This window comes from Maribacter aquivivus, assembly GCF_900142175.1.
Classification (GTDB): Bacteria; Bacteroidota; Bacteroidia; order Flavobacteriales; family Flavobacteriaceae; genus Maribacter; species Maribacter aquivivus.
Window position 1 is genome coordinate 634,386 of sequence record NZ_FQZX01000001.1, and the last position, 57,671, is coordinate 692,056.

The window sequence follows — 57,671 nt, forward strand, 5'->3', positions numbered from 1 at the left end:
AGCTATAGTAGTTAATAGTCCGTTTTTAGAAAATTGTGGTTTCTCACCAGTATTCATTAACATGAAGCAACCAGTACCGTAGGTATTTTTTGCAGATCCTTTCTTAAAACAAGCTTGACCAAATAATGCCGCTTGTTGATCACCTGCTATACCTGCTATAGGAATTTTTACTCCGTCAATTTCATAATCTCCAAAATTCGCTGCAGATGGTTTTACTTCTGGCAGCATGGTTTTAGGTATATCTAATGCCTTCAACATTTTATCGTCCCACTTTAGATTTACGATATCATAAATCATGGTACGCGATGCATTGGTATAATCTGTTACGTGGTTGTGATCTTTCGTCATGTTCCAAACTAACCAAGTATCAATGGTGCCCATCAATAAATCGCCTGCTTGAGCTTTCTTCTTGGCTCCTTCAACATTATCGAGAATCCATTTTACTTTAGTACCCGAAAAATAAGAATCAATAACCAAACCTGTAGTTGTCTTTACATGCTCTGTGAGTCCAATTTTTTTCAAATGCTCACAAATATCTGCCGTACGTTTGTCTTGCCACACAATGGCATTATAAACAGGTTCTCCCGTATTTTTATCCCAAACTACGGTAGTTTCTCTTTGGTTGGTAATACCTATACCTACAATTTCTGAGGGTTTCACTTTTTTCTGCTCTAAAAGTTCTTTTAAAACCCCCATCTGAGAAGCTAAAATTTCTTTTGGATCATGCTCTACCCAACCCGATTTAGGAAAAATCTGTTTGAATTCTTTTTGTACCATTCCTTGAATGGTACCATCATGGTCTATTAATAAAGCCCTAGAGCTCGTTGTACCCTGATCTAATGATATTATAAATTGCCTTGACATGTGCTTTAAGTTATTTCTCTAAATATAGCGGAAATAAAAATTAATGCAAAGCAGCGAATATCGAAGCGATGTGAAGAATTATGTGCCTCTGTTAAAACTATATTCTCGTTCTACTAAACAAATACGAACAGTATAAGAATTGTACCAATCTGATATACCTTTTTTCTGAGCTAATAAATGGTCTGCTTGCTGTTTCCAATCATGAATTGCATTTAGACTTTCCCAATAACTTACGGTTATTCCTATTTCTTGGCGCGCACTTTCAATACCAATATAGCCAGATTGTTTTTTTGCCAATTGCTCCATGAAATCTGCCATATCGCCATAACCATCATCACCTGCAGTTCTCGTAGAAGTAAAAATAACGGCGTAATAAGGCTTCTTCATAGTCTATTGAATAAACTCTTTTTCTACAAAATAGGTAACAATAGCTTCTTTCATAAGTACCGTTTGCTCCCCAGCTTTCAAAGCAGGCAATTCTTCCATTACATTATAGTGAGGCCAACCGTCTTCATCGAAAAAACTGAATTCATAAAATCCGTAAGGTTCTAAAAGACGACAGATTGCAATATGCATTAAATCTAGCTTATCATCTTTCTTATATTTTTTATGGTACTGCCCTAATTCTTGAACACCTATCAAGTAAATGATGGCATCTAATTCTAAAGGGTCACCATCAGAAAACTTTCCAGAAAGCTTTTCTACCAAATAATCCCATCGTTCTTTTAATTGTATATCCCTAGCCATATAATTTCCTTCAATCTCATCTATGATATAGACCTTGCAAAGGTACAAATCAAAGTTCTATATTTGTTAAAACACTTTACGAATGGGACTTTTAGATATTTTACTTGGATTACCCTTAATATGGGGTCTATGGAAGGGATATAAAAATGGTCTATTCATGGAAATAGCATCTATTGTAGCACTTGTTGCAGGTATTTTCGGCGCAATCCATTTTTCTTACATAACTGGCAACTATTTATCTGAGCATTTAAACTGGGATGAACGCAACATGAGTATCATTGCCTTTATAATTACATTGATACTTATCATCATCATTGTAAATTTAATTGGAAAACTATTGACCAAAGTTGCCAACTTCGCAATGCTTGGCGCTTTAAATAAAATTGCAGGGGGAATTTTCGGTGCTTTAAAAGTTGCTATTTTATTAGGTGCCGCTTTTATATTTTTTGATAGAATGGACAATACATTTAGTTTATTAGATGAGGAGACTAAGCAAGAATCAATTCTTTATCAACCTATTAAAGATATAGGTGCATTAATTTTTGATACGGTCTTACAAAATGAAGAGCTTCAAAAGGAATCTTCTGAAGAACCTGTTATCATATAATCAGTTGGTCCGGTAATCTAACTTTTTGTACACTTTATCGAATATGCATTTTTGTTACTGCCCTGCGTTTAATTTTTCAATAATATTACTACATCGATAACCCAAATCGATTACGAGAGCTTAGAACACTCTTAACTTTATTACCTACTGCGCTACGCCGAAAGGCTACACAATTTAAAGACACTTATATGAAAATGAGATTGCTTTACGCGGTCCCTGTCTTTTTATTACTTTTTCTTAATTCTTGCACTAGCGACTCTATAGATGATACGCCGGTACTTGAAGCTGAAAATGTTTTAACTATAGAGCAGGACCTACTAGATATTGTTAATGCGCACAGGTTAAGTTTAAAAACCAATACATTAGTTTTTAGTGATGTAGCATATAAATATGCTAACCTTCATACAGACTACATGATATCTAAAGGTAGCATTAGCCACGATAATTTTAGCTCGAGAGCATCTAACATCGATTCTGAGATAAGTGTTGAAATGGTTGCAGAAAATGTTGCCAAAGATTATCAATCTGCTTTAGAGGCTTTTGAAGGATGGTACATTAGTAGTAGCCATAAAAAAACTATGGAAGGGGACTTTACACATACAGGTATAAGCGTAAAGAAAGATGACCTAGGCAACTATTACTTTACCCAACTTTTTTATAAGCAATAAACAATTGTATATAATTGGGTAACAGAAGAGACTACCTTCATTTAGCTTAGCAAGTATCGAATTACAAAATTACCCATTTACATAAAGTGAGAAAAATCGTATAAAGTGCACTTTATCACGATGAAATTTATTACGTCTTTTCATTATGATAGTTAATATGTTGCTTATTCGTCACTTAACGAATATTTTATCCCCTCTATAGATGTTTTACTTCTAGCGGTAATCAACGGGACTATTTTTGGCACTCACTAAAAAAATAGTTTCCCTATATGAAATCCACCTTCATTTTTTCCGCTTTAATTTTAGTCCTTTTATCCTCTTGTTCAAAAAACCAAAACTCTACAGATTACGCAGAGAATTCAGAATATACGTTAACAGAATACACTTTAGCCTCTTCTAAGTACCACAATACTATTGAAGCTGAACTTTTTGAATTGATAAATAACTATAGAACAGATATAGGTTTAAATGAATTGGTATTTGAAAACGCAACCTATTACTATGCAAGCCTTCATACAAATTATATGATTTCTAAAAAAAGTACCAGTCATGATAATTTTAGTAAACGGGCAGAATATATTTCTGAGCGATTAGATGCTGATTTTGTTTCTGAAAATGTTGCTCGCAATTATGAAACTATAGAAGATGCTTTTGCAGCTTGGTTGAAAAACCCAGGACATAAAAAAAATATTGAAGGCGAGTACAATTACTCAGCAATCAGCATTATTCAAAGTAGTAATGGAGATTATTATTATACTCAAATATTTGTAAAGTAATTTAGACGACAACTTATTTTTTTATAAAAGCCTTTGTAACCAAAGGCTTTTTTTATGCTTACCTTTTAGGTAAGAAATAATCGTTTCTTTAACTTTCACTAAAAATCATAGAAATGAGTATACAAGCACCATTTAATCTTAACAAATGGATAGAAGAAAACAGAGCTTCCCTCAAGCCACCTGTTGGAAATAAGAATTTATATAAAGATGCTGGCGATTATATTGTTATGATTGTTGCAGGACCAAATGCAAGAAAAGATTACCATTATAACGAAACTGAAGAGTTGTTTTATCAACTTGAAGGTCATATAGAAGTTCACATTCAAGAAGACGGTAAAAAAAGGACCATGCAATTAGGTCCTGGAGACATGTATTTGCATCCTGCAAAAGTACCGCACTCTCCTGCTCGTAAAGAAGGCTCTATTGGTTTAGTCATTGAACGAAAACGCGCAGACATGAATGTTGACGATGGTCTGTTGTGGTTCTGCGACAATTGCAACCACAAACTATATGAAACCTATTTCACCCTTCATGATATAGAAAAAGATTTCTTAGCTCACTTTAAGCATTTTTACAGCTCAAAAGAATTAAGAACTTGTGATAATTGTGGCACTGTAATGCCGGTTGATGAACGTTTTATAGCTAAAGAATAATGATAATAGCAGCAAAAATTATTACCGCTCTCGTAGCCCTCATTCATATTTATATTCTTTGGTTTGAAATGTTCGCATGGACTACGACCGGCAGAAAAGTATTTAGAAATTTTCCGAAAGATTTATTTGAACCCACAAAGTCTATGGCGGCAAACCAAGGGTTATACAATGGCTTTTTAGCTGCTGGGCTGATATGGTCTTTTTTCATAACCGACATACAATGGTCTGCAAACGTTGCACTCTTCTTTTTAGGTTGCGTTGCTATTGCTGGGGCTTATGGTGCACAAACCGTAAGTAAAAAAATATTTATTGTTCAAAGTATTCCTGCATTGATCGGAATTATATTTTGGTCTATCGTAAAATTTTCATAGAGTAAATTAGATGTACTAAAGATTAAATTCTTTGTATTTTTGTAATATATCTAACATAAATCACGTAAAAAGTTATAAAATGTCAAAAATAGCAGCAAATTTTGGAATACACGATGCTCTTAAAGCATTAGGAATTAAAGATGTTAACGAGGGTACTTCAACCGGATCTAATAATTTTTCTTCAGGCGATATTATTTCATCATACTCACCAGTAGATGGTTCACTAATTGCAAAGGTCAAAACAACGACAAAAGAAGATTACGAAAAAGTAATGTCTACTGCTACGACAACTTTTAAAGAGTGGAGAACAAAACCTGCACCGCTACGTGGTGAAATTGTTAGACAATTCGGCGAAAAATTAAGAGAACTTAAAGAACCATTAGGCAAACTTGTTTCTTATGAAATGGGAAAAAGCTACCAAGAAGGTTTAGGCGAGGTTCAAGAAATGATAGATATCTGTGATTTTGCAGTAGGTCTTTCTCGTCAATTACACGGTTTAACTATGCACTCAGAAAGACCTGGACATAGAATGTACGAGCAATATCATTCATTAGGTGTGGTTGGTATTATTTCTGCCTTTAATTTTCCTGTAGCCGTTTGGGCTTGGAATACGGCTCTTGCGTGGATCTGTGGTGATGTTTGTGTTTGGAAACCATCAGAAAAAACCCCTTTATGCGGTATTGCTTGTCAAAATATAGCTGCTGCAGTCATGAAAGCCAATAACCTACCTGAAGGTATTTCTTGCTTAATAAATGGTGATTATAAAATTGGTGAATTAATGACCCAAGATAATAGAATACCGTTAGTATCTGCTACAGGATCTATTAGAATGGGAAAAATAGTTGCTCAAGCTGTTGCTGCCAGACTTGGAAAATCTTTACTGGAACTTGGTGGCAACAATGCTATCATAGTTACACCAGATGCTGACTTAAAAATGACTGTAATCGGTGCTGTATTCGGTGCTGTAGGTACAGCGGGTCAACGTTGTACTTCTACTAGAAGATTAATCATTCACGAATCAATGTATGATAAAGTAAAAGAAGCTGTTGTAGCTGCATATCAACAATTAAGAATTGGTAACCCTTTAGATGAAAACAATCACGTAGGTCCATTAATTGATACCGATGCGGTTGCTCAATACAAAATGGCTCTAGATAAAGTGGTTAAAGAAGGTGGAAAATTAATCGTAGAAGGTGGCGTACTAGACGGTGCCGGCTTTGAAAGTGGTTGCTACGTTAAGCCTGCAATCGCAGAAGCTAAAAACGATTTCGAAATTGTTCAGCACGAAACATTTGCGCCGGTTCTTTACCTATTAAAATATTCTGGTGATGTTGAAAATGCCATTGCTATTCAAAATGGTGTGGTACAAGGACTCTCATCTGCTATTATGACAAACAATCTTCGTGAAGCAGAACATTTTCTTTCTGCTTGGGGTAGCGACTGTGGTATTGCCAATGTAAACATCGGTACTTCTGGTGCTGAAATTGGTGGAGCCTTCGGTGGTGAAAAAGAAACTGGCGGCGGTCGTGAAAGCGGTTCTGATGCTTGGAAAGTGTACATGAGAAGACAAACCAATACTATTAATTATACTACTGAGCTTCCTTTGGCCCAGGGCATAAAGTTTGATCTATAACAAAAACATAAATTCCTTTGTATGTTCAATAACTAGGTTGCTTTTCAATTAGTTGGTTCGTTTGACCAACTACCATGAAGCAAAGTTTGTACGCCTAGAACAATAAACATGCAAAGGAAATTTATAATACCTTTTATTTTTTTCTTCATTTTATAGTGTAAATACCTCTGTATTAAACTAGTAAATTGTTATACTAGTTTCAACTAATTCTGTACAGCTTTACACAAATATTGTATAGTTGGATTGTTGGCACCTTCAATTTTAGACATAAAAAAATCCTATCGACTACAAGAGGACAGGATTTTTTAACCAACTAACTCAAAACTTGAAATTATATATTCAATGCCCAAACTTTGTGGGGAGATATATACCGTTTCAATACTTACGTAAAAATGCAAATAATAGTTGTTGCACCATACAGTTTTTTTATCGTTTCACCTTCTTATTGTATAGTTGGTATGTATTTTAACATATCTAATATTAAGATAATGTTGATTGTAAGGTAATTAGGTGCGAATCTTTTAACATTTTTAAGATTTTTTTAATAAATTGTGCGCTAAACACTAAACATTACGTACAATGACAAGAACAATCAAGTATTTATTATTGATGTTGATTACCATTGTAGTCGGTACTTACTTCTTTATAACCTGTTGCAGCGAATGCGGTGCGGCGGTTACAAGTACAGAGCCCACTACACAAAAGGAAATCATTAAAGCGCCCTCGGCTACATCTTACCCCTTCGCTATCGATGGAAACGGATTTGCCTACAACACCAATGACAATTATAACTTTAACATTTCGTCACACGACATTTTAATGCCTTTAAGTGCTGAATTGACTGAAGGAGTTTCTGGTCTACAAAGCCATTTAGAGTCAAATGGAAGTAATGTTATAAACGTAACAGGATATTACACAAGTGAAGAAGAAAACAATACTGCGTTTCCTAACTTAGGACTTGCAAGAGCAAATTCAATTAAAAACGATTTAGCCTCTAAAGGATTTTCTACTGCTCAAATTAATACCCAAGGTAAACTTATGGATGAAATGATTCCAAAAGATGGTACATATTGGGGAGCTGCTTCATTTGATCTTGAAGAAAAATCTGCCACTGCAGATGATGATCTAAAGGCTTTATATGATAAAATTAAAGCTGATCCGCTAATTCTTTATTTCAATACTGCAGAAGCATCAATTCACTTAGATGCCGCACAACGACAAAAAGTTGCCGATATTTCTAGATACTTAGATAAAGTTTCTGATGCTACCGCAAGCGTTGTTGGCCATACAGATGCAACTGGGCAAGCAAGTACAAATATGAGACTAGGTCAAGACAGAGCAGAATTCGCGAAAAATTACTTAATGCAAAACGGAATAGCTGCAGATAAAATAATTGCTAGGTCTAAAGGACAAACGCAACCAATCGCTACTAATGCCACTGAAGAAGGCAGAGTAAAAAATAGACGAACAGTTATTACATTAAAATAAAACATACACTAATCCTATAAATAAGTAAAATCATGAATTTTGAAAATATGAACATTTGGTGCTGGATAATTCCATTATTAGTAGGTCTTATCTGCGGTATATTAGGTTACCTTTTAGGAAAAGGTTCTGCCAAGGTTATAGATAACTCTGCTGAAATCAATAGTCTTACCGCTAGTAATACAAAGCTTAAAGGCGAATTGTCAGATTTAAACAATCTAAAAGCAAGCAACAGCAAATTAAAAGCTGATTTAGATGCGTGTAACCAAAGAGTAATTGCTGCAAGCAAAGTAGTAACACCTGCTCCCGTTGCCCCTAAAGCACCAAGTACTAATTTAGGTGCATCTGCCGCCTCTTTTGCTGCCGGTGCCGCTACAAGTAGCGCTTTAGCTTTTGATGGCTCTGCTGCAAAAGCTGCTTTTGGAAAAACCATTAAGCAAGATGACTTAAAACTTGTTGAAGGTATTGGTCCAAAAATTGAAGGCATGTTCAAAGACCATGGTATTAAAACCTGGAAAGAACTTTCTGAGGCTAGCTTAGAAGCATGTCAAAAAATATTGGATACTGGCGGAACAAGATATAAGATTCACGATCCTGCTTCTTGGCCATTACAAGCTAAAATGTGTTACGAAGGTAAGTGGACAGAACTTGTAAAGTGGCAAGATGAACACAAACACGGTAAACTATAAACATACCGTTTAAAGCAAAAAAAATCCCGATCATTACTGATCGGGATTTTTTTATTTTATAATGCTCCGTTTGCCTCAACCCACTTAAAGTGATATTGATCTTGTGGAAATTTCATGCGCTCTGCAATTCTTTCTAACCTTGAAGGCAACTTAATTAAATAGTCACGTGCCTTTTCCGCTTCTTCATTCAAAGAACGAACAGTTTCTAGTTCCCAATACGCATTAAGCTTACTTAGAATATCTACATAATCTTGTGCAGTATACACACCTAAACGTTGCGCACAGTTAGAGAAATTCTCAAATGCCGATCCTATTGTACCACCAGACTCACGTAAAAAGTGTGCTGGCATTACAATTTTCTTCTTCATCATATCTGCAAAGGCAATCATCATACCAGATGGATCTTCACCCATAATGGTCTTTACAAATTCTCTATATGCTAAATGGTGTCTCATTTCATCACCAGCAATAATAGTACACATTTTACCTAATAAGGCATTTCCTTTTTTCTTTGCCATTTGCCCAACTCGCTTATGAGAAATGTTGGTAGCTAGTTCTTGAAAAGAGGTATATACAAAGTTTTTATATGGATCACGATCAGTACCAATATCAAAACCATCAGAAATTAAATGTTGGGTAGTAATCTCGATTTCTTTCATATTTACCCTTCCAGATAAATAAAGATATTTGTTCAACACATCTCCGTGTCTATTTTCTTCAGCCGTCCAAGCGCGAACCCATTTTGCCCAACCATTCGTTTTATGGTCACCGTGTTGATCAACACCAACAACATCCATTAACCAAGATTCGTAGGTTGGTAACGCTTCTTCAGTAATGGTATCTGCTACCATGGTTACCCAAAAATCATATCCTAAATCTTTAGACTCTTCACGAATATCTTTCACTTCTTGCAAGAATGTATCCTTTTGAGAATCTGGTAAAAAATCTGTTGGTTGCCATATATCCTCTGGTTTTATAAGGAAAGAATCCATGAAACTTTCTACCTTAGGCTCTAAGGCCTGCATCACTTCTAATCTTATATTTTTAGTAGACATAGTTTATTTTTTTTCAAAGATCGTTAATAAAACAATCTATTTTTTAGTAAAGTTAACGGTTTTCTTAGTTTCTGCCCGTTTCATTGGGATAAAAGGTATACACTGGATCACTTTGCCAATAATCTTTTGTATCTGCATTAAATATAGTTAATGGTCCTTTAAAGGCTGCACCGGTATCAATATTCCAAACATTAGCTGCTTTCTGCGGCGTGGTTTTACCAATACGAGTAACTGGTGTATGCCCTATATAAATTTCAGAATAGTTTTTTAATCGCTTCGGATAATGAATGTGATCTTTATCTAAATCTGTATTTAATGAAAGTGCCAGCTCCCATAAGGTGCGATCCCAGTAGAACGTTTTTTTAAAATACTCATGTTCTATTCCTTTTAGGTTCGTAAAACCCGCATGTAAAAACAATCTGTTTTCTGAATCTAGATAATAATTCTCCAAGCTTTCATAAAACTTTATGTGCCTATCTTTCGTTTCTTTAGAAGCCTTACCATACGAATATGATGTTGCCTCTCCACCATGCAGAAACCATGTTGGGTTGTCTGCCTTGCCAGTTAACCACTCATAACAAAGCTCATCATGATTACCACGTAGGTATATACAATTATAAGTTTCTTTTAATTCTAAAAGATAATTTATGGTTTCAACAGCTTCGCTCCATCCGTCTATATAATCTCCTAAAAATATTATAGTATCATCTTCAGTTATAGCTGCTTTTTCAAGTACTTGCTTTAAAGCTTGTAATCCTGAATGAATGTCACCTACAACCAGTGTTCTTTTTGTACTCATTTAGCAAAAATCGCAATTATAGCTATTATGACAAGGATAAAAATCACTAAAAAGAAAATTTTCCAAAATGAATATGGTCTATTTCCACTTAGCACACCTGTTTGTCCATTTATATAAAAATTAAACTCTTTACCATCATACCTATATGAACTTAGGTAAATGGGGAGTAAAATATGTTTGAACTTTTCATCAGATAACTTAATATCGGCATTTGCCACTCTTTGAGTATCACCACCAATATCTCGCTTTATCCAATTATAAGCAATGTTCTTAGCTTCTTGAAATGACTTGTGATGCCCTTCTTTTAAGGAAACCGTGTATTTTTCCGTTACAAAGCCTGATAGATATTTAGAATTGAAAACAACCAAATCTTTCAAGTTCCAAAAAGCGACTTTAGCAGGAATCTCCCTGCGTTTCTTTTCTGAAGCATTGATTAAAATATCATCTACAAAACCATCTACTTTGCCAGAAGCGTACGTCCACCTTGTTTTTCTAACCTGCCTTGTTCTTTTTCCTTTATTACTATTATAAGTTTGGGTTTCATAATAATAATCTCCGCGTTGCCCTTGATAAGACGCAAACAGATTGGCATCGAACGTCCAATAAGGCACATAAAGTCCATGTAATCCTTCTGGATCTAAAGCAGCTTTTTTTAAATTGTCTGGTGCAAACCAAATTTTACCTACCCATCCTTTAAATATTGCTTGTGCCTTTTTTGCATCTAACTGAAAAGGAACTAAAGCACCCGGTAAGATCCATCCTTCTTTTTCAATATCTTCTCGAATTAAAGGCTCGCTACAATACACACAATTAAGCGATTTGTAGTTTTCTTCTACATGTTGGTTGGCGCCACAGTTTTTACAATGCAACAACTCTATAGTTTCGGTATAGGCATTTTCACCAACAATCTTTAAGTAATGCTCTAATTCTAATTCTTCAAAGCTCGTTTTAGATTGCTCAATAAATTCTTCATAGCCACAGTACTCGCATGTTAATTGATGTGAACCTGGCTTAAACTTAAGCTCGGCCCCACAATTGGCACATGCTTTTTTATACTCCGATTGTTGAATATCGTCCATAGAAAGTATCCCTTATCTATAAAAGGTATGTTATAATTGTTTCTAATTATGCCGTTGGTAAAGGTGGTGGTGTATTACCGCCTAAGAAAGATTTTAATTCTTCTACTTCTTTCAAAGCGGTCCAACTTGCCATTCCTTGTTTCCAAATAAGAGAATCCCTATTAATGGTCCTGCTTGCAAATAACTCCTTAAGCTTATCAAACGCAACAGGCCCTAACTGATGCCCATTTACTGCATAGAAATAAGTTACCTGCGTTGGCATTGGTGGTGGTGCCTGTGGCTGCTGTGCAGATTGCCCACCAAAAGGTTGCGTTGCCGGCTGACCCATTAAACCACCCATTTGTTGTGCTAATACAAAGCCCATACCCATACCCATACCGGCACCAGCGGTACCACCTTCATTTTTAGCTGCTAGCTCCATTGACTTTGCAGCTTTGAATTGGGCTAATTTGGTCATGTCCAACTTATCTAATCGGCTGTATTCGAAAATTTCTTTCTTAAGTTCTTCCGGCATCGATACATTTTCGATGTAGAACTTCTCTAACTCAATACCAACCCTATTAAACTCTGGCTGCATTACCTCTTGGCATGTTTCTGAAAGTTCACTGGTATTGGCAGCATATAATTCTATTGGCAAGTTAGCTTCACCTACTGTATCAGTAAAACGCGTAACTATTAAACTTTTTAAATGTTCATTAACTTCATAATTCGTGAAGTTACCATCTGTACCCACCACATCTATAATAAACTTACCTGGATCATTAATTCTAAAACTATAGGTACCAAAAGCACGTATTTCTACTAAGCCAAATCTATCATCACTAAGTATAAATGGATTTTTAGTTCCCCATTTTTCATCGGTAAAAAGGTGTGTATTCACAAAATACACCTCAGCTTTGAACGGACTGTCAAAACCGTATTTCCAACCTTTTAAGGTCGTTAATATGGGTAGATTTTGAGTGTTTAAAGTATAAGTGCCAGGTTTAAAAACATCTGCTAATTGTCCTTCATTAATAAAAACTGCCGTTTGTCCTTCACGAACAATTAACTGTGCGTTGTTCTTTATCTCATTTTGATAACGCTCAAAACGATGGACTATAGTATCGTTTGTAGTATCTAGCCATTCAATAATATCAATAAACTCATGGCTTAGTTTCTTCTTAATTTCATCAAATATACTCATGGTAAGTGTATGTTTTAAAATGTATAATATCAAGATATGCAATTCATGAACAGAGCCAAAATTAGCGGCATATTAATTCAAGAAAATAATCTACAAACTACAATAATTTAATATTTCCTTAAGAATATTTAGGAAGTAGGTCCTTTTTCTAATTAACTTAGATTTCCTTATTTTTCTTTTAGAACTATGAAAAAAGTATTTTGTATTGGTGAATTGTTGATTGATTTCGTTGCTGAAAACCAAGGTAAAGATTTATCTAAAGCTAAAGAATTTTCTAAGAAAGCTGGTGGGGCACCTGCCAATGTTTCTTGCGCTATTAGTAAGCTTGGTGGCGAAAGTCTTTTTATTGGTTGCGTAGGTGATGACCCTTTTGGCACCTTTTTATTACGTATTCTTGAAAATGAAAAAGTAGATATTTCTTCAGCACAAAAAAGTGACACCTTTACTACTCTAGCATTTGTTTCTATTGATGCCGATGGAGAGCGAGATTTTGTTTTTAGCCGTGGTGCAGACAAAGAACTCACTTATGATTCATCTCTTAAATCTAGATTTGAAAATAACATATTGCATTTTGGTGCTGCTACTGCACTATTGGGCGGTTCATTAGAGGAGACGTATAACAGATATTTATTTGATGGAATCACTAAAAATGCCTTCATCAGTTTTGATCCAAACTACAGGGTAGACCTTTGGAAAAACAAAGAGGATGTTTTTATTCGTAAATGCCATCCTTACATAGAAAAATCTCATTTATGTAAATTTAGTTTAGAGGAAGCACAACTTCTTTCTGGTAAGGATAATTTAGATGAAGCATGTCAAGTTTTCCATGAAATGGGAACCCAAATTATTGTTATTACCCTAGGTAGTGAAGGCACATTACTAAGCACTGCTAATTTCAGTAAAACTATACCAAGTATAAAAGTCACCCCTAAGGACACCACAGGTGCCGGAGACGCCTTTATTGGCTGTTTATTGCAACAAATCTCGCAACATTCTAAGTTTGAAAACGTATTAGCAGACGAAAAATTATTAACCAATATGGTTGCCAGAGCTAATAAAGCTGGAGCAATTACAACTGAAAATTTTGGGGCAATTGAATCACTTCCTACTTTACAACAATTAGACTCTTAAAATGAACCAAGCTGAATTACTAAGGTTATTGGCTGAAAGAGGTCAAAAGAAAAAAGGCGCAAATTCTTTAAGTTCTTTATTTGAGCAAAGACTAGCGACCAATCTTTCTCTTGTAAAGACTCAGTTTTTTTCATTGTACCAAGAAACAGAGCATAAAGCATATTTCTTTACACTTTTAGATACCTTAGACACACTTTTCAAAGACCGACCTACAGAACTTCAAAAGCAAGATATTGCGCGCTTAAATTCTGGAAACTGGTACCAGAGCGAACAAATGGTAGGTATGCAGATGTATGTTGATCGCTTTAACAAAGACATTAACGGACTAAAAGATAAATTACCTTATTTCCAAGATTTAGGTGTCAATTTTCTTCACCTAATGCCCATAACTACAAGACCTTCTGGTGAAAACGATGGTGGTTATGCTGTAAATAGCTATCATGAAATTGACCCTAAATACGGCACAAAAGAAGATTTTACAACGTTTACCAAAAAAGCTCGAGATCATAACATGTTCTTAATGTTAGACTTCGTTGTCAACCATACTTCAGATGAGTTTATATGGGCAAAAAAAGCGAAAGAAGGTAGCCAGCACCATCAAAATTACTATTACACCTATTCTGACCGTCATATACCAGATGAGTTTGAAAAGACGCTGCCAGAAATATTTCCACAATCAGCACCAGGAAATTTCACCTATAACCAAGAAATGGAGAAGTGGGTAATGACCTGCTTTAATAACTACCAATGGGATTTAAATTATAGAAACCCAGAAGTATTTATTGAAATGCTCGGTAATTTAATGTCTCTTGCAAATTTAGGCGTAGATGTTATCCGTTTTGATGCTCTTGCATTTCTATGGAAAAAGTTAGGAACATCATCACAAAATCTTCCTGAAGCGCACACCCTTATTTCACTTTTTAGAATGTGCTTGCAAGTAATTGCACCAGGCGTTATTCTTTTGGCAGAAGCTATTGTTGCCCCTAGAAATATTATAAAATATTTTGGCGAAGATACCACAGAAGGTAATGAGTGCGAAGTTGCATACAATGCCTCGCTAATGGCTTTATTATGGAATTCGATAGCCACTAAAAAAGCCAATTTATTGGTCAAGAGTGTCACGGAAATCCCAAATAAACCTAATGACGCTACCTGGATCAATTACATTCGATGCCATGATGATATCGGACTTGGTTATGACGATGAATTTGTACGTGCAATAGGATCTGAACCTGCTGCTCACAAACAGTTTTTATTAAATTATTACTGTGGCAAATTAGAATGGTCACCGGCAAAAGGGCTCATATTTATGTATAACCCTAAAAACGGTGATGGTAGAATTACCGGAAGTGCAGCATCTCTACTAGGATTAGAAACTGCTCTAGAACAAAACAACAAGAATATAGTTGACTATGCTATCTCCAAAATTTTAATGATGCATGGTATTATTCTAACCTATGGTGGTATTCCTATGATTTATGCAGGTGATGAAATAGGGACATTAAACGATTATAGCTACGAGCAGAATGAGGACCATGTTAATGATAATAGATGGGTAAATAGACCTATGCAAAATTGGGGTGCTGTAGCTCAATTGAAAAAATCTGATGACAGTCCTTCCGCTATTATTTTCAACGGATTAAAGCATATGATTCGTCTAAGAAGGGAGCATAGAGCATTTGCAGACTCCAACGATATAAAAATTCACGGCTGCCCTAATCAACATATTTTTGCTTTCCAAAGAACCCATGAAGATGAAAGTGTTTGGGTACTGTCTAATTTTAATGAAGTTACCGAAACCTTAAATATTGGCTGGTTACTTTCTATAGGTATTCATGCAGGTGAAAATTCTATTGACCTACTTACCGGGAAAACTTTTGAGCTTATCCATAATGAGTTGCCTATAAAGCCCTACGAGCAACTTTGGATTAAAAATATTTGATTATTTCTTAAATTAAATAATGAATGCATCTATACAAATAAGAGATAAACCTAAGGCATCTATTATTTTTGGTGAAGACCAGTTTGAGATAATTGATTCTAAAGATATTAGCAATAATGGATTTTATTTGTTCAATAAACTTCTAAATGTCGATATCATTGAGAAGAAAACGGACTGGTTCATTACGGTATTAAGTTTTATAGTAGATATTTTTACAGGAAGTGCATCGGGCAGCAATTATAAAAACAAAGCACACTTAAAAATTGACCTTGAAGATTGTAGTATAAAAATATGGCTTTCTAATGAAGATATTGATAAAGCCCACAAAGCAAAACAAATGCTGAACGAAGGTATTTTAAATAAAACCTAGTCCTAACTATACTTCACTTTTCTAAGTACACGAAGCGCTTCTTTGAGCGAAGCATTTATACCCGGGTATTTTGGCTTTAAAATCTGCCTAGCATTTTCCATTCGTTCCTTTGCTTCTTCAAATCCGTTGAGAAAGCATATTAAATATGAATCTGCTAAGTATCTCAATTGCTTTACTTCAGCAATAGTCAATTCCGTATTCTTTTTCGCCTTATCCACCAAAGCATTATTGCTCTTATAAATCTTTTTTAGCTCGTCTTCATTATGAACCGGTGGCTCAAAAAGTAAATCGCTCGTAATTTGGTATGTGCCGTTTTCACTGAAATTTATCACCACCTTTTCTAAAGGATAGTACTTTTGTTTTGCGGCCAACCCAAGCTGCACATATTCAATGGTGGTAAATGAATCATTATTATATGTGATGGTAACTTCATCTAAATTAGAGTAGAACAATTTTACTTGCTCATTAATCAATTCAATATCGACCCTGTAGAAATATGTTTCTCCATTGACCACTTTTTTATTACCGGCCCAGCAGACTACAAATTGTTCTTTAAAGACTTTATAATCGCTTTCTAAATCTTTATGCCTGTGGTTTATAAAGTCGATGACACCATCAAGGGTAAGCTCTATATTGTTTTTCGCATGCTGTTCAATAGTCGCGACAGCCTCTGAGTTACTATCTTTAAGTTCAATATCAAAAACCTTAGGCAAGCTTATACTGCCCTCTCTAAAAAATACAGAACCACCATAATATTTCCAGATGTTTTTTCTAAGTGAACAAATTTTACCGATAGATTTTATAGTCACCAAACCCACCACTTTACCTTCTGACAAATGTGGAAATGGAATATTCTCGTAAGATATTAACGGAGGATTATCTAAATAGGCATTCACCAAATTTTGAATCTTACTATCATCAAAAAAATCTACACCTACTATTTTATTATCCTCATCTTCAACCCCAATAACAATGAAAGAATTATTCGCAGGATTGCTATTTGCCAATGCACAAACATGCTTTAAAAACTTACCCTTACCTTCTTTTTCTCCAATTGAAATAAATCGCTTTTTATCGTAAAAACTATTCTCGTCGTTATGAGCGAGTAAGTTTTTTACCAAAAGGCGTTTATTAATCATAAGTTATAATTTTGGCTTTTGGCTTTAAAGATTTTATTCTAAAATCTTTTCATATTTTAATTTTTATCTACAATAGTTGAAGAAGCTTGTGCTGTTGGCATTACTACCAAATCGGCAATATTTACATGGTATGGTCTAGTAATGACAAAATGAATGATATCTGCGATATCTTCTGGTTTTAAGGGTTGAAATCCTTTATACACATTCTCGGCTCTATCCTCATCGCCCTTAAAGCGAACATTACTGAACTCGGTTTCTACCAACCCTGGGTTTACCGCACCAACACGAACACCTGTGCCGTTTAAATCTATTCGCATTCCTTGGTTTATAGCATCTACCGCATGTTTACTTGCGCAATACACATTACCTTTTGGGTATACTTCTTTACCGGCTGTAGAACCAATATTGATAATATGACCAGATTTTCGAGCCACCATTTGAGGAATTATTGCCTTTGAAACATACAACAACCCCTTCACATTAATATCTAACATGGCATCCCAATCATCTACATTACCATCTTGAATGGTATCCATTCCATGAGCATTACCTGCATTATTGATTAAAATATCTATTTGGGAAAATTCTTTTGGCAACAAATCAACTGCTTCTTGAACAGCTTCTTTATTACGGATATCAAAATTTAAAGTGTGCACTTGCACCTCTTTACCAAGCTCTTCTTTTAAAGCATCTAACCGATCTTGACGACGACCGCACAAGACCAAATTAATTCCGTTTAATGCAAATTGAATTGCTGTTGATTTCCCAATACCACTGGTAGCTCCTGTAATAAATGCTGTTTTCGTCATTTTATATTTTAATTATGCAACTTCATGTCCTTCGTTAGCTTCTAGCAAGATAAACCAATCTTGTACATCCATATCAATTGAAACGGCATCCATTGCCATTTTTAAACGCTTAGGCGTAGCCGTGCCTACCACAGGGTGAATGTTAGAAGGATGTTTTAAGATCCAAGCCAATAAAAGCTGGTCTTCTGTTGCATCATACTTTTTAGTGAAAGCTGCCAATACTTTTTTAATCCTTGCATTTGCCTTAGACTCTTGTCTAAAATAATTACCAAGCGGACTCCAGCTCATTGCAAGCCTATCAAACGCAATACAATCATCTAAAGTACCATCGTTCATTACTGTGTTAGAGGACAATGAAAACTCAACTTGATTCGCCTCAACTTGAATTTCCTTTTCTATAAGTTGAATTTGAGACGGCGTAAAATTTGACACTCCAAATTGCCTGATTTTTCCATCATCCTTCAATTTATCTATAGCTTCGGCAATTTCTGAAGGGTTCATCAATGGGCTTGGTCTATGTAACAAAAGCATATCTAAATGATCTGTTTGTAGCATTTTCAAAGACCGCTCTACTGATGATATAATGTAGTCTTTATCATATTGATAGTGCTTAACCCTATTCTTTCTTTCCTTAACATTGAACTGAATACCACATTTGCTGATCAATTGAATATCCTCTCTTTTGATAGCACTTTTTTTAAATGCTTTACCAAAATCTTCTTCATTGGTATAATCACCATAAATATCAGCATGATCAAAAGTGGTAATATTATTTTCTAAACAATGATTCATCAATGAAATCATCTCGGTGGTAGAATGTTGTTTTCCCCATTTACCCCAAGTCATTGTACCTGCAATTATTCTAGAATATTTCAACGTATTGTTATTTGATTAATGAAATTAAAAAGAAATCCCTTAAAACCTTCATAAAAATATGGGGTTTTCCATTTTTTTAACCTATCATTAACAGGGACTGAGTGAATAAATTTTCAATTTGCATAACTGTTAAAATTAGAAGCCTTAACAATCAATAATATATAGTTTTAAATGGAAGAAAATACTTCAATTGACATTAGTGCTGTTAATGAGAAAATAGCAAAAGAAAGCGCTTTTATCGATTTACTGATGCTTGAAATGAATAAGGTAATCGTTGGCCAGAAATATATGGTTGAACGATTATTAATTGGACTTTTAGGACAAGGTCATATTTTGCTAGAAGGTGTACCCGGTTTAGCAAAAACCTTGGCGATAAACACACTTTCAAAAGCTGTTAAAGGTAGTTTTAGTAGAATACAATTTACACCAGATTTGCTTCCTGCAGATGTTGTTGGTACAATGATCTACAATATGAAACTAAATGATTTTTCTATTAAGAAAGGTCCAATTTTCGCAAATTTCGTTCTTGCAGATGAGATTAACCGTGCACCTGCTAAAGTACAATCTGCTTTACTGGAGGCTATGCAAGAGAAGCAAGTGACCATTGGTGACGAAACTTTTATTCTTGACAAGCCCTTCTTAGTAATGGCAACCCAAAACCCAGTTGAGCAAGAAGGTACGTACCCGTTACCTGAAGCGCAAATTGACCGTTTTATGCTGAAGACTGTTATTGATTATCCAAAAATCAATGAAGAGCAGTTAATTATGCGTCAGAATTTATTGGGTAATTATGAGACCGTAAACGCTGTTGTATCCATAGAACAAATACTAAGTTCACAAAAAGCAGTACGTGAAGTATACATGGACGAAAAGATCGAGAAATATATTCTTGATATTGTTTTCGCCACTAGATATCCTGAAAAATATAATTTAGAAAGTTTAAAACCTTTAATCAGTTTTGGTGCCTCGCCAAGGGGAAGTATCAACTTAGGTGTCGCTGCAAAATGTTATGCTTTTATAAAAAGAAGAGGTTATGTTGTTCCTGAAGATGTACGAGCTATTGTACACGATGTTTTAAGACATAGAATAGGAATAACTTACGAGGCTGAAGCCGAAAACATTACCTCTGTTGATATCATCAACAAAATTGTAAACGAGATAGAAGTACCTTAAACTAGTTATGGTATTTGGTAAATAATGCCGAATATGATACACTGCTAACGGAGACTGTAAACTGTTTACTTAAAAAATGGATACCAAAGAGCTACTCAAAAAAGTACGAAAAATTGAAATAAAGACGAGACGTCTTTCTGACCATATGTTTGGTGGGGAATACCACTCTACCTTTAAGGGTCGTGGTATGACTTTCAGCGAAGTAAGACAGTATCAATTTGGTGATGATGTAAGAAATATTGATTGGAACGTTACCGCCCGTTATAATGAACCTTACATAAAGGTTTTTGAAGAGGAACGAGAATTGACCATGATGTTGATGGTAGATATTAGCGGATCTGAACTATTTGGTACTACCAATCAATTTAAAAATGAAATCGTTACTGAAATATCGGCAACATTAGCTTTTAGTGCACTACAAAATAATGATAAGGTGGGTGTTATATTGTTCTCTGATCAAATAGAACTTTTTATTCCGCCAAAAAAAGGAAAAACACACGTTTTACGCATTATTAGAGAATTGATAGAATTTAAGCCTAAAAGTAACAAGACAGATATTGCACAGGCATTAAAATTCTTGAGCAGTATCATGAAAAAGAAAGCTATCGTTTTTGTTCTTTCAGATTTTATTGATGAAGGATATGAAAAGACTTTGAAGATTACAGGTAATAAGCACGATGTAACAGGTATTCGCATTTATGATGAACGTGAAGAAACCATTCCAAATATAGGCATGGTCCAAGTTGAAGATACAGAGACCGGTAAATTACAATTGGTGAATACCAAATCTAAAAAAGTACGTAACGCTTATGCTACATATAATAGAGAACGTGTTGCTTATTTTAAAGAATCGTTTACCAAAGCTGGTTGCGGAGTTTTAGATTGCAGGGTAGATGAAAGCTATGTAAAAAAATTATTGGGCTATTTTAAACGAAGAGGTTGATACGAATGATAACTACTAATAGAACAATTGAAAGCGGTGTTTCGTTCATAAAACGAATTTCACCTTTATTGGTATTTCTACTATTCTTCGTTGAACTATCTGCTCAAGAACGACCAAATATTACAACAAAGGTCGATACCACTTTTATTAAAATTGGTGAACAGGTTCAATGGACGGTTACAGTCGATATAGATTCTACCGATTTTGTTATTTTCCCAGAGGGACAAACATTTTCTCCATTAGAAACCGTAGAGGCATTTGCGACAGATACCACAAGAAAAAAAGATAGACTAACACTTCAAAAAATATATGCCCTTACCCAATTCGATTCTGGTGCATACAAATTACCATCACAACGTATAGATATTAATGGAACCGGTTATATGACCGATTCTACACTGATCAATGTAGCTACCATACCAGTAGATACATTAAATCAGAAAATGTACGACATTAAGCCACTTATCAATGTTGAAAAAAGCAATCTAGCTTTTTGGAAGTATTTACTGATAGGTTTATTGATATTACTAATTTTAGGTGCACTTCTTTACTGGTTTGTATTTCGTAAAAAGCCACTTACCGAAGAAGAGAAAGTAGCGCTTTTACCACCATATGATAGAGCTTTATTAGAACTTAAACGTTTAGAAAATTCTAAGTATCTAATTCAAGACGAGTATAAAGAATACTATTCTGAATTAACCACCATTGTACGTTCTTATTTAGAAGAAGACGCAAATGTTACGGCTCTAGAAAGCACCACAGGTCAATTGATCGAGAAATTAGAACTTTTAAAAGATGCAGGAGAATTGCAACTAGATGATGAAACCATCAAACAGTTTTCACAAATATTACAAACTGCAGATTTAGTAAAATTCGCCAAGAACAAGCCTTCTACATCGGTTGCAGAACAAGATAGAAAGCTAGTTGAGCAGATTGTAGAAAAAACACACGAAGCTTTACCAGAACCAACGGAAGAAGAGTTGCTAGAACAAGCCGAATACCAAGAAGAGCTTGAGCGTAAGGCTAAAAAGAAGAAAATAAAAATTGCCATACTATCTACCGTAGCTTTAATTCTAATAGGTATTACTATTGCAGGCGTAAAATTTGGTTTTGGTTATTTAAAAGATACCGTTTTAGGCCACCCTACAAAAGAACTTTTAGAGAGCGAATGGGTACGTAGTAGTTATGGATTCCCTCCTATTCAAGTAGAGACGCCACAAGTATTGGTACGTCAAAAAATAAAATTACCAGTAGAAGCTAAAGCTGTCATTGAAGATATACAAGCATTTCAATATTCTAGTCCGATCGGTCTTTTTAATGTAGCAACTACATCTGTAACACTAGCACAAAAAGATGTGGAGCCAGAGTTTGATAAAACCATTGAACAGATTTTATCGAATTTTGAAAGTCAGGGTGCAAAGAATATCATTACCAAACAAGAAGAGTTTAGCACCATAAGTGGTGTAAAAGGGGTGAAAGTTTTTGGAAGCGGTAAATTTTTAGCACCTGGATCAGAAGAATTAATGGAAGGTGAATATACCGTACTCCTTTTTGGAGGAAAAGGTTTTCAACAGTATGTAATTCTTACTTGGTTAAAAGATGATACATACGCACAAGAAATAGTAGACCGAATTTTAGCATCGGTAGAAGTAAAAACAGAAGTATAAATGTTCGATAATATATCATTTGCAAATCCTGATTTCTTTTGGCTGTTTTTATTACTGCCATTAGCAATCGTGTGGTATATATTTAAACAAAAAGAGCAAACCGCATCTTTGCGAATTTCTAGCGCAAAAGGTTTTACCTATAATAGTATTTTACCAAAACTAAAGCCAGGCTTGTTCATTTTGCGCCTATTGGCATTAGGAGCCATAATTGTAGCACTGGCTAGACCACAGACAGAAGATATATCTACAAGAACAAAAACTACAAAAGGTATTGATATTGTAATGGCCATTGATGTTTCTTCTAGTATGCTTGCAAGAGATTTAAAACCAAACAGGCTATCGGCACTGAAAGAAGTTGCTGCAGATTTCATCAAGCAAAGACCTAATGACCGTATTGGTCTGGTTGCTTACGCTGGTGAAGGATATACAAAAACACCTATTACTACAGATAAAGCCATTGTGCTTAATGCTCTTTCAGAAATTTCATATGGCCAATTAGATGATGGTACCGCCATTGGTATGGGACTAGCAACTTCTGTTAACCGTTTAAAGGATAGTAAGGCGAAAAGTAAAATAATAATCTTGCTGACCGATGGTGTTAATAACACCGGTTTTATAGAGCCACAAACCGCATCTGAACTTGCACTAGAATTTGGTATTAAAACATATACCATTGGTCTAGGTACTAACGGCAATGCCCTTACACCTATTTCATATAATGCCGATGGATCTTTTAGGTTTGGAATGCGACAAGTAGAAATAGACGAGGAATTGTTGAAAGATATCGCAAATACCACAGGCGGTAGATATTTTAGAGCCACTGACAACGAATCTCTAGAAGAAATCTATGATGAAATTAACAAACTAGAAAAAACTGAGGTAGAGGAATTTAAATATTACCGCTACGAAGAGAAATATAGACTTTGGGTTTTATTAGCTGGAGGATTGCTTTTACTAGAATGGATTTTAAGAAACACGCTTTTTAGAAGCTTTGTATAATATGGTACAGTACGACGAAAAAATATATTTCTATTTACTCATTATCATTCCGGTGATAGTGGTGTTGTTCCTATTATTATTGGTATGGAAAAAGAGAACACAAAAGAAATTTGCAGACACAGAACTTTTAAAAAGATTAACACCAAACCGTTCTTATAATAAAGGAGGTTTAAAATTGGTCGTTTTTATTCTTGCCCTGGCTCTAATGATTATAGGGCTGGTAAATCCAAAAATCGGCACAAAACTAGAGACCGTTAAAAGGGAAGGTGTAGATATTGTTTTTGCCGTTGATGTAAGTAAAAGTATGCTTGCAGAAGATATTGCCCCAAACAGATTGGAGAAGGCAAAAAGATTGGTTTCTGAAATTATAAATCAACTTGCAAGTGACCGTATTGGTATTATAGCCTATGCAGGGCAAGCTTACCCTCAATTACCAATTACAACTGATTATGGCGCTGCAAAAATGTTCTTACAGGGCATGAATACAGATATGCTAACATCTCAAGGTACCGCTATTGACCAAGCGATTGAATTAGCTACTACCTATTACGATGATGCAGAACAGACCAACCGGGTACTTTTTATTATCTCAGATGGTGAAGATCATTCTGAAGGTTCTACATTAGATGCTGTAGAAGATGCCGTTGATGAAGGTATTATTATTTACACTATTGGTGTTGGTAAAGAAAAAGGTGCCCCTATACCGATTAAAAGAAACGGAATTTTAGAAAGCTTGAAAAAGGATAATCAAGGAGAAACCGTAATTACTCGTTTAAACGAGAGTGTTTTGGTAGATATTGCCAATGAAGGTGATGGGCAATATATAGATGGCTCTAACACCGAAGCAGCCGTAGAATTTATTAAAGAAGAATTGTTGAAAATGGATAAAAAGGAATTTGAAGCCAAACAATTCGCAGAATATAAAGATCAGTTTCAATGGTTTATTGGTGGGGCATTGTTGCTTCTCTTTTTAGATATATTTATCTTGGACCGCAAGACAAGCTGGTTGAAGAAACTCAATTTGTTCAATGAGAAAAGAAATGAATAAAATAAGCACCCTTTTAGTAGTACTTTTTGTTTGCTTTTCATCTTTGGCTCAAGAGGTTGATGAGAAAGAAAAACAAAAGTCTTTACAAACATCTACCAATCTTACTTGGGATGCTAACAAAGCGTTATCAGAAGATGACTTTATTGCTGCAGAAGTAGATTATAGAAAGGCAATTTCAAAAAGTGCAGATAATAGTGCAGCACCCTATAATTTAGGAAACGCCTATTACGAAAACGAAACGTACAATGAAGCCTTTGGCAGATTTAAAGAAGCAGGCGAAGCATCTACATCTAAAGCAGATAAGCACAAAGCTTACCATAATATGGGTAATGTTTTTATGAAGCGCAAGGATTATGCTAAGGCGGTAGAAGCTTATAAAGAGGCCTTACGAAATGACCCTACAGATGAAGAAACACGTTATAATTTAGCCTTGGCAAAAGAGCTTTTGAAAAAAGAGCAAGACGAAAACAAGCAAGACCAAGACGACAAGGATAAGGATAAAGACCAAGACGAGAACAAAGATCAAGATAAAAAAGACGAAGGGGACAACGAGGATAAGAAGGATCAAGGCGAAGACGGTGACAAGGGTGACGAAGGCGATAAAGACGAAGAGAAGAAAGACGATAATAAGGATGGTGAAGGGGACAAATCTGATCAAAAGAAGAAACCTGAACAAGGCGATGGCGACAACGAACAAGAGCAACAACAGCCTAGACCTAATCAACTTTCTAAGCAGCAGGTCGATAATTTATTGAGAGCCATGCAAAATGCAGAAAAAAAGGTGCAAGATAAAATCGATGCTAAAAAAGTAAAAGGTGCTAAAATTAAAACCGAAAAAGATTGGTAGACTTTAAGTCCATAGCTAAACTTGGGTTAGTATTAACCGTTTTTCTATCATCAATTTTGATGATGGGTCAAGATAACAGTGCCGTTACTTTTGAGATGAAACTAAGCAAACCTAAGCTTGGACTAAACGAAAGACTACGTGTAGATTTTATTATGAACCGTGATGGCGATAATTTTAGTCCGCCAGATTTCAACGGATTCAAAGTAGTTATGGGACCTTCTCAATCTATTAGTTCTTCATGGATCAATGGTGTTAGAAGTTACTCGAAATCATATTCATATACCCTATCTCCTACTGCAAGAGGCAAATTCACAATTAAACAAGCATCTATTGTAATTGGTGGAGAAACGTATAAGTCATTGGCGCAAAATGTAGAAGTAACTGCAGCTGTAGATAAGCCTAGCGATCAAATGACGGCAGATGATATAGCAGATGAAAATTTACATTTGGTTGCCGAGATTTCAAAAACCAACCCGTATTTAAATGAAGCCATTACCATTATTTATAAGTTGTATGTGAGCCCAGATATTAGGGTATCAAACTATCAACCTCTAGACAACCCTACTTATAATAATTTTTGGAGTCAAGATATTAAAGTAAACATGCTTAGTGCGCAAAATGGCACTTACAAAGGCAAACCATATCGTTATGTAATCTTAAAACGGGTTGTTCTTTATCCGCAAAAATCTGGAAAATTAAACATTGAGCCTTTATCTCTTGAGGTAACCGTAGATGTACCTACTGCAAGACGAGATTTCTTTGGTCAACGAATGTATGCTCAAACTAATAAAACCGTATCTGCAGGTAGTAGAACTATTAATGTAAAAGCATTACCATTAGACAATCAACCTGCTGATTTTAATGGTGCTGTAGGTGATTTTGATTTTGCGGTAACCACAAGTAAAACAAGTCTAAATGCTTCAGAATCTTTACAAGCCACTGTAGAAGTTAGTGGTAAGGGTAATTTAAAATTATTTAAACTTCCAGAACCTGAATTACCAAGTGCGCTAGAAGTTTATGAGCCTGAGTTTACAGAAGGTGTAAGAACAACCTTGGCAGGTATGCAGGGTAAGGTGAGCAATCAATACACTATCGTGCCTACTTTTAGAGGTAAATATCCTATATCACCTTTAAGCTTTAGTTATTTTAATCCTTCCACAGGAAAATATAAAACACTTACATCTGATGAAATTGTCATTAATGTTTTAGAGGGTCCGTTAAGTGCTTCGTCTAATTCTGATGCAAATACCAATAGCAATAAACAATCTGTTATTAGCAGCGGAAATGAATTCAATTTCTTGAAACTAACTCCTAATCTAACAAGCAAATCAGCTTCTTACTTTTTTAATTCCTCCTCTTTCTACGCGTGGTTATTGAGTCCGTTATTACTAATTCCTTTAGCCATTTTCTTTAGAAAGAGAAGAGATTCTATCGCTGGTGATATTGTAGGTAATAAAATTAAAAAAGCAAACAAACTTGCCCGTAAGTACTTATCTGCCGCAAGAAAACAACTAGGGAATAAAGAATCTTTTTATGTTGCGCTTGAACGAGCACTACATAATTACTTAAAAGCTAAGCTGAAAATTGAAACCTCAGAGTTCAGTAAAGATAAAATCACCGAGCTACTAATAGAGAAGCAAATAGACGACACTACGGTAAATAGTTTTATAGCGCTTCTTAAAAATTGCGAAGCGGCAAGATATAGCCCATTCTCAAACGTACAAATGCAAGCCGATTATGATAAGGCTAGTGAGGTAATTTCTATAATGGATAAACAATTATAAGTATGTTCAAAAAGCTAGCTACACTTATTAGCCTTTTCTCGGTTCTCTTTTGTACCGCTCAGAACAACAAATTGTTTGAGCAGGCTACTGAAGCATATAATGCCGGTGAATATGAGCAGGCAGTAACTTATTATAACGATATTCTAAGTAATGGCAAGCATTCTGCTGCGGTATACTATAACTTAGGTAACTCATACTACAAGCTCAATAATATTGCTGAGAGTATCTATTTTTATGAGAAAGCTTTACTGCTATCACCAAACGATACAGAAATAAAAACAAATTTGAGCTATGCTCAAAATATGACTATAGATGCTATTGATACAATGCCTGAAACGGGCTTGTCAAAATTGTATAAAAATATAACCGGTAAATTAACATTTGATCAATGGGCGTATGTAGCCATAGGTTTCATGTTACTTTTTGTTCTTTTGTATATCTACTTTTACAACTCAAGTTACAGCACTAGAAAACGATGGACGTTTATTGGTAGTTTACTTGCGCTTTTCTTTTGTATAATTTCTGTTCTTTTTGCATTTATTCAACGAAATGATTTTGATAAAAATCAACCTGCAATAATATTTGCTGAAGAAAGCATTGTAAAATCTGAGCCCAATGACAGCAGTGAAGAAGTATTTTTGATTCATGCAGGAACCAAAGTAAATGTTTTAGACCAGTTAAATGATTGGAATAAAATTAGATTATCTGATGGTAAAACAGGATGGATCCAAAACAACGAACTTAAACTGTTAAAGGATTTTTAGAAAATTGTTAACAGTTTTTAACCATTTCAGCACTATCTTTACGATTGATTTTTAGTATATGACATTTTTCGCACGCATTACTTTATTGTTATTATGGCTTTTTGCAGTTACTGCACCAAGCATTATAACGCTATGCGATGTTGAAAACCCAATTGTAATTACCAATCTTAATGAAGAAGAACAAGAGTCTGGTAAAAAATCTATGGGTGAAGAAAAGTTCGTTAAAGAAAATTCTTTAGATTTTTCAATAGTTGCCATTTTTGAAAATTCAATTAATAGCAACTTTAATCTTGAAGGTTACCAAGACCTGTCATTAGAAGTATTATCTCCCCCGCCAGACCAGGCTATTTAGTCATTTTCGCTTTTTATCTATTAACTAATCTGTCCTGAACCAATTCCAGGACATAATTATATTATTTACATGTTTAAACATATCAAAAATGATATTCCTGCGAGTATCGTTGTATTTTTCGTTGCACTACCATTATGTCTAGGTATTGCTTTAGCTAGTGGAGCACCATTATTTTCAGGTGTAATTGCCGGTATTATAGGTGGTGTTCTGGTGGGTGCCCTTAGTGGTTCTAAAATTGGAGTTAGTGGCCCAGCGGCAGGTCTAGCTGCAATTGTATTAACAGCAATTGGTACTTTAGGCGGCTATGAAAATTTCTTAGTAGCTGTTGTGCTAGGTGGTGTTATCCAAATGGTATTTGGAGTTTTAAAGGCCGGTGTAATTGGTTATTATTTCCCATCTTCTGTAATTAAAGGAATGCTTACCGGTATTGGTATCATTATCATTCTAAAACAGATTCCTCACTTTTTTGGTTACGACCCTGACCCAGAAGGTGATTGGGCATTTTTTCAAGTAGATGGAGAAAATACGTTTTCTGAGATTCTTAATACTATTAATAATATTAGCCCAGGTGCTACTTTAATTGCTATTATTGGTCTTTCAATCCTTCTACTTTGGGATAAAGTACTTTCTAAGAAAGACAAAGTATTTCAAATTATACAAGGTCCATTGGTAGCTGTTGCCATTGGTATCTTATTTTATGTTTTTACCCAAGACCATGAAGTCTTAGGAATATCAAAAGATCACTTGGTAAGTGTTCCTGTACCAGAAGATTTTTCTTCTTTTATAGGGCAGTTTCGCTTTCCTAATTTTAGCGCCATAACTAATCCGCAAGTTTGGATCACAGCCTTTACCATAGCACTAGTTGCCAGTTTAGAAACCTTACTTTGCGTTGAAGCTACAGATAAATTAGATCCGCATAAAAATGTAACTCCTACCAATAGAGAATTGCTTGCACAGGGTGCCGGTAACATTGTCTCTGGTCTTATTGGTGGTTTACCAATTACTCAGGTAATAGTTCGTAGTTCTGCTAACATACAATCTGGTGGTAGAACCAAATTATCTGCAATAATTCATGGTTTCTTATTATTGATTTCTGTAGTCTTGATCCCTACATTATTGAATATGATTCCGTTATCGGTTTTAGCTGCAATTTTATTTATTGTAGGATTTAAACTGGCTAAACCAGCTTTATTTGTGAAAATGTACAAATTGGGATGGAAGCAATCTATACCGTTTTTTGTTACTGTTTTAGGTATTGTATTTACAGATTTACTAGTAGGAATTAGTTTAGGTCTTGCCGTAGGTATTGTAGTTATTCTACTTAAAAGCTACCAAAACTCTCACTTTCTACATATCGAAGATAATAGCAATGGTAAGCATAGAATTAAAATGACTTTGGCAGAAGAAGTTACTTTTTTCAACAAAGGTGCTATTTTAAAAGAGCTAGATAGTCTGCCACATGATACGTATTTAGAGCTAGATGTCTTAAAAACAAGATTTTTAGATTACGATATTATTGAAATTTTAGAAGATTTTAGCCTAAAGGCAAAGGAAAGAAATATTGATATCAAGCTGATTTCTAAGCGTGGTATAGTAGAAAACCCGCCAAGTTATATCGAATTCTTTGAGCAACGACCAAAGTCGAAATTAAGCTTGAGCTAATAGATTGAATTTGTTTTCAATCAACTAAAAAAAGAAATATGAGTAAAAAATATAAAATAGCGGTTTTCTCAGACTTGAAAGAGTCTTTAGGGAACACGCTTAAAAGTACGCTCAGCTTAGCTAAGATGCTAAACGGAGAAATAGCCATATTTCATATTAAAAAAGCCTCTGAAGTCGTTACCAAAGACAGCCAACTTTCAGCTATACGATGTTTAAATAGTGAGTTTATTACTATGGATAATGATATAAACAAAATCGTTACCACATATTCAAAAGATTTTGGCGTAAACCTGAGGTATTCATGTGCCATTGGTAATTTAAAGAATGAGATAGCTACTTATATTGAAAAAGAGAAGCCTGATTTTATTGTATTAGGTAAACGAAAGTCAAAATTTTTCAACATTCTTGGCGATAATCTTATTCCTTTTATCCTGAAGAAACATAAAGGTCCTATCTTTTTAACAGATGAGATCAATATATTAGACTATGGCAATGATTTATCTTTAGGTGTCTTAAGTAATACTGAAGAAACTTTAATAGCTGATTTGACCGAAGATTTACTTCTTCATTCACAAAAACCTTTAAAATCATTTAAGATTCTAAAGAAAACCAGTGCTACAGCTAAACGAATAGTATCTCAAAATACAAAAGAGGTTGAGTTTGTATTTGAAAACAATTCTAATTCCATCAAGAACCTTTCAAATTATATAATTAAAAATAATATAAACCTTTTGTGTATTAATAGGTTCGAAAACAAAAAAAACAAAGACAATGCATCTCTTTCGATGCCTGCTAACATTAGCCACATTGTCAATAATATAAATGTTCCATTATTACTAATGGGGCAAAACAATTATACAGTATAATAAATAAAAATATATGAAAGCACATACTAAAGAAACTCAAGCAACGATGACCCCTAATAAATCATTAGATTTTTTAAAGGAAGGGAATCAGAGATTTCAGAATAACTTAAAAGCAAATCGTAATCTTTTAGAACAAGTAAATGATACTAGTGAAGGTCAATTTCCTTTTGCTACCATATTAAGTTGTATAGATTCTAGAGTTTCTGCAGAACTGGTCTTTGACCAAGGTCTTGGAGATATTTTCAGTGTCAGAATAGCTGGTAATTTCGTAAATGAGGATATACTAGGTAGTATGGAATTTGGTTGTAAATTAGCCGGCACAAAATTAATAGTCGTTTTAGGTCATACAAGTTGCGGTGCTATTAAAGGTGCTTGTGATCACGCAAGATTAGGCAACCTTACTGCTCTTATCAATAAGATTGAACCTGCAGTAGATGCAGTTAAAGAACCAACAGACGAGAGTTTAAGAAATTCTAAAAATTTAGAATTTGTAGATAGAGTTTCTGCAAAAAATGTAGAATTGACTATAGATAATATTAGAGCACATAGCCCCGTTTTAGCTGAAATGGAAAAAAATGGCGAAGTACTGATAGTAGGTGCTATGTATGATATTGCCACAGGTGCCGTTGATTTCTACAACTAGAAATCATTTATAAAAATAGAGCCTATAAAACCGATGATATTCATCGGTTTTATAATACTAGGAAATCAATCAATTATTCGCAGCCAACGATAATTTTTTAATTAAATATGGGTAGAATCTGTTCTTAAAGATGTGATTCTATTTCACTTAAATTGATTATTTTATGAGTATGAAAAATCTATTTTCAAATTTTAAAGGAGATTTATTTGGCGGTATCACTGCGGGTATCGTTGCGTTACCATTAGCATTAGCTTTTGGTGTTAGCTCAGGTATGGGACCCAGTGCCGGATTATATGGCGCAATTTTTATCAGTTTCTTTGCCGCACTTTTTGGCGGAACCAACACACAGATATCTGGACCTACGGCACCTATGACGGCTGTAAGTATGGTTGTTATTGCAGGTATTGTTGCTACAAATGATGGTAGTCTTGAAAAAGCCCTACCCGCTATTCTTGTCGTTTTCTTATTAGCAGGATTAATTCAAATTAGCTTAGGTCTTTTAGGTATAGGTAAGTATATTAGATACATTCCATACCCAGTAGTATCGGGTTTTATGACTGCCATTGGTGTCATAATTCTTGTAACACAAATTTTACCTACCATTGGTTATTACCCAAAAGAAGATATTGAGTTTGTAAATAATTTTAAGCCCATGGCTGAAGAAATTATTTTAGAGAATATTCTAAAAGAGGAAGCTGGTGAAGGTATTTTAGTATTAGAAGATTTTAAAGAAACTATTTCTAGAGCCGATGAGATAACTGAAGAAGCGACCTTGAAAGAAGCACAGACCTTAGCCAACTCTGAAGCCTCTGGTGTAATTGGTGCTTTAAAAGTCTTACCTAGAGCATTAAATAATATTATTTGGCTAGAATTAATTCTTGCGATCTCTACCATCATTATTATTTATGGCTTCAAAAAAATTACCACAGCAATACCAAGTGCTTTGGTAGCATTGATTGTGGTATCTGGTGTAGCTTACGGTTTTGACTTGAATTATAGAACTATAGAACAAATACCAAGTGGTTTCCCTATGCCAAATCTTGGCATTTTTACGGAATTTGAATTGGGCTCCATAACCCCTTATGTATTTACTGCACTTACTTTAGCTCTTCTTGGCGCAATAGATTCGCTATTGACCTCTGTAGTGGCAGATAACATGACTAAAACAAAACATAAACCAAACAAAGAATTGGTTGGTCAAGGCATCGGAAATAGTATTGCCGCAATTTTTGGTGGAATACCTGGAGCAGGAGCTACCATACGTACCGTAGTAAATATCAATGCTGGTGGTAAAACCAAACTATCTGGTATGGTTGCCGGTATTCTATTGCTTATAGTGCTACTGGCTCTTGGCCCTATCGCATCTCAAATACCTGCTGCTGTTTTAGCTGGTATTCTTGTAACCGTTGGTATCGGTGTAATGGATTATAAAGGTTTGAAAGCCATCCCTAGTTTACCTAAAGACTTGAGCTTAGGTCCAATAAAATTTAGTTCAGAAGTAGTTATCATGCTTGTGGTTCTTGTACTTTCTTCAGTTTGGAATCTAGTATATGCCGTTGGTGTAGGTCTAGTTATTGCTTCTTTAATGTTTATGAAAAAAATGGGTGATTTAACGGCAGAACACTCTAATGTAAAATCTTTAGAGAAAGAAGTAAATTGGCCAGATGAAGCTGCTTTTCCTTTAAGTTTACAGGAAGAGGTTTTTATAAAGCACTTAAAAGGTCCTTTGTTTTTTGGATCTACTAGCGAGTTTCAACAGATGGCCGACCAAATTCCTGAAACTGCATCTACTGTAATTATTAGAATGGGAAGAATGCAATACATGGATCAATCTGGTTTGTATACTTTGGAAGATGTATTAATAAGTCTTAGAAAATCGGGTATCAGTATTCTTTTTGTTGATGTGTTAAAACAGCCTCGTTACATGATGGAACGTGTTGGTGTAATTCCAGATTTAATACCTGAAGAACAAATTTTTGATTCGTTTGATGAGTGTTTAATTTGGGTAAAGTCTAATGTAAAAGACCAATTCGTTACTAGCTAATTCATCTTAAGCAACAAAAACATATCATACCTCTTTTAAAAGTTTTAAATTTGTGGCTTTAATCACCATTCATGATTGATAAGATAAAAGAAGAAATCTCTGCAGTAGCATCGTTCACAGCTGACAATATGGAAGCTGTTGAAACGTTTCGAATTAAATATTTAGGTAAAAAAGGCCTTCTTAATGACTTCTTCGCGGAGTTTAAGAATGTACCAAACGACCAGAAAAAAGAGTTTGGACAAACTATAAACGAGCTTAAAAAAGCTGCTACAGAAAAAGTAGAATCTTTAAAAGAGGTTTTAGAAAGCAACCAAACATACGAACAGGTATATGGTGATTTATCAAGACCTGGTAATACTATAGAATTAGGTGCGCGTCATCCTATTTCAATAGTTAAGAATAAAATCATTGACATTTTCTCTAGAATTGGTTTCAATGTTTCTGAAGGTCCAGAGATAGAAGATGATTGGCATAATTTTACCGCGTTGAATTTACCAGAATATCATCCTGCAAGAGATATGCAAGATACTTTCTTTGTTCAAACCGATCCAGATATCCTTTTACGTACACATACCTCATCGGTTCAAGTGCGATATATGGAAAATCACCAACCTCCTATTCGTACAATATCTCCTGGTAGAGTATATAGAAACGAAGCTATTTCTGCGCGTTCTCATTGCTTCTTTCACCAAATAGAAGGATTATATATTGATAAAGATGTTTCTTTTGCAGATTTAAAACAGACACTTCAATACTTTACCGCTGAGCTTTTTGGAAAATCTAAAATTAGGCTAAGACCTTCTTATTTTCCATTTACAGAGCCTAGCGCTGAAGTTGATGTATACTGGGGACTAGAAACTGAATCTGACTATAAAATCACAAAAGGTACTGGCTGGTTAGAAATTGGTGGTTGTGGTATGGTAGACCCAAATGTGCTAACAAATTGCGGATTAGACCCAGAAGTCTATTCAGGTTTCGCTTTTGGTGTTGGTATTGATCGTATAGCTATGCTTCTTCATCAAATAACAGATATTCGCTTATTGAGTGAAAATGATTTACGCTTTTTAGAACAATTTAGAAGCGCCCTATAATTTCACCTTGTGAAAAAAGATATTGAAATACCCATTGTTAAAGATGTACACGTTGCCATTATTCGTGAATGGAACGAAGAATTCTTGGACAAAGACTGGAACGCTTATATCATAAACGACCGTGAAACTGCTATTGAAATGACAATGGTAGTTTCAAAAGGATATGAAGGTGATCGTAAAACTTCAATAATGAGACACAACATTGGTATTGTAGAGCCCAAATCTTTTAAAAAAATTGAAGTGGTGCAAGAAGATGTCTTAACATTGAACAACGAGTTTTATGTTACTTTCTTCGCAGACAATAAATTATACGAGAAACGATTTGTCTTCAATAAAAATTCAGTTATAGAAGCTAACCTCTCCACTATTCCACTAATTGAGAAAGAAGGTATTTTTGCCTCATAAAAAACCTCTTTCACAATAATAATCGCTTTAAGTTACTGGTTACATTCTTTTTCCTTTAAAAGACACAACGTTTTTTAAATACCCACACAGTTAAAAATATTTTTTATCGCATTAATTTTCAAACAGTTAGCATATATCTTTACGGCTGTAACATATGTTTAACATGATTTAACAAAATTTAAGTTCTTTTAGTTTGTTTGTAGACGAACTAACTATACCTTTGTAGCTTCAATTTTGGTAATATGAGTAAAGAAGATATAAAAAATAAGTTAATTGAAGAACTGGGAGTTCATTTTGAATCTGAATATGATTTGCCCCCATTGGCTGCCAGAATCTTTGCGAACTTGGTTATTACAGAAGAAGAAGGGTTAACCTTTGAAGATTGTCTTCTTAAGAGAGGCGCAAGTAAAAGTTCTATTTCAACATCCCTAAATCTTTTATTACAAATGGATTTTGTAAAGTATTTTACAAAATCTGGTGATCGTAAACGATATTTTAAGGTTGCTGAAAAGAATACTTTCTTCATTAAAAAGCTTAATCGTTCTTTAACAAAACTGGAAAGGGAAAGTGAAATGGTTCGTAAAATTACCGCCTATAATGAAGAGTATAGACCTGAAAAACATGAAGAAAACAAAAATAAAATAACAGTTTATGTTAAATGTATCGATGATATGACGTCAAGCCTGAAAACCACAATCGCTGCGTTAAAACAACAACAGCAAGAACAATAATGATTTTTTAAATCAATTTGGTTCGTTTTTCACCGAACATTCCGAATTAACAAAACCTTAACAAGTACAAACAACTATTTAATACATATAAACATCCATCTAAAATGAAAAAGTTATCAATTATAGGAATATTAAGTGCAGTGCTTCTTTTGAGCTCGTGCTTTGGTTCATCAGAAAAACCAGCTCAAGGTCCGGCAGCACCACCACCACCAAGTTTAAAAGTCGCTAAGCTAGAGAAGCAAGACTTAACTATATATAATGAATTCTCTACTACTCTTGAAGGTAAGCAGAATGTAGAGATATGGCCAAAAGTATCTGGTTTTGTTCAAGAAGTTTATGTTGAGGAAGGTCAAAAAATTAAAAAAGGACAATTACTTTTTAAATTAGAAACCCAAACTTTAAATCAAGATGCTAACGCCGCAAAAGCTTCTGTTAATGTAGCGCAAGTTGAAGTTGACAAATTGAAGCCTTTAGTTGAAAAGAATATAATTAGTCCTGTGCAATTAGAAACTGCAAAAGCACAACTTGCACAAGCACAAGCAAATTACCAAAGTGTAACTTCTAACATTGGCTATTCTCGTATTACCAGCCCAGTTGATGGGTACATTGGTGAAATTCCTTTTAAAATTGGTGCTCTTGTAAGTTCTGCAATGGCTAAACCATTAACGACTGTTTCTGATATTAGCGAGGTACGTGCTTATTTTTCAATGAACGAGAAAGAGCTTTTAAAACTAAAAGAGTCTTTGCCTAAAAATGATAATAACGTTTTAGATTTAGAGAAAGCCCCAGAGGTAACCTTAATAATGATTAACGGTGAAGATTATGCTGAACCTGGTAAAATTGCTATGATCAATACTATTATTAACAGTACAACCGGTAGTGTTACGGCAAGAGCTGATTTTGATAACAAAAATAATTTATTAAGTAGCGGTAGTACAGGTAAAATTAAAATTCCGACAGTTTATAGCGGTGCTTACGAAATACCACAAACTGCAACTATTGATCTTCAAGGTAAAAAACTGGTTTACGTTTTAAAAGAAGATAATACAGTTACTACAATGCCATTAGATATAATTACCACTACTCCACAAGGTTTTGTAGTAGAAAATGGAATTGAAGATGGAACTACTATTGTTATTGAGGGAGTTTCTAAATTAAAAGACGGAATGGCTATTAACCCTGCCAAGTAAGAATCCGCAGTTAATAAAAACATATAAATAAACAACAATGTTTCAAAGATTTATAGATCGTCCCGTACTTTCTACGGTTATATCGATTATCATAGTCATCCTAGGTGTTTTAGGTTTAACGACCTTGCCTATAGAGGAATATCCAGAAATAGCACCACCAACGGTGCAGGTAACAAGTACCTATACAGGTGCAAACGCAGAAACAGTACTTAAGAGTGTTGTTATTCCTTTAGAGGAACAGATCAACGGCGTTGAAGACATGTTATATATGACTTCTACTGCCAGTAATGACGGTGCTGCAACGATAAATGTATTTTTCAAACTAGGTACCAACGCAGATATTGCCGCGGTAAACGTTCAAAACAGAGTTGCTAGAGCAAACAGTGTTTTACCACAAGCAGTAGTACAGACTGGTGTAATTACTCAAAAATCTCAGACTAGTGCATTACTTTTCTTCTCATTATTTTCTGATAATGATGAGTACGACGCAACCTTTGTAGAGAACTATGCTAGAATAAATTTAGTACCAAAGTTACAACGTATTGAGGGTGTTGGTAATGTAACAGTGTTCGGTGCCAAAGATTACTCAATGCGTATTTGGTTAAATCCTGAAAAGATGGCTGCTTACAAACTTATGCCATCTGATATACAAGCCGCACTTAATGAACAAAACTTAGAAGCTGCTACCGGTAAAATTGGTGAGAATGCTGATGGTGTATACGAATATGTATTAAAATATAAGGGGCGTCTTTCTAATGAAGCAGAATATGAAAACATTATTATTAGAGCACAAGAAAATGGTCAATTCTTACGCCTAAAAGATGTTGCTGAAGTTGAGCTTGGTGCCTTTAATTATGGTACCAAAAACGAAGGTATGGGTAAACCTGGTACCGCCGTTGGTATTTTTCAAACTTCTAGTTCTAATGCAAATGCCATTATTGATCAAATACAGACTATTTTAGATGAGAGTAAACCTGATTTTCCTAAAGGGTTAGATTATGTAATTCCTTACAACACCAAAGATTTCTTAAGTGCCTCTATTGAACACGTTGTACAAACTTTAATAGAAGCATTTTTACTGGTGTTCTTAGTGGTATTCTTATTTCTACAAGATTTTAGATCAACATTAATACCTGCTATTGCAGTGCCTGTGGCTATTGTGGGTACATTCTTCTTTCTCTCGTTATTTGGATACTCTATAAACATGTTAACCTTATTCGCCATGATTCTCGCCATTGGTATTGTGGTCGATGATGCCATTGTTGTCGTCGAAGCGGTACATGCCAAAATGGAAGAAGGAGCCACTGATGCGAAAAAAGCGACTAAATCTGCCATGTCTGAAATATCTGGTGCTATTATTTCTATCACCTTGGTCATGTCTGCCGTATTTATTCCTGTATCATTTATTAGTGGATCGTCTGGCGTGTTCTATCAACAATTTGGTATCACATTGGCAATAGCAATTCTTATTTCTGCTGTAAACGCATTAACATTGAGTCCGGCTTTGGCTGCTCTTTTATTGAAGCCACATCATACATCCGAAGATAAAAAGAAAGGTGTTATGAAACGTTTCTTCACTGCTTTCAATACTGGTTTTGATGCCGTTACCGATAAATATGTTGGTTCTGTAAAATTCTTATCTAAAAGAAAATGGTTGACATGGGTTTCACTCGCAGTTTTTGCAGTTATTGCCTATATGTTGTTTCAATCAACACCAACAGGTTTTATTCCAAATGAAGATAAAGCTATTGTTTTTGCCGATGTTACCATGCCTCCTGGTACTACTTTAGAGCAGACACAGAAAACGGTTAAGCAATTAGATTCTATCTACCAATCTATGGATATCATTCAAGCTAGAATGAACATTACCGGATTTAGTATTTTAAATAGTGTAAATGGTGGTTCATATGCTTTCTCAGTACTTCGTCTTAAAGATTGGGGCGAAAGAGAAGGAGAAGGAGAATCTGTTCAAGAAGTAGTAGGAAGCCTATTCGCTAAAACTGCGGGATTAAAAGATGCAAAAATATTCTTCTTTACTCCGCCAAGTGTTCGTGGTTTTGGTAACTCTACCGGTTTTGAAATGAACTTACAGAGTAAAGATGCCGATGATTGGCAAACAGTCAATAAAGTTACCAATGAGTTCTTAGGTGCTATTAATGCAAGACCAGAGGTACAATATGCCATTACCAATTTCAACGCCAATTTCCCTCAATATGAGCTAGATGTAGATGTTGAAAAAACAAAAATGGCAGGCTTAGCGGTAACTGATGTTTTTAGTGCAATGCAAGGTTATTATGGTGGTCTTTATACTACTGATTTCAATAAATTCGGTAAGCAGTACCGCGTAATGATCCAAGCTAAACCTGAAGATAGAGCAGATGAAAATTCATTGAATCACATTTTCGTTACCAATGCTAATGGAGAGTCGGTTGCCGTATCTCAATTTGTATCATTAAAGAAAATTTATGGTCCTGAGGTCGTGAGTAGATTTAACTTGTTAAGTTCTGTAAAAATTAACGGGGCAATGAATCCCGGGTATTCAACTGGTGATGCTATTAAAGCAATTGAAGAGGTAGCTGCAGAGGTATTACCTAATAATTATACCTATGAATATTCTGGCCTTACTAAAGAGGAAAATAGCGCAGGTAGCCAAACTATCATCATTTTTATACTGAGTTTGGTATTTGTGTACTTCTTATTAAGTGCTCAATACGAATCATATATTTTACCATTAGCAATTTTACTTTCATTACCGGTAGGTATTGCAGGCGCTATTGGTTTCGTAAGCATGGCAGGACTTGAAAATAACATTTATTTCCAGATTGCATTGATCATGCTTATTGGTCTACTTTCTAAAAATGCCATTCTTATTGTAGAGTTTGCATTGCAACGTAGAAAACATGGTATGTCTATTATTGACTCTGCCATAGATGGTGCAAAAGCAAGGCTTAGACCAATTTTAATGACATCATTTGCATTCATTCTTGGTTTAATGCCATTGGCATTATCATCGGGTATTGGTGCTGTAGGTAACAGATCTATTGGTATGAGTGCTGTTGGTGGTATGTTAATAGGTACCATATTCGGTGTATTCGTTATACCGGCATTGTATGTTATTTTCCAAACAATACAAGAGCGTATTACTGGTGCTCCACAAGAAGCTATTGAAGAATCTAAGAACTAAAGAAATCATGAATAAATTAGTATCTAATAAAATTATACTGGTCGCCTTTCTGCCACTTTTGTTGCAGTCCTGTTTTACAGCTAAAACATATGAGCGACCAAATGTAGAAACCGAAAATCTTTATAGAACAGATAACCTACCTCAAGACAGTGTGTCTTTCGCTTCGGTTTCTTACCAGGACCTTTTTACAGATTCTTATTTGAAGACATATATTCAAAAAGGATTAGAAAACAACCTTGACATTCGCATTGCTCTTCAGAGCATTGCGGCTGCAGAGGCTTATGTTAAACAAGGAAAAGCTGGTTATTTACCAACTATAAACGGTGCCGCAAGTGCAACTAGAACTGCCAGAACCAGTGAAAACGGACAGTTTGGTAGTTTCTTCACTCAGCCTTTTAATCAATATGAAACTTCTGGTACAGCTTCTTGGGAGGCAGATATTTGGGGAAAAATTAGAAGTACCAAACGTGCTAGCGATGCAAGTTACTTACAAACAGTAGCGGCACATAAAGCTGTAAAAACTAGTTTGGTAGCACAAATTGCTACTACCTATTATCAGATATTGGCTTTAGATAAACAAATTGTAGTAACTGAAGAAACAATTGAAAACCGTTCTAAAAGTTTAGAAACAATTTCTGCGTTGAAAGAGGCAGGACAAGCAAATCAAGTTGGTGTTGACCAAACTGCAGCACAATTATATAGTGCTCAAAGTCAATTGTTAGATCTTAAAAATTCACTTTATCAAGCGGAGAACACTTTGAGTATTTTATTGAGTGAAGAGCCACAAACTTACGAGCGCAGCTCATTAGACGAACAGTCTTTAGCTAATGAAATGCAATTAGGTGTGCCAGCTCTTTTACTACGTAACAGACCTGATATTATACAGGCGGAATATAATTTAGTAAATAGTTTTGAATTAACGAATGTTGCCAGAAGTAACTTTTACCCATCTATAACGTTATCTGCACAAGGCGGATTTCAAAGTTTGGATCTTGACAACTGGATAGATTCTAGTTCAATATTTGCTAATCTAGTTGGTGGTTTAACACAGCCCATATTTAATGGCAGAAAAATTAGAACGGCTTATGAAGTTGCTCAAGTACAACAAGAGCAATCTTTATTAAGCTTTAAAAAAGCGCTTTTAAGTGCCGGAAAAGAAGTTTCTGAAGCTTTATATGACTACAATATTTCTATTGAAAAAGAGGTATTTATATCTAAGCAAGTATCCGCATTAAAAAGAGCAGAAAGTAATTCAGAAGAATTGTTGAATAGTGGTTACTTAACCTATTTAGATTTGTTAACCGCAAGAGAAAATTCTTTAAATGCTGAGTTAAATCTAGTGAATAACAAATTCTCTCAATTATCAGCTACAGTTGAATTATACCGTTCTCTTGGCGGTGGATGGCAGTAAATCTGTGATAAGAATATTATTTATAGAAAACTTAGTATATAAAGTTCGCATTAATACAATGCTTTAAAAAAGATGCTAAAGGGTCAGAATTGATGATGTCGCAGAGACCCTTGGCATCTTTTTTAATTTTTGAAGTGGATGTATTTGATATAAACTATTCAAATAACTACCAGAGATTGAAAGGACATTTACTTAATTGTGAATTATAATATTTTACATTACCTGTTACTTCTTCTGCTAACCAATGTGGTCTTTCGAAATTTTCATTTTCAGAACTCAGTTCTATTTCGGCAACTGTCAATCCTAAATTGTCTCCATAAAATTCATCTACCTCATATACATGATTTCCTAAAGGAATTTCATATCTACACTTTTCTAAAATACCTTTTTCACACAACTTCAATAACTCATCAGCTTCCTCAACTGAAATCTCTTTTTCCCATTCGAAGCGAGAAGTACCTGTTTCATTTGATTTACCTTTTACGGTGATGAAACCTAATTCGCCCTTAATTCTAACTCTAACTGTTCTGTTAGGATCGGTATTTAAAAAACCTTGAACTATTCGTGTTTTAGAACTTGCCACTGATTTGTAATCATCAGATTTCACCAAAAACTTGCGCTCTATTTCTATCATATGAATGGTTAAAACTACTATTCAAAAACTAAGATAAGTCTTAAATTTGCTTATGCCCAATGAAATGCCTCTTCGTAAAATTATTCATGTTGATATGGATGCTTTTTATGCATCTGTAGAAGAATTGGATAATCCAGATTTGAAAGGAAAACCTTTGGCTGTAGGCGGTAGTGAAAAAAGAGGTGTTGTTTCAGCAGCCAATTATGAAGCTCGTAAATATGGTGTGCGTAGTGCCATGAGCGGATTTATGGCTAAGAAAAACTGTCCGCAGTTAACTTTTGTGAAACCAAGATTTGAACGCTATAAAGAAATCTCAAAAATAATAAGATCCATTTTTTTTGAATATACCGATCTGGTAGAACCATTATCCCTTGATGAAGCTTACCTAGATGTTACAATTAACAAAAAGGGAAATCCATCGGCTACTATGCTTGCCACTGAAATACGACAACGTATTCTAGAAAAAACAGGCTTAAATGCATCTGCAGGTATCTCTATCAATAAGTTTATTGCCAAAATCGCTAGTGATATCAACAAGCCTAACGGACAGAAAACAGTTAATCCAGAAGAGGTTATTCCTTTCTTAGAAGAATTAGATATTAGAAAGTTTTACGGTGTGGGTAAAGTAACTGCTGAAAAAATGTACAAGCTGGGCATTTTCACCGGAAATGATTTAAAAAACAAATCAATAGAATTTTTAGCCGAAAATTTTGGCAAGAGTGGTCCATATTATTATCACGTGGTACGTGGCATTCACAACAGTGAAGTTAAGCCACACCGTATTCCAAAATCTGTAGGCGCTGAACGCACGTTCAATGAAAACTTAAGTAGTGAGGTTTTTATGCTAGAGCGCCTAGAGCATATTGCCAAAGAACTAGAAAAAAGATTGACAAAATCTAAGGTGGCAGGCAAAACTATTACACTGAAAATAAAATACAGCGATTTTACTTTAAACACCAGAAGTAAAACAATGCCCTATTTTATCGCAGACAAAGATCTCATCTTAGAAACCGCTAAAAATCTTTTGTATCAAGAAGAGCTTCAAAACTCAGTAAGATTGCTTGGAATTTCACTTTCTAACTTAAACACTGATGATAAAACGGCTACAAAGATTGATGATAAAGCAATTTTAGTACAATTAAAATTTGATTTCTAAATATTCGACCTTCATTTTCTCTCTTTAAATTAAAAATTTAAAGTGTTAACAAAAATTAACGGCAATTACTTGTACAGCATAATTAGCTAGAATAGTTTTGCTCACTTAAATGAAAAAAGGTTTTTTAAAATTTCTTCTTTCTATCTGTATATTACTATCTGGTATATACAGTCCTCTATTTGCTAATAACAATATAGAGGCTACTTCTTTTAGAACCATTCAACAAATATCAAATTCAGTAAACAACAATTTAGTTTCAGTTGCTGATCATAATGCGGTTCTTAAAGGCACTTTCGACAATTTAGATAAGGTTCTAGAAATTGAAGCTATTGAAATTGAGGAAGAAGAGAGTGAACATATTTTCTATAAAAAGGACGTAGAGCAACAGCAAGCTGCAATTTCTTACTACCTTTTATCAGTACTTTTTTTATTCAGTTATTTTACAAATAGCAATTCACTACAAAGGCTATTTAATTTTCTACCCACAGCAGATAGGCGCTTTGTCCTATATCAGGTATTTCGTATTTAAAATTTATTTCGGTCAAGATTGTATTTTGACCTGACATCACTTTCTAGGCAACAGCCCTTTAGATTCTTTAATCTACTTGTCCTACAATTTGAAGGTCTCCCGCATTTTTAAATTTCATTTTTCCAATCAATTAAATATTCATTTCTATGACCAAGAGCGTACTCCTGATCACTACCGCATGCACTTTATTTATTGCGGCAAGTTGCAATTCAAAAAAAGAAAAAAAAGAAGAGCATACTAAATTTCTAATTACTAATCCCATTAAAAAAGACACATCAATCACTAAAGATTATGTGTGTAATATTAATTCTTTTAAACATATTGAACTTAGAGCCCTAGAGAAAGGGTATTTGAAGGAAATTCACGTAGACGAAGGTCAACTGGTGAAAAAAGGGCAAAAAATGTTCAATATTATGCCTAATATCTACGAAGCAGATTTACAAAAAGCGAAAGCAGAAGCAAAAGTTGCTGAAATAGAGCTGCAAAACACTCAATTATTAACTGATGGTAATGTTGTTTCTAAAAATGAATTGGCTATGGCCAAAGCAAATTTTGACAAAGCCAATGCAGAGGTTTCTTTAGCACAAACTCATTTAGGCTTTACAAACATTCGCGCTCCTTTTGATGGTATTATGGATCACTTACATGTGCGAGAAGGTAGCCTTTTAGACGAAGGTGAACTATTGACTACATTATCTGATAACTCAAAAATGTGGGTCTATTTTAATGTTCCAGAAGCAGAATATTTAGACTACATCATCAGCACAGATAAAGACACTAAAAAAGAAGTGCAACTTTTAATGGCGAACAATAAGCGTTTTAATCAAAAAGGTCTTGTTGAAACTATTGAAGGAGAATTTAATAATGAAACTGGCAACATTGCTTTTAGAGCAACTTTTCAAAATCCTGATAGAATTCTTAGACATGGTGAAACAGGTAGTGTTCTCATGACTATTCCTTTTAAAGATGCTTTAATTATTCCGCAAAAAGCAACATTTGAAATATTGGACAAACGTTTTGTTTTTGTTTTGGACCAAGACAATGTAGTTCACCAAACTGAGGTTACCATTGGCGCAGAACTTCCACATCTTTTTGTAATTAGCGAAGGTTTAAAACTAAGCGATAAAATACTTATCGATGGTATTCGTATGGTAAAAAACAATGAAAAGATTGAAACCAAATTTGCTGAACCAAATGAAGTGATTTCAAAATTAGCCGTGTACGCAGAATAATTAAACAAATACAAAAGACATGTTCAGTAAGTTTATAAAAAGACCGGTATTGGCTATTGTCATATCGGTAATAATCGTTTTTGTGGGATTGCTTTCCATAAAGCAATTACCCATTTCACAGTTCCCAGATATTTCACCTACAACGGTGAATATCTTCATAGCCTACCCTGGCTCTAGTGCAGACGTTTTAGTAAAATCTACCCTTATTCCTCTAGAAACAGCTATTAACGGTGTTCAAGATATGCGTTACATTGCATCTGATGCCACTAGTGCAGGTGAAGGTACCATACGTATCATTTTTGAACCTGGCACAGATCCTGATCAAGCCGTGGTGAGGGTAAAAACAAGAGTAGATCAAGTGATGCCTTTATTGCCAGAATTGGTACAACGAGAAGGTGTAATTATCACTCCAGTTCAACCAAGTATGTTAATGTATGTTAACCTGTATAGTGACAATTCTGATGATCATGAATTGTTTTTATACAACTATGCATACACCAAAATGATTCCTGAAATTCAGCGAATAGATGGTATTGCAAGTGCCCAAATTTTAGGTAGCCGTAAATATGCCATGCGTGTTTGGTTAAAACCAGATCGTATGCGTGCTTATAACGTTTCTGCAGAAGAAATTCTAGAAGCTATGGAAGAGCAAAGTATTTTAGCCCGCCCTGGTAGAATAGGTCAAAGTTCTGGTAAAACATCGCAATCTTTAGAATATGTGCTCATGTATCAAGATAGATTTGATGAGCCACAACAGTATAAAGATATTATTCTTAAAGCCACTGCAGAAGGTGAAATATTAAAATTAGGTGATGTAGCAGATGTAGAATTAGGTAGTGAATTTTTTGACATCTATTCTAACCTAGATGGTAAACCATCTGCCTCTATTGTATTAAAACAAACTTTTGGCAGTAACGCCAGTGATGTAATTGAAGAAGTTAAAACAAAATTAGCTGAACTCAAAAAAGACCTGCCTACTGGTTTAGATTATAAAATTAGTTATGATGTTTCTAATTTCTTGAACGCATCAATAGAGCAGGTAATACATACATTAAGAGATGCTTTTATTCTGGTTGCCATTGTTGTATTTCTATTTTTAGGCGATTGGCGTTTTACGCTTATACCCATTATTGCGGTACCAGTATCCTTAATTGGTGCATTTTTTATTATGCAAATGTTCGGGTTATCCATTAACCTAATTACGTTGTTCGCCCTGGTGCTCGCCATTGGTATTGTGGTCGATGATGCCATTGTTGTGGTTGAAGCCGTACATGCTAAAATGGAAGAAACACATTTAGGACCGTATGAAGCTGTGAAACTTGTGGTAAACGAAATCGGTGGTGCTATTATCGCAATTACTCTTGTAATGGTATCGGTATTTATACCAATTGCCTTCATGTCAGGACCCGTTGGTGTATTCTATCGCCAATTTTCAATTACTATGGCTGGGTCTATCGTTTTATCTGCTATTGTAGCACTTACATTAACTCCGGTTTTATGCGCCATGATTCTCAAAAATAATCACGGTAAAGAGCGTAAAAAATCTCTTATAGATAAATTCATTGATTGGTTCAACAGAGGTTTTGAAAAACTAACTGGCAGATACACTAAGGTTTTGAACAAGATTGTTGCTAGAAGAGTACTGACTTTTGGTATTTTAGGTGCTTTCTGTGTTGGTATTTTCTTTACTAATAAAACATTGCCTGCCGGGTTTATACCTAATGAAGATCAAGGTATGATCTACGCTATCATACAGACTCCGCCAGGATCAACTTTAGAGCGCACCAACGACGTTGCTAGAAAACTACAGAAAATTTGTGAAGAAACTGAAGGTCTTGAATCTGTTTCGTCTTTAGCCGGTTATGAAATTATGACCGAAGGTCGTGGGTCTAATGCTGGTACGGTTTTGATTAACCTTAAATCCTGGGGCGATCGTCATCACTCGGTTCATGAAATAATGGAAGAGTTAGAGGAAGAAACAAAAGATCTCGGTGCCGTTATTGAATATTTTGAACCTCCTGCTGTACCTGGTTTTGGTTCTTCCGGCGGATTCTCTATGCGTCTTTTAGATAAAACCGATGGTACCGACTATCATGAATTTGAAAAAATCAACAATGATTTTATGGATGCCCTATCTAAACGTGATGAACTTACCGGTTTATTCACCTTCTATTCTGCTAACTATCCGCAGTACGAATTGAAAATAAACAATAAAATTGCCATGCAAAAAGGCGTTTCCATCAGTAAAGCAATGGAAAACCTGAATATTTTAATTGGTAGTACATACGAACAAGGTTTTATTCGTTTTGGTAGATTCTTTAAAGTTTATACCCAAGCTGCTCCAGAATACAGGGCATTACCTTCAGATTTGGAAAAACTGTTCGTTAAAAACGAAGAAGGCGAAATGGTACCATATTCTGCTTTCATGTCTATGGAAAAGAAATTGGGACCTAATGAAATTACTAGATACAATCTTTACAATTCTGCTTCAATTAGAGGTTTACCCGCAGAAGGGTTTACCAGTGGCGATGCAATTGCTGCAATTAATGAGGTTGCTGAGCAAACATTACCTAGAGGGTTTGACGTTGCCTGGGAAGGTTTATCCTATGATGAAGCGCAGAGAGGTAATGAATCTATTTACATCTTTCTAGTCGTATTAATCTTTGTGTATTTCGTTTTAGCTGCACAGTATGAAAGTTTTTTACTGCCGTTTGCTATACTTCTATCCTTGCCTATTGGTATTCTTGGCTCTTTCTTTATGCTAAAAGCAATGGGATTAGCAAATGATGTGTATGCTCAAATCGGACTAATAATGCTGGTAGGTCTTCTAGGTAAAAACGGGGTACTTATTGTAGAATTCGCCGTTCAAAAACGAAGACAAGGCAGCACTATTTTAGAAGCTGCTATTGAGGGTGCTAAAGTGAGATTTAGACCTATTTTAATGACATCTTTTGCCTTTATCGCAGGTCTTATTCCTTTGGTTGTAGCACATGGTGCCGGAGCAATCGCGAACAAAACCATTGGTGGATCTGCTATGGGCGGTATGCTTATGGGTACTTTAATTGGGGTACTTATTATACCAGGGCTATATTACATTTTTGCAACAATGGCAGATGGTCGCGGACTCATAAAAGGGGAATCTGACGAACCTATTTCTGAAGAATTTGTAAGAATAAGCGAAGGCGAAAGTAAAACACGCCAAAAACTTCGCGAATTAAAGCAAATGATTAAAAAACTAACCAAAAAAGAAGAAGATGATCAAAAATAAAAAAACCATAAAACATGGAAAACTACTTTTGGTGGCTCTTATTAACGTAGGTTTATTCTATTCTTGCGTACCTACTAAAGACTTGAAAGAGGTAAATACAAATATGCCATCAAAGTATGTTGATCAAGCAACAGATTCAACCAATAGTGCTCAATTAAAATGGAAGGATTTCTTTAAAGATGAAAACCTCACAAAACTGATTGATACAGCATTAACTAACAACCAAGAATTACGCATTATGATGCAGCAGATTGATGTTGCACAAAATGAGGTAAAAGCTAGAAAGGGAGAATATCTTCCTTTCATAACCTATGGTGCTGGTGCTGAAGTTGAAAAAGTAGGCGAGTATACTAGAAATGGTGCGGTAGAGAAAAATCTAGAGGTAAAGGAAGGCGAAGAATTCCCTGAACCCTTAACAGATTACTCAGCCGGACTTTTCGCTACTTGGGAGCTAGATGTGTGGAAAAAACTACGCAACTCTAAAAAAGCAGCCGCTCTAGAGTACCTATCTACCATTGAGGGTAAAAACTTTATGGTCACTAGATTAATTGCTGAAATTGCCAATTCTTATTATGAGCTTATCGCTTTAGACAATCAACTAGCATTTATAGAGCAAAACCTTGAACTGCAAGGCAATGCGTTAAAAATGGTTCGCTTACAGAAAGAAGCTGCAAGAGCTACAGAACTTGCAGTTAAGAGATTCGAGGCAGAGGTTTTAAAAAATCAAAGTCACAAATTTGAAGTACAACAAGAAATTGTTGAAATGGAAAACAAACTAAATTTCTTAATTGGACGTCAACCGCAATCTATTACTCGTAATTCTGATGGATTTATCGAAACTGAAATGGATACAATTTATGCCGGATTACCATCTCAACTTCTTTTGAACAGACCAGATATTAAACAAGCTGAATATGAATTAGAAGCTGCGAAACTTAATATTAAAGTAGCAAGAGCCAACTTTTACCCAACTATTGGATTGAAGGCAGGATTAGGACTTCAGGCATTTAAACCTAAGTACTTGACCGAAACCCCAGCTTCTTTAATATATAGTGCAGTTGGTGATATTGTTGGTCCATTAATCAATAGAAATGCGATTAAAGCTGATTATAACACCGCAAATTCTAAGCAAATACAAGCAGTGTATGAATACGAAAAAGCCATTTTAAGTGGATACATTGAGGTTGTAAACCAGTTGTCTAAAATGGAGAATCTTAAGCAGAGCTACGCCCTGAAGGAAAGCCAAGTAAAGGCATTGACAGAATCTATTGATTTGTCTACACGATTGTTTCAATCGGCAAGAATTGAATACATCGAAGTATTGCTAACACAACGTGAAGCCTTAGAATCTAAAATGGAATTGGTAGAAACGAAAAAAGACCAATTAATGGCCAGAGTAAATGTATATCAAGCCTTAGGTGGCGGATGGAACTAACATCATTTTAATAATTGAAAATTAATTATCTCAACCCTAACAGAATAGATTTCTGTTAGGGTTTTTTCTGATTTTAAGTATTTTACAAGAAAAAACAGCTCTTTTGTGTTCAACTTTTGCAATCACTTTTTGAAGTATAACCAACGAACACTTAAACATTTATGCTAATCCTCTCTTAAAATTATAACTGTTTCAGGTAAAATTTTAGCTTTACAGCAAATTGCTATGAAAAAGAAATTTTAATTATTACTCTAAACTTTACAGAATGATAGATTTAAAAGATTACGATAACGCCGTAATCAAGTTTAGAAAGAGCTTAAACTTTACAATGTTACCTATTCTCTCTTGGGATTTTTATGCTTCTAATTATGAAGAAATAAAACAGACCGAAGAAGATTCTGTTGCGCTTTTAAGTTTAGTTTCTGCCAATTCTTGGAATATTGATACCGAGATTCTCGATACTAGATTAAAAGAAGATAAAAATGTTATAGTGGTAACCGATGCCAAATTAAACATTGTTTTTGCTACCAAGAACATGTGGAATATGAGTCAATATTACCCAGAAGAAATTATAGGAAAAAGCCCTAAAATGTTTCAAGGTAACATGACATCAAAATCTACCTTAAAAATTATCTCTGAAGCAGTAAAAGAAAAGAAACCTTTTGAAGTGACTGTAGTCAATTATAGAAAAGACGGATCTACCTATAAATGTTGGATACAAGGGCAACCTATGTTTGACAACAAAGGCGATGTTGTTAATTTTATAGCCTTTGAAAAAGAAGTTGCTTAACTATTCTTGTTAAAGTATAAAAAAAGGGTCGCTAGTTAGCGACCCTTTTTTTATGAATTATATTTTAAATCTGACTAAATATCGCCTGATTCTATTTCACTAACTCTTAATGTATTTACCATACCCTTATCTTTAATAGGCATTGCGGCAAGGCTAATAATCATATCGCCTACTTGCAAATATCCTTTATTGAAAGCTATACGGTTTACATCATCTACAGTATCATCTGTAGAGACAAATTTATCATAGTAAAAAGCTTTTACACCCCACAATAGATTCAACTGTGTAAGTATTCTTTTGTTTGATGTAAACACAAGAATATGTGCACTTGGTCTCCATGCAGAAATTTGAAAAGCAGTATACCCACTATTCGTTAAAGTAGAAATTGCCTTTGCCTTAATATCATTGGCCATTGTAGCTGCATGATAACAAATAGATTTAGTAATGAATCTCTTTGTACGAATATGTGGTGGATCATGCGGTACATGTATTAAATCTGAACCTTCAACACTTTCTAAAATACTTGCCATTTTTTCAATAACCTGTACTGGATAATTACCAACAGAAGTTTCACCAGATAACATTACTGCATCTGCACCATCCATAACAGAGTTTGCTACATCATTTACTTCTGCTCTTGTTGGTGTAAGGCTGGTAATCATTGTCTCCATCATTTGGGTAGCAATAATTACCGGTATTCTAGCTTTCTTAGCTTTTAAAACTAATTGCTTTTGAATTAATGGTACTTCATGAGCAGGAACTTCTACTCCTAAATCTCCACGAGCAACCATTAAACCATCACAATAAGCAACAATCTTATCTATATTTTCAACAGCCTCTGGCTTTTCAATTTTAGCAATGATCGGAATTTTATGATCAGAGTGCTTATTGATGATGTTCTGTAAATCAATTAAATCTTGACTAAAACGTACAAAAGATAGTGCAATCCAATCTACCTCTAAAGAAATAGCGAACTCTGCATCTTTGATATCTTTTGGGGTAAGTGCCGGTAAAGAGATATTTGTATTCGGTAAGTTAACACCCTTCTTAGATTTCAATGGTCCACCTTGTATTACCTTGGCTAAAACTTCATCATTTCCATTGGTTGTTACTACCTCGAACATTAATTTACCATCATCTAAAAGAATACGCTCCCCAGCTTTTACATCTCTAGGAAATTCTTTGTAATTCATGTAAACACGTTCTGCAGAACCTTCAAAAGGCTCACCAGTTACAAATGTTATTTCATCACCTGGGCTAACTACAACGTCACCAGCCATTACGCCTACACGTAATTTAGGTCCTTGTAAATCTGCTAAAATAGATGTGTACATATCCATTTCATCATTTAACTCACGGATCATTTTTACACGCTCTTTAACATCATCGTAATCGGCATGAGAAAAATTTATTCTGAATACATCTACTCCTGCATCAATCATGCTCCTGAGTACCTCTTTCTTGCTAGTTGCAGGCCCTAAGGTGGCTACAATTTTCGTCTTTTTTACAGTTGGCATATTTAAAAAATTAGATTGTTCTTTGATTTTAGTTTGTCTGTACTTATTTCATAAGCCGCCATAACTCTAGGCAACATTAATATGTTTTTTATTAAGGAATTTATATCAAAATCCTTCTCAGTTTCTATTTTCAATAGATAGTCGACATCCTTATACTCAGGTATGAGCCTAGGTGTCTTATATGTTGTTTCGTTCTTAAATAAATCGTCTCGTACAATGAGCTCTTTTTCACTGCTATGATTAGCAACTAATACCCAATACATATCATTATACTCATCTTCCCATTCAAAAATGGGAAACGATTTATTTTCAGCAAGAATAAAATTCTTTTTCGCTCTTACAAATTTTGCTTTTATACTTTGGTTTAATCCGTAGGCTAAAGCAAAATCTTCTAAGGTAGTGTGTAAAGCTATAAGGCTAAAAGATTCATCATAAAAATCATCATTTATTTTATAAGTCGTAGCCATACTTCAACAAAACGGTAAATATAGAACTTCTAAGCTATAAAGCCTAGTTAGATAAATTGATAAAAACACATTAAAAGTTAATAAAATGTTAGCTTTTTATCATTTTGTGAAATGATTAATTTTCCATCTTGTCCTGCAAAGCAAAAAAAGCTCTTTTTGAGGCTCTTTCTTCTGCTTTCTTCTTTGAAGTTGCTCTAGCTTTTGCTACAACATTACCGCCAATTGAAAGTTTAACGGCAAAATGTTTTAATGGATCATTGCCCGTATCTTCATAAACGTCAAAATCAAAAGATTTCTTTTTCTTCTGACACCATTCTATTACTAAACTCTTATAACTTATGACCCTACCTTCTAATTGCTCAATATCAACATAGGGCTCTACTACCCTTTTGTAAATAAATTTTTCGCAATATTTATAACCACGATCAAGGTAAATTGCACCTACCAATGCTTCAAATACATTACCATGTATATTTTGGCCAAAGTGAGATTTAGGTATTCTACTTTCAACATAATTAATTAACCCTAAATCTTTACCTAATTCATTTAAATGCTCTCTACTAACAATTTTAGATCGCATTTTAGTGAGGTAACCTTCGTCACCTTCTGGCACTTCACTATAAAGATGCTTAGAAATTATGGTGCCTAGCATAGAATCTCCTAAGAATTCTAGCCGCTCATAATTCATAGCATTACCCTTTTCATCTTTTACATTCATTGACCTGTGTAGAAAGGCCTTTTTATAAAAAGACAATGTTTTAGGTCTAAAACCTAAGATTTTGGTTATTCCCAAAAAAAAATCCCCATCCTCTTTTGGATGGGAATTAAATAAGTTTGTGGGAAATGACATAAATACTAATTAATCAATTTTTTTAAAAACCACACATGCATTGTGCCCGCCAAAACCAAATGTGTTACTCATGGCAACTTTTACATCTCGTTTTTGAGCTTTATTCAATGTAAGGTTTAAACTAGGATCTATATTCTCATCTACCGTAGTATGGTTAATAGTTGGTGGTACTATACCATGTTCCATTGCCAAAATCGATGCAATTGCTTCAATAGCTCCGGCTGCACCTAATAGGTGACCGGTCATAGACTTGGTAGAATTTATATTTATATCTTTTGCATGTTCACCAAATACTTTGGTAATTGCTTTTAGCTCTGCAACATCACCTAAAGGTGTAGAAGTACCATGTGTATTAATAGCATCTACATCTTCAATTGATAGACCTGCATCTTTTAAACAGTTTTGCATTACTCTAACTACTCCTATCCCATCTGGGTGTGGTGCAGTCATATGGTAAGCATCACTTGTCATACCACCACCTGCTACTTCTGCATAAATTTTTGCTCCTCTAGCAACTGCATGCTCATATTCTTCAAGAACCAAAGCCCCTGCTCCTTCGCCTAAAACGAAACCATCTCTAGTTGCATCAAAAGGTCTTGAAGCTGTTTCTGGACTATCATTTCTTGTAGATAATGCGTGCATTGCCCCAAAACCACCCATACCTGCAATAGTTACGGCCGCCTCGCTACCACCTGTTACAATGACATCACAATGACCCAAACGTATATAGTTCAAGGCATCTATCATCGCATTTGCCGAAGAGGCACATGCTGAAACAGTTGTATAGTTAGGTCCCATAAAACCATGCTTTATAGAAATGTTTCCTGGTGCTATATCTGCAATCATCTTTGGTATAAAGAATGGATTGAATCTTGGTGTACCATCACCATTAGCAAAATTCATGACTTCGTTCTGGAAAGTTTCCAATCCTCCGATTCCTGCTCCCCAAATAACACCAACACGAAATTTATCAAGTTTTTCTAAATCTAATTTAGAATCAAGAATAGCTTCGTCAGAAGATACAAGTGCATATTGTGCAAATCTATCTAGCTTACGCCCTTCTTTTCTTTCAAAGTGATCTTCGGTTTTGTAGTTCTTCAACTCACATGCGAATTTTACTTTAAATTTTTCTGTATCGTAATAAGTAATTGGTGCCGATCCGCTTTTACCGCTAATCAAGGCATTCCAATACTCTTCAATATTATTACCTATTGGGGTAAGTGCCCCCAAACCTGTAACTACAACTCGCTTTAACTGCATTTAACTTTTGTTTGTTTAAATCTAAACCAAGCGTAAATTAAAAAAAATTATCCATGCGGAGTGTTTACCACATGGATAATTTGAATTCTATTTAAGAAAACATGCTTTACTTCGCTTCTTCTATGTAGCTGATCGCTTGACCAACAGTTGCGATATTCTCAGCTTGATCGTCTGGAATTTGGATATCAAATTCTTTTTCGAACTCCATTATCAACTCTACCGTGTCTAATGAATCTGCGCCTAAATCGTTAGTAAAGCTAGCTTCGGTTACCACTTCGTTTTCATCAACTCCTAATTTATCAACGATGATAGCTTTAACTCTTGATGCAATGTCTGACATAATAATATTTGTTTTAAAAATTTAAATTGAAGGCAAAAATAAAAAACTTTGGTTTAATTACACTAATTGTCGTTAAAATGTATGGTAATTTAATAAAATTAAAGACATGTGCTGTAATTTTACCTCATTAATATTTTGTTTCGGTAACGTTGATAAAAGGTATTGAAAAGTAGTGAGGTAATTAGAACTGTAAATGATAATCGTTTTTTTTCTAAATTCTGACAAGCTTTAAATTTGCTTTATTTGCCGAACTTTAATTTAATTGTTTGCTCTCTTAAAAGACCACTTGTATTGAAAACCAAAAAAATTATTCTTTTTGCCTCAGGTTCTGGATCTAATGTTGAAAACATTGCCAACTATTTTAAACTCCGCAAAGATGTTACTATATGCTGTGTATTAACTAACAAAAGCGATGCCAAAGTCATAGAACGGTGTAATAGACTTGAAATAAACGCTTTGTTCTTTAACCGCCAAGCGTTTTCTAAAAGTGACTTTATTTTAAATATGTTACAGTCTTTAGAGCCAGACCTTATTGTATTAGCTGGTTTTTTATGGAAAATACCAGAAGCTATCACGAATGCATTTCCAAAGCAAATCATTAATATTCATCCTGCACTATTACCTAAATACGGTGGCAAAGGTATGTATGGTATGAACGTTCATAATGCTGTTAAAAAACAAAAAGAGACTGAAACTGGCATTACCATACACTATGTAAATGCACAATACGATGAAGGCGCAATCATTAAACAAGCAAAAGCATCAATCGCTAATAACGATACCGCAGAAGATATTGCATCTAAAGTTCACCAATTAGAATATGAGTATTTCCCTAAAGTTATTGACGAAATTTTATCGAAACAGTAATGGCTAAAAAAGGAAAATTCTATGTCGTCTGGAAAGGTAAAAAGCCAGGTATTTTCGATTCTTGGAAGGAATGCAAAAAATCTATTGCAAACTATGCCGGTGCAGAATACAAATCTTTTGAATCTTTTGACGTCGCCAAAAAAGCCTACAATGGTAATTATGCTGATTTTAAAGGAAAGAAAAAAATAGCACCTTCATTATCTAAAGAGGAGTTGGCAAGAATAGGTCAACCTAATTATCATTCTATTTCTGTTGATGCTGCTTCTAGCGGAAACCCCGGCGTTATGGAATACCAAGGTGTAGATACTAAAACGGGTAAAAAATTATTTAAACAAGGTCCTTTTCCACAAGGCACTAATAATATTGGGGAGTTTTTAGCACTGGTTCACGGGCTAGCATTTTTAAAAGAGCGTAATAGTGACCGTATTATCTACACAGATTCTAGAACAGCCATGAGTTGGGTGCGCAAAAAGAAATGCAACACAAAGCTAACAGTATCTGCCAAAAACAAAAATCTCTTTGAACTTGTTGATAGGGCTGTTGAATGGTTAAAGAAAAACCAATATAGTACTGTTATCGTAAAATGGGAAACAAAAGCTTGGGGAGAAATTCCTGCCGATTTTGGTAGGAAATAGCCGGCATTTCATATCAACAATTCACCTTTGATAACTATTACCATTTGTATTTGAAAAACCATTTTAATTAGCCCTTCAAAATCGTATATTTGCAGCTTAAATTTTTACAATTTTATGGGCAAGCTTTTAATAGTAGGTACTGTCGCTTTTGACGCCATCGAAACTCCTTTTGGAAAAACAGATAAAATATTGGGCGGCGCAGCTACCTATATTGGCTTAGCAGCATCTCAATTCGATGTAGATTCAGCTATTATTTCTATTGTAGGTGATGATTTACCACAAGAATATTTAAATCTTTTAACTGACAGAGGTATTGACATTTCTGGCTTGGAAATCGTAAAAGGTGGCAAAACTTTCTTCTGGAAAGGTAAATACCATAACGATTTAAATTCTAGAGATACTCTTGTTACAGAATTGAACACCCTAGAAGATTTCAACCCTGTAGTTCCTGAAGATTATAATGATGCCGATGTTGTTATGCTAGGTAATCTCCACCCAATTGTTCAATTAGGTGTAATTAATCAGATGAAAAAACGACCAAAATTAATCATATTGGACACCATGAATTTTTGGATGGACAATGCTTTGAATGATTTAATGGAGGTCATTAAACATATAGATGTATTAACTATTAATGATGAGGAAGCTAGACAATTAACTGGCGAATACTCATTAGTTAAAGCAGCTCAAAAGATTTTTACCATGGGGCCTAAATATGTGGTCATCAAAAAAGGAGAACACGGTGCTTTGTTATTTAATGAAGACCAAATATTCTTTGCACCGGCATTACCTTTAGAAGAGGTATTTGACCCAACTGGTGCAGGTGATACTTTTGCTGGTGGATTTTCAGGCTACTTAGCAGCAAGCGATGATAGTTCTTTTGAGAATATGAAGAAGGCTATTATACACGGATCCAATTTGGCATCCTTTAGTGTTGAAAAATTTGGCACAGAAAGAATGGTTGACTTAGATCGTAAAGAAATTAGAGAGAGACTACATCAGTTTAAAAGA

General features: G+C 34.8%; 55 protein-coding genes (2 of these 55 cut by a window edge). 39 read left to right on the forward strand and 16 right to left on the reverse strand.

Annotated elements, in window-relative coordinates:
- The 3 genes from glpK to BUC31_RS02735 form a co-directional block, all read right to left on the reverse strand.
- Positions 1–864, reverse strand: the 5' portion of a protein-coding gene (gene glpK / locus BUC31_RS02725; protein ID WP_073241026.1) for a glycerol kinase GlpK. It extends 627 nt beyond the left edge of the window; 864 of the gene's 1,491 nt are visible here — the first part of the coding sequence; its start codon is at positions 862–864; the stop codon falls past the left edge of the window.
- A 78-nt stretch (positions 865–942) separates the two neighbouring features.
- Positions 943–1,251, reverse strand: coding sequence for an antibiotic biosynthesis monooxygenase family protein (locus BUC31_RS02730; RefSeq protein ID WP_073241028.1), 309 nt, complete (start codon positions 1,249–1,251; stop codon positions 943–945).
- Positions 1,252–1,254: 3 nt separating this feature from the next.
- Positions 1,255–1,611 carry a hypothetical protein gene (locus BUC31_RS02735; protein WP_073241030.1) on the reverse strand — a complete coding sequence of 119 codons (357 nt, stop codon included), beginning with the start codon at positions 1,609–1,611 and terminating at the stop codon, positions 1,255–1,257.
- An 82-nt stretch (positions 1,612–1,693) separates the two neighbouring features.
- Here BUC31_RS02735 and BUC31_RS02740 point away from each other — a divergent pair, with 82 nt between their 5' ends.
- The 8 genes from BUC31_RS02740 (at position 1,694) to BUC31_RS02775 (ending at position 8,493) form a co-directional block, all read left to right on the forward strand.
- Positions 1,694–2,218: a CvpA family protein gene (locus BUC31_RS02740; protein ID WP_073241032.1), complete on the forward strand. Its 525-nt coding sequence runs from the start codon at positions 1,694–1,696 to the stop codon at positions 2,216–2,218.
- Positions 2,219–2,406: 188 nt separating this feature from the next.
- Positions 2,407–2,886: a CAP domain-containing protein gene (locus BUC31_RS02745; protein ID WP_073241034.1), complete on the forward strand. Its 480-nt coding sequence runs from the start codon at positions 2,407–2,409 to the stop codon at positions 2,884–2,886.
- Positions 2,887–3,155: 269 nt separating this feature from the next.
- On the forward strand, positions 3,156–3,662 hold the full coding sequence (locus tag BUC31_RS02750; protein WP_084134930.1) for a CAP domain-containing protein: 507 nt from the start codon (positions 3,156–3,158) through the stop codon (positions 3,660–3,662).
- 113 nt (positions 3,663–3,775) lie between these two features.
- Positions 3,776–4,315: a 3-hydroxyanthranilate 3,4-dioxygenase gene (locus BUC31_RS02755; protein ID WP_073241036.1), complete on the forward strand. Its 540-nt coding sequence runs from the start codon at positions 3,776–3,778 to the stop codon at positions 4,313–4,315.
- Complete coding sequence (locus BUC31_RS02760; RefSeq protein WP_073241038.1) at positions 4,315–4,686, forward strand: DUF1304 domain-containing protein; 372 nt, start codon at positions 4,315–4,317, stop codon at positions 4,684–4,686. Before BUC31_RS02755 ends, BUC31_RS02760 begins: the two co-directional genes overlap by 1 nt.
- Positions 4,687–4,765: 79 nt before the next feature.
- Positions 4,766–6,319 carry an L-piperidine-6-carboxylate dehydrogenase gene (amaB, locus tag BUC31_RS02765; RefSeq protein ID WP_073241040.1) on the forward strand — a complete coding sequence of 518 codons (1,554 nt, stop codon included), beginning with the start codon at positions 4,766–4,768 and terminating at the stop codon, positions 6,317–6,319.
- Between the two features lie 579 nt (positions 6,320–6,898).
- Positions 6,899–7,807: an OmpA family protein gene (locus BUC31_RS02770; protein WP_073241042.1), complete on the forward strand. Its 909-nt coding sequence runs from the start codon at positions 6,899–6,901 to the stop codon at positions 7,805–7,807.
- Between the two features lie 32 nt (positions 7,808–7,839).
- Complete coding sequence (locus tag BUC31_RS02775) at positions 7,840–8,493, forward strand: hypothetical protein (protein WP_073241044.1); 654 nt, start codon at positions 7,840–7,842, stop codon at positions 8,491–8,493.
- Positions 8,494–8,549: 56 nt separating this feature from the next.
- Here the strand turns inward: BUC31_RS02775 and BUC31_RS02780 are convergent, their stop codons facing one another.
- The 4 genes from BUC31_RS02780 to BUC31_RS02795 all read right to left on the reverse strand — a co-directional run bounded on the left by BUC31_RS02780 (position 8,550) and on the right by BUC31_RS02795 (position 12,609).
- Complete coding sequence (locus BUC31_RS02780; RefSeq protein ID WP_073241046.1) at positions 8,550–9,548, reverse strand: acyl-ACP desaturase; 999 nt, start codon at positions 9,546–9,548, stop codon at positions 8,550–8,552.
- A 64-nt stretch (positions 9,549–9,612) separates the two neighbouring features.
- Positions 9,613–10,347 (reverse strand): metallophosphoesterase family protein, encoded by a 735-nt coding sequence (locus BUC31_RS02785; RefSeq protein WP_073241048.1) that lies wholly within the window; start codon positions 10,345–10,347, stop codon positions 9,613–9,615.
- The gene (locus BUC31_RS02790) at positions 10,344–11,426 is read right to left on the reverse strand and encodes a TFIIB-type zinc ribbon-containing protein (RefSeq protein WP_073241050.1); all 1,083 of its coding nucleotides are present in this window, start codon (positions 11,424–11,426) and stop codon (positions 10,344–10,346) included. The genes BUC31_RS02785 and BUC31_RS02790 overlap by 4 nt, the downstream gene beginning before the upstream one ends.
- Positions 11,427–11,472: 46 nt before the next feature.
- Positions 11,473–12,609 carry an SPFH domain-containing protein gene (locus BUC31_RS02795; RefSeq protein WP_073241052.1) on the reverse strand — a complete coding sequence of 379 codons (1,137 nt, stop codon included), beginning with the start codon at positions 12,607–12,609 and terminating at the stop codon, positions 11,473–11,475.
- Between the two features lie 186 nt (positions 12,610–12,795).
- Here BUC31_RS02795 and BUC31_RS02800 point away from each other — a divergent pair, with 186 nt between their 5' ends.
- Genes BUC31_RS02800 through BUC31_RS02810 form a run of 3 tightly spaced genes read left to right on the forward strand, consistent with a single transcriptional unit; the run spans position 12,796 to position 16,052 of the window.
- On the forward strand, positions 12,796–13,740 hold the full coding sequence (locus BUC31_RS02800; RefSeq protein WP_073241054.1) for a carbohydrate kinase family protein: 945 nt from the start codon (positions 12,796–12,798) through the stop codon (positions 13,738–13,740).
- Between the two features lies 1 nt (position 13,741).
- On the forward strand, positions 13,742–15,682 hold the full coding sequence (locus tag BUC31_RS02805) for an amylosucrase (RefSeq protein WP_073241056.1): 1,941 nt from the start codon (positions 13,742–13,744) through the stop codon (positions 15,680–15,682).
- 19 nt (positions 15,683–15,701) lie between these two features.
- Positions 15,702–16,052: a hypothetical protein gene (locus tag BUC31_RS02810; RefSeq protein WP_073241058.1), complete on the forward strand. Its 351-nt coding sequence runs from the start codon at positions 15,702–15,704 to the stop codon at positions 16,050–16,052.
- 2 nt (positions 16,053–16,054) lie between these two features.
- Here the strand turns inward: BUC31_RS02810 and BUC31_RS02815 are convergent, their stop codons facing one another.
- From BUC31_RS02815 to BUC31_RS02825, 3 genes are read right to left on the reverse strand one after another with little or no spacing between them, the layout of a single operon-like run.
- A complete protein-coding gene (locus tag BUC31_RS02815; protein ID WP_073241060.1) occupies positions 16,055–17,191 on the reverse strand; it encodes an ATP-binding protein in 1,137 nt (378 codons plus the stop codon).
- Between the two features lie 56 nt (positions 17,192–17,247).
- On the reverse strand, positions 17,248–18,000 hold the full coding sequence (locus BUC31_RS02820) for an SDR family NAD(P)-dependent oxidoreductase (RefSeq protein ID WP_073241062.1): 753 nt from the start codon (positions 17,998–18,000) through the stop codon (positions 17,248–17,250).
- 12 nt (positions 18,001–18,012) lie between these two features.
- Positions 18,013–18,876, reverse strand: coding sequence for an aldo/keto reductase (locus BUC31_RS02825; protein ID WP_073241064.1), 864 nt, complete (start codon positions 18,874–18,876; stop codon positions 18,013–18,015).
- 171 nt (positions 18,877–19,047) lie between these two features.
- Here BUC31_RS02825 and BUC31_RS02830 point away from each other — a divergent pair, with 171 nt between their 5' ends.
- The 19 genes from BUC31_RS02830 to BUC31_RS02920 all read left to right on the forward strand — a co-directional run bounded on the left by BUC31_RS02830 (position 19,048) and on the right by BUC31_RS02920 (position 41,680).
- Positions 19,048–20,049 (forward strand): AAA family ATPase, encoded by a 1,002-nt coding sequence (locus BUC31_RS02830; RefSeq protein WP_073241066.1) that lies wholly within the window; start codon positions 19,048–19,050, stop codon positions 20,047–20,049.
- 76 nt (positions 20,050–20,125) lie between these two features.
- Complete coding sequence (locus BUC31_RS02835; protein WP_073241068.1) at positions 20,126–20,992, forward strand: DUF58 domain-containing protein; 867 nt, start codon at positions 20,126–20,128, stop codon at positions 20,990–20,992.
- A gap of 5 nt (positions 20,993–20,997) precedes the next feature.
- Positions 20,998–22,659: a hypothetical protein gene (locus BUC31_RS02840; RefSeq protein WP_073241070.1), complete on the forward strand. Its 1,662-nt coding sequence runs from the start codon at positions 20,998–21,000 to the stop codon at positions 22,657–22,659.
- A complete protein-coding gene (locus BUC31_RS02845) occupies positions 22,660–23,658 on the forward strand; it encodes a vWA domain-containing protein (RefSeq protein ID WP_073241072.1) in 999 nt (332 codons plus the stop codon). It abuts the gene before it with no gap.
- Position 23,659: 1 nt separating this feature from the next.
- Positions 23,660–24,706 (forward strand): VWA domain-containing protein, encoded by a 1,047-nt coding sequence (locus tag BUC31_RS02850; protein WP_073241074.1) that lies wholly within the window; start codon positions 23,660–23,662, stop codon positions 24,704–24,706.
- Positions 24,699–25,553, forward strand: coding sequence for a tetratricopeptide repeat protein (locus BUC31_RS02855; protein ID WP_073243714.1), 855 nt, complete (start codon positions 24,699–24,701; stop codon positions 25,551–25,553). The genes BUC31_RS02850 and BUC31_RS02855 overlap by 8 nt, the downstream gene beginning before the upstream one ends.
- Positions 25,554–25,612: 59 nt before the next feature.
- The gene (locus BUC31_RS02860) at positions 25,613–27,337 is read left to right on the forward strand and encodes a BatD family protein (RefSeq protein ID WP_073241076.1); all 1,725 of its coding nucleotides are present in this window, start codon (positions 25,613–25,615) and stop codon (positions 27,335–27,337) included.
- Positions 27,338–27,339: 2 nt separating this feature from the next.
- Positions 27,340–28,101 carry a tetratricopeptide repeat protein gene (locus BUC31_RS02865; protein WP_073241078.1) on the forward strand — a complete coding sequence of 254 codons (762 nt, stop codon included), beginning with the start codon at positions 27,340–27,342 and terminating at the stop codon, positions 28,099–28,101.
- 58 nt (positions 28,102–28,159) lie between these two features.
- Entirely contained in the window at positions 28,160–28,453 is a 294-nt protein-coding gene (locus tag BUC31_RS02870; protein ID WP_073241080.1) for a hypothetical protein, read from the forward strand.
- Between the two features lie 69 nt (positions 28,454–28,522).
- Entirely contained in the window at positions 28,523–30,115 is a 1,593-nt protein-coding gene (locus tag BUC31_RS02875) for a SulP family inorganic anion transporter (protein WP_073241082.1), read from the forward strand.
- 38 nt (positions 30,116–30,153) lie between these two features.
- Positions 30,154–30,981 (forward strand): adenine nucleotide alpha hydrolase family protein, encoded by an 828-nt coding sequence (locus tag BUC31_RS02880; protein ID WP_073241084.1) that lies wholly within the window; start codon positions 30,154–30,156, stop codon positions 30,979–30,981.
- A 13-nt stretch (positions 30,982–30,994) separates the two neighbouring features.
- Complete coding sequence (locus BUC31_RS02885) at positions 30,995–31,624, forward strand: carbonic anhydrase family protein (RefSeq protein WP_073241086.1); 630 nt, start codon at positions 30,995–30,997, stop codon at positions 31,622–31,624.
- 169 nt (positions 31,625–31,793) lie between these two features.
- Positions 31,794–33,668, forward strand: a complete 1,875-nt coding sequence (locus tag BUC31_RS02890; RefSeq protein WP_073241088.1) for a SulP family inorganic anion transporter — start codon at positions 31,794–31,796, stop codon at positions 33,666–33,668.
- Between the two features lie 71 nt (positions 33,669–33,739).
- On the forward strand, positions 33,740–34,759 hold the full coding sequence (gene pheS, locus BUC31_RS02895) for a phenylalanine--tRNA ligase subunit alpha (protein WP_073241090.1): 1,020 nt from the start codon (positions 33,740–33,742) through the stop codon (positions 34,757–34,759).
- Between the two features lie 9 nt (positions 34,760–34,768).
- On the forward strand, positions 34,769–35,164 hold the full coding sequence (locus tag BUC31_RS02900) for a hypothetical protein (protein ID WP_073241091.1): 396 nt from the start codon (positions 34,769–34,771) through the stop codon (positions 35,162–35,164).
- 242 nt (positions 35,165–35,406) lie between these two features.
- Positions 35,407–35,895 (forward strand): GbsR/MarR family transcriptional regulator, encoded by a 489-nt coding sequence (locus BUC31_RS02905; protein WP_073241092.1) that lies wholly within the window; start codon positions 35,407–35,409, stop codon positions 35,893–35,895.
- A 104-nt stretch (positions 35,896–35,999) separates the two neighbouring features.
- The gene (locus tag BUC31_RS02910) at positions 36,000–37,085 is read left to right on the forward strand and encodes an efflux RND transporter periplasmic adaptor subunit (RefSeq protein ID WP_073241094.1); all 1,086 of its coding nucleotides are present in this window, start codon (positions 36,000–36,002) and stop codon (positions 37,083–37,085) included.
- Between the two features lie 37 nt (positions 37,086–37,122).
- Complete coding sequence (locus BUC31_RS02915) at positions 37,123–40,269, forward strand: efflux RND transporter permease subunit (RefSeq protein WP_073241096.1); 3,147 nt, start codon at positions 37,123–37,125, stop codon at positions 40,267–40,269.
- A gap of 7 nt (positions 40,270–40,276) precedes the next feature.
- Positions 40,277–41,680, forward strand: coding sequence for a TolC family protein (locus BUC31_RS02920; RefSeq protein ID WP_073241098.1), 1,404 nt, complete (start codon positions 40,277–40,279; stop codon positions 41,678–41,680).
- 166 nt (positions 41,681–41,846) lie between these two features.
- Here BUC31_RS02920 and BUC31_RS02925 read toward each other — a convergent pair whose 3' ends face one another.
- Complete coding sequence (locus BUC31_RS02925) at positions 41,847–42,314, reverse strand: CYTH domain-containing protein (protein WP_073241100.1); 468 nt, start codon at positions 42,312–42,314, stop codon at positions 41,847–41,849.
- A gap of 52 nt (positions 42,315–42,366) precedes the next feature.
- Between BUC31_RS02925 and dinB the strand changes: the two genes are divergently transcribed.
- The 6 genes from dinB to BUC31_RS02955 all read left to right on the forward strand — a co-directional run bounded on the left by dinB (position 42,367) and on the right by BUC31_RS02955 (position 50,724).
- On the forward strand, positions 42,367–43,470 hold the full coding sequence (dinB, locus tag BUC31_RS02930) for a DNA polymerase IV (RefSeq protein ID WP_073241102.1): 1,104 nt from the start codon (positions 42,367–42,369) through the stop codon (positions 43,468–43,470).
- 109 nt (positions 43,471–43,579) lie between these two features.
- Positions 43,580–43,999 (forward strand): hypothetical protein, encoded by a 420-nt coding sequence (locus BUC31_RS02935; RefSeq protein WP_073241104.1) that lies wholly within the window; start codon positions 43,580–43,582, stop codon positions 43,997–43,999.
- Positions 44,000–44,145: 146 nt separating this feature from the next.
- Positions 44,146–45,231 (forward strand): efflux RND transporter periplasmic adaptor subunit, encoded by a 1,086-nt coding sequence (locus BUC31_RS02940; RefSeq protein WP_073241106.1) that lies wholly within the window; start codon positions 44,146–44,148, stop codon positions 45,229–45,231.
- A 19-nt stretch (positions 45,232–45,250) separates the two neighbouring features.
- Positions 45,251–48,499 carry an efflux RND transporter permease subunit gene (locus BUC31_RS02945; RefSeq protein WP_073241108.1) on the forward strand — a complete coding sequence of 1,083 codons (3,249 nt, stop codon included), beginning with the start codon at positions 45,251–45,253 and terminating at the stop codon, positions 48,497–48,499.
- Positions 48,486–49,934 carry a TolC family protein gene (locus BUC31_RS02950; RefSeq protein ID WP_073241110.1) on the forward strand — a complete coding sequence of 483 codons (1,449 nt, stop codon included), beginning with the start codon at positions 48,486–48,488 and terminating at the stop codon, positions 49,932–49,934. Before BUC31_RS02945 ends, BUC31_RS02950 begins: the two co-directional genes overlap by 14 nt.
- 265 nt (positions 49,935–50,199) lie before the next feature.
- Positions 50,200–50,724 carry a PAS domain-containing protein gene (locus tag BUC31_RS02955; protein ID WP_073241112.1) on the forward strand — a complete coding sequence of 175 codons (525 nt, stop codon included), beginning with the start codon at positions 50,200–50,202 and terminating at the stop codon, positions 50,722–50,724.
- A gap of 74 nt (positions 50,725–50,798) precedes the next feature.
- Here the strand turns inward: BUC31_RS02955 and pyk are convergent, their stop codons facing one another.
- The 5 genes from pyk to BUC31_RS02980 all read right to left on the reverse strand — a co-directional run bounded on the left by pyk (position 50,799) and on the right by BUC31_RS02980 (position 55,158).
- On the reverse strand, positions 50,799–52,241 hold the full coding sequence (gene pyk, locus BUC31_RS02960) for a pyruvate kinase (protein ID WP_073241114.1): 1,443 nt from the start codon (positions 52,239–52,241) through the stop codon (positions 50,799–50,801).
- Between the two features lie 2 nt (positions 52,242–52,243).
- Complete coding sequence (locus tag BUC31_RS02965; RefSeq protein WP_073241116.1) at positions 52,244–52,708, reverse strand: IPExxxVDY family protein; 465 nt, start codon at positions 52,706–52,708, stop codon at positions 52,244–52,246.
- 115 nt (positions 52,709–52,823) lie between these two features.
- Positions 52,824–53,558 carry a ribonuclease III gene (rnc, locus tag BUC31_RS02970; RefSeq protein WP_073241118.1) on the reverse strand — a complete coding sequence of 245 codons (735 nt, stop codon included), beginning with the start codon at positions 53,556–53,558 and terminating at the stop codon, positions 52,824–52,826.
- Positions 53,559–53,567: 9 nt separating this feature from the next.
- Positions 53,568–54,818: a beta-ketoacyl-ACP synthase II gene (fabF, locus tag BUC31_RS02975; protein ID WP_073241120.1), complete on the reverse strand. Its 1,251-nt coding sequence runs from the start codon at positions 54,816–54,818 to the stop codon at positions 53,568–53,570.
- A gap of 106 nt (positions 54,819–54,924) precedes the next feature.
- Positions 54,925–55,158, reverse strand: a complete 234-nt coding sequence (locus tag BUC31_RS02980) for an acyl carrier protein (RefSeq protein ID WP_008269813.1) — start codon at positions 55,156–55,158, stop codon at positions 54,925–54,927.
- 291 nt (positions 55,159–55,449) lie between these two features.
- Between BUC31_RS02980 and purN the strand changes: the two genes are divergently transcribed.
- From purN to BUC31_RS02995, 3 genes are all read left to right on the forward strand, one after another.
- On the forward strand, positions 55,450–56,025 hold the full coding sequence (purN, locus tag BUC31_RS02985; RefSeq protein ID WP_073241122.1) for a phosphoribosylglycinamide formyltransferase: 576 nt from the start codon (positions 55,450–55,452) through the stop codon (positions 56,023–56,025).
- A complete protein-coding gene (locus tag BUC31_RS02990; RefSeq protein ID WP_073241124.1) occupies positions 56,025–56,660 on the forward strand; it encodes a ribonuclease H1 domain-containing protein in 636 nt (211 codons plus the stop codon). Before purN ends, BUC31_RS02990 begins: the two co-directional genes overlap by 1 nt.
- 114 nt (positions 56,661–56,774) lie before the next feature.
- A protein-coding gene (locus tag BUC31_RS02995; RefSeq protein WP_073241126.1) for a PfkB family carbohydrate kinase crosses the window boundary here: on the forward strand, positions 56,775–57,671 show its 5' portion. It continues 30 nt past the right edge of the window; the window shows 897 of its 927 coding nt (coding positions 1–897); it begins with the start codon at positions 56,775–56,777; its stop codon lies off the right edge, out of view.

Coding starts and splice junctions, on each gene's coding strand:
- BUC31_RS02730 (WP_073241028.1), bottom strand. CDS start 1,251: ATGAAGAAGCCTTATTACGCCGTTATTTTTACTTCTACGAGAACTGCA.
- BUC31_RS02735 (WP_073241030.1), bottom strand. CDS start 1,611: ATGGCTAGGGATATACAATTAAAAGAACGATGGGATTATTTGGTAGAA.
- BUC31_RS02740 (WP_073241032.1), top strand. CDS start 1,694: ATGGGACTTTTAGATATTTTACTTGGATTACCCTTAATATGGGGTCTA.
- BUC31_RS02745 (WP_073241034.1), top strand. CDS start 2,407: ATGAAAATGAGATTGCTTTACGCGGTCCCTGTCTTTTTATTACTTTTT.
- BUC31_RS02750 (WP_084134930.1), top strand. CDS start 3,156: ATGAAATCCACCTTCATTTTTTCCGCTTTAATTTTAGTCCTTTTATCC.
- BUC31_RS02755 (WP_073241036.1), top strand. CDS start 3,776: ATGAGTATACAAGCACCATTTAATCTTAACAAATGGATAGAAGAAAAC.
- BUC31_RS02760 (WP_073241038.1), top strand. CDS start 4,315: ATGATAATAGCAGCAAAAATTATTACCGCTCTCGTAGCCCTCATTCAT.
- amaB (WP_073241040.1), top strand. CDS start 4,766: ATGTCAAAAATAGCAGCAAATTTTGGAATACACGATGCTCTTAAAGCA.
- BUC31_RS02770 (WP_073241042.1), top strand. CDS start 6,899: ATGACAAGAACAATCAAGTATTTATTATTGATGTTGATTACCATTGTA.
- BUC31_RS02775 (WP_073241044.1), top strand. CDS start 7,840: ATGAATTTTGAAAATATGAACATTTGGTGCTGGATAATTCCATTATTA.
- BUC31_RS02780 (WP_073241046.1), bottom strand. CDS start 9,548: ATGTCTACTAAAAATATAAGATTAGAAGTGATGCAGGCCTTAGAGCCT.
- BUC31_RS02785 (WP_073241048.1), bottom strand. CDS start 10,347: ATGAGTACAAAAAGAACACTGGTTGTAGGTGACATTCATTCAGGATTA.
- BUC31_RS02790 (WP_073241050.1), bottom strand. CDS start 11,426: ATGGACGATATTCAACAATCGGAGTATAAAAAAGCATGTGCCAATTGT.
- BUC31_RS02795 (WP_073241052.1), bottom strand. CDS start 12,609: ATGAGTATATTTGATGAAATTAAGAAGAAACTAAGCCATGAGTTTATT.
- BUC31_RS02800 (WP_073241054.1), top strand. CDS start 12,796: ATGAAAAAAGTATTTTGTATTGGTGAATTGTTGATTGATTTCGTTGCT.
- BUC31_RS02805 (WP_073241056.1), top strand. CDS start 13,742: ATGAACCAAGCTGAATTACTAAGGTTATTGGCTGAAAGAGGTCAAAAG.
- BUC31_RS02810 (WP_073241058.1), top strand. CDS start 15,702: ATGAATGCATCTATACAAATAAGAGATAAACCTAAGGCATCTATTATT.
- BUC31_RS02815 (WP_073241060.1), bottom strand. CDS start 17,191: ATGATTAATAAACGCCTTTTGGTAAAAAACTTACTCGCTCATAACGAC.
- BUC31_RS02820 (WP_073241062.1), bottom strand. CDS start 18,000: ATGACGAAAACAGCATTTATTACAGGAGCTACCAGTGGTATTGGGAAA.
- BUC31_RS02830 (WP_073241066.1), top strand. CDS start 19,048: ATGGAAGAAAATACTTCAATTGACATTAGTGCTGTTAATGAGAAAATA.
- BUC31_RS02835 (WP_073241068.1), top strand. CDS start 20,126: ATGGATACCAAAGAGCTACTCAAAAAAGTACGAAAAATTGAAATAAAG.
- BUC31_RS02840 (WP_073241070.1), top strand. CDS start 20,998: ATGATAACTACTAATAGAACAATTGAAAGCGGTGTTTCGTTCATAAAA.
- BUC31_RS02845 (WP_073241072.1), top strand. CDS start 22,660: ATGTTCGATAATATATCATTTGCAAATCCTGATTTCTTTTGGCTGTTT.
- BUC31_RS02850 (WP_073241074.1), top strand. CDS start 23,660: ATGGTACAGTACGACGAAAAAATATATTTCTATTTACTCATTATCATT.
- BUC31_RS02855 (WP_073243714.1), top strand. CDS start 24,699: ATGAATAAAATAAGCACCCTTTTAGTAGTACTTTTTGTTTGCTTTTCA.
- BUC31_RS02860 (WP_073241076.1), top strand. CDS start 25,613: ATGATGGGTCAAGATAACAGTGCCGTTACTTTTGAGATGAAACTAAGC.
- BUC31_RS02865 (WP_073241078.1), top strand. CDS start 27,340: ATGTTCAAAAAGCTAGCTACACTTATTAGCCTTTTCTCGGTTCTCTTT.
- BUC31_RS02870 (WP_073241080.1), top strand. CDS start 28,160: ATGACATTTTTCGCACGCATTACTTTATTGTTATTATGGCTTTTTGCA.
- BUC31_RS02875 (WP_073241082.1), top strand. CDS start 28,523: ATGTTTAAACATATCAAAAATGATATTCCTGCGAGTATCGTTGTATTT.
- BUC31_RS02880 (WP_073241084.1), top strand. CDS start 30,154: ATGAGTAAAAAATATAAAATAGCGGTTTTCTCAGACTTGAAAGAGTCT.
- BUC31_RS02885 (WP_073241086.1), top strand. CDS start 30,995: ATGAAAGCACATACTAAAGAAACTCAAGCAACGATGACCCCTAATAAA.
- BUC31_RS02890 (WP_073241088.1), top strand. CDS start 31,794: ATGAAAAATCTATTTTCAAATTTTAAAGGAGATTTATTTGGCGGTATC.
- pheS (WP_073241090.1), top strand. CDS start 33,740: ATGATTGATAAGATAAAAGAAGAAATCTCTGCAGTAGCATCGTTCACA.
- BUC31_RS02905 (WP_073241092.1), top strand. CDS start 35,407: ATGAGTAAAGAAGATATAAAAAATAAGTTAATTGAAGAACTGGGAGTT.
- BUC31_RS02910 (WP_073241094.1), top strand. CDS start 36,000: ATGAAAAAGTTATCAATTATAGGAATATTAAGTGCAGTGCTTCTTTTG.
- BUC31_RS02915 (WP_073241096.1), top strand. CDS start 37,123: ATGTTTCAAAGATTTATAGATCGTCCCGTACTTTCTACGGTTATATCG.
- BUC31_RS02920 (WP_073241098.1), top strand. CDS start 40,277: ATGAATAAATTAGTATCTAATAAAATTATACTGGTCGCCTTTCTGCCA.
- BUC31_RS02925 (WP_073241100.1), bottom strand. CDS start 42,314: ATGATAGAAATAGAGCGCAAGTTTTTGGTGAAATCTGATGATTACAAA.
- dinB (WP_073241102.1), top strand. CDS start 42,367: ATGCCCAATGAAATGCCTCTTCGTAAAATTATTCATGTTGATATGGAT.
- BUC31_RS02935 (WP_073241104.1), top strand. CDS start 43,580: ATGAAAAAAGGTTTTTTAAAATTTCTTCTTTCTATCTGTATATTACTA.
- BUC31_RS02940 (WP_073241106.1), top strand. CDS start 44,146: ATGACCAAGAGCGTACTCCTGATCACTACCGCATGCACTTTATTTATT.
- BUC31_RS02945 (WP_073241108.1), top strand. CDS start 45,251: ATGTTCAGTAAGTTTATAAAAAGACCGGTATTGGCTATTGTCATATCG.
- BUC31_RS02950 (WP_073241110.1), top strand. CDS start 48,486: ATGATCAAAAATAAAAAAACCATAAAACATGGAAAACTACTTTTGGTG.
- BUC31_RS02955 (WP_073241112.1), top strand. CDS start 50,200: ATGATAGATTTAAAAGATTACGATAACGCCGTAATCAAGTTTAGAAAG.
- pyk (WP_073241114.1), bottom strand. CDS start 52,241: ATGCCAACTGTAAAAAAGACGAAAATTGTAGCCACCTTAGGGCCTGCA.
- BUC31_RS02965 (WP_073241116.1), bottom strand. CDS start 52,708: ATGGCTACGACTTATAAAATAAATGATGATTTTTATGATGAATCTTTT.
- rnc (WP_073241118.1), bottom strand. CDS start 53,558: ATGTCATTTCCCACAAACTTATTTAATTCCCATCCAAAAGAGGATGGG.
- fabF (WP_073241120.1), bottom strand. CDS start 54,818: ATGCAGTTAAAGCGAGTTGTAGTTACAGGTTTGGGGGCACTTACCCCA.
- BUC31_RS02980 (WP_008269813.1), bottom strand. CDS start 55,158: ATGTCAGACATTGCATCAAGAGTTAAAGCTATCATCGTTGATAAATTA.
- BUC31_RS02990 (WP_073241124.1), top strand. CDS start 56,025: ATGGCTAAAAAAGGAAAATTCTATGTCGTCTGGAAAGGTAAAAAGCCA.